General features: G+C 64.6%; 46 protein-coding genes (2 of these 46 cut by a window edge). 12 read left to right on the top strand and 34 right to left on the bottom strand.

Annotation, left to right across the window (positions count from 1 at the left end):
* A protein-coding gene (locus tag AC1VVK_RS18470; RefSeq protein WP_132391555.1) for a response regulator crosses the window boundary here: on the top strand, positions 1–317 show its end. Its footprint begins 334 nt before the window's first position; 317 of the gene's 651 nt are visible here — the last part of the coding sequence; its start codon lies beyond the left edge, outside the window; its stop codon occupies positions 315–317.
* Here AC1VVK_RS18470 and AC1VVK_RS18465 read toward each other — a convergent pair.
* Together AC1VVK_RS18465 and AC1VVK_RS18460 are read right to left on the bottom strand one after the other, a co-directional pair.
* Positions 259–1464: a sensor histidine kinase gene (locus AC1VVK_RS18465; RefSeq protein ID WP_482906249.1), complete on the bottom strand. Its 1206-nt coding sequence runs from the start codon at positions 1462–1464 to the stop codon at positions 259–261. The two genes, AC1VVK_RS18470 and AC1VVK_RS18465, sit on opposite strands and share 59 nt — an antisense overlap.
* Before the next feature lie 184 nt (positions 1465–1648).
* Positions 1649–2716 carry a DUF2252 family protein gene (locus AC1VVK_RS18460; protein WP_482906248.1) on the bottom strand — a complete coding sequence of 356 codons (1068 nt, stop codon included), beginning with the start codon at positions 2714–2716 and terminating at the stop codon, positions 1649–1651.
* 214 nt (positions 2717–2930) lie between these two features.
* On the opposite strand from AC1VVK_RS18460, the gene AC1VVK_RS18455 reads away from it, so the two are divergent.
* Positions 2931–4454: a DHA2 family efflux MFS transporter permease subunit gene (locus tag AC1VVK_RS18455; RefSeq protein ID WP_482906247.1), complete on the top strand. Its 1524-nt coding sequence runs from the start codon at positions 2931–2933 to the stop codon at positions 4452–4454.
* 17 nt (positions 4455–4471) lie between these two features.
* Here the strand turns inward: AC1VVK_RS18455 and AC1VVK_RS18450 are convergent, their stop codons facing one another.
* The 3 genes from AC1VVK_RS18450 to AC1VVK_RS18440 form a co-directional block, all read right to left on the bottom strand.
* Complete coding sequence (locus AC1VVK_RS18450) at positions 4472–5734, bottom strand: RNA polymerase sigma factor (protein ID WP_482906246.1); 1263 nt, start codon at positions 5732–5734, stop codon at positions 4472–4474.
* Between the two features lie 10 nt (positions 5735–5744).
* Positions 5745–6143: a YciI family protein gene (locus AC1VVK_RS18445; protein ID WP_482906245.1), complete on the bottom strand. Its 399-nt coding sequence runs from the start codon at positions 6141–6143 to the stop codon at positions 5745–5747.
* A gap of 107 nt (positions 6144–6250) precedes the next feature.
* Positions 6251–6661 (bottom strand): low affinity iron permease family protein, encoded by a 411-nt coding sequence (locus tag AC1VVK_RS18440; RefSeq protein WP_482906244.1) that lies wholly within the window; start codon positions 6659–6661, stop codon positions 6251–6253.
* Positions 6662–6823: 162 nt separating this feature from the next.
* Between AC1VVK_RS18440 and AC1VVK_RS18435 the strand changes: the two genes are divergently transcribed.
* Together AC1VVK_RS18435 and AC1VVK_RS18430 are read left to right on the top strand one after the other, a co-directional pair.
* A complete protein-coding gene (locus AC1VVK_RS18435; protein WP_482906243.1) occupies positions 6824–7468 on the top strand; it encodes a hypothetical protein in 645 nt (214 codons plus the stop codon).
* A gap of 100 nt (positions 7469–7568) precedes the next feature.
* Positions 7569–9587 carry an SPFH domain-containing protein gene (locus AC1VVK_RS18430; protein WP_482906242.1) on the top strand — a complete coding sequence of 673 codons (2019 nt, stop codon included), beginning with the start codon at positions 7569–7571 and terminating at the stop codon, positions 9585–9587.
* Positions 9588–9640: 53 nt separating this feature from the next.
* Here AC1VVK_RS18430 and AC1VVK_RS18425 read toward each other — a convergent pair whose 3' ends face one another.
* The 15 genes from AC1VVK_RS18425 to cpaB all read right to left on the bottom strand — a co-directional run bounded on the left by AC1VVK_RS18425 (position 9641) and on the right by cpaB (position 24893).
* Complete coding sequence (locus tag AC1VVK_RS18425) at positions 9641–10723, bottom strand: tyrosine-type recombinase/integrase (protein WP_482906241.1); 1083 nt, start codon at positions 10721–10723, stop codon at positions 9641–9643.
* Positions 10724–10812: 89 nt separating this feature from the next.
* Positions 10813–11958, bottom strand: coding sequence for an MlaA family lipoprotein (locus tag AC1VVK_RS18420; protein WP_482906240.1), 1146 nt, complete (start codon positions 11956–11958; stop codon positions 10813–10815).
* A gap of 190 nt (positions 11959–12148) precedes the next feature.
* Entirely contained in the window at positions 12149–13486 is a 1338-nt protein-coding gene (locus tag AC1VVK_RS18415; protein ID WP_482906239.1) for a hypothetical protein, read from the bottom strand.
* Positions 13487–13593: 107 nt separating this feature from the next.
* Positions 13594–14601, bottom strand: a complete 1008-nt coding sequence (locus AC1VVK_RS18410) for a response regulator (protein ID WP_482906238.1) — start codon at positions 14599–14601, stop codon at positions 13594–13596.
* 27 nt (positions 14602–14628) lie between these two features.
* Entirely contained in the window at positions 14629–15090 is a 462-nt protein-coding gene (locus AC1VVK_RS18405) for a hypothetical protein (RefSeq protein ID WP_482906237.1), read from the bottom strand.
* A 1-nt stretch (position 15091) separates the two neighbouring features.
* Positions 15092–15478 (bottom strand): TadE/TadG family type IV pilus assembly protein, encoded by a 387-nt coding sequence (locus AC1VVK_RS18400; RefSeq protein WP_482906236.1) that lies wholly within the window; start codon positions 15476–15478, stop codon positions 15092–15094.
* 71 nt (positions 15479–15549) lie between these two features.
* Positions 15550–15741 carry a Flp family type IVb pilin gene (locus tag AC1VVK_RS18395; protein WP_482906235.1) on the bottom strand — a complete coding sequence of 64 codons (192 nt, stop codon included), beginning with the start codon at positions 15739–15741 and terminating at the stop codon, positions 15550–15552.
* A 74-nt stretch (positions 15742–15815) separates the two neighbouring features.
* A complete protein-coding gene (locus AC1VVK_RS18390; protein ID WP_482906234.1) occupies positions 15816–17690 on the bottom strand; it encodes a pilus assembly protein TadG-related protein in 1875 nt (624 codons plus the stop codon).
* Positions 17683–18414 (bottom strand): tetratricopeptide repeat protein, encoded by a 732-nt coding sequence (locus AC1VVK_RS18385; protein WP_482906233.1) that lies wholly within the window; start codon positions 18412–18414, stop codon positions 17683–17685. Before AC1VVK_RS18385 ends, AC1VVK_RS18390 begins: the two co-directional genes overlap by 8 nt.
* Positions 18411–19304 (bottom strand): type II secretion system F family protein, encoded by an 894-nt coding sequence (locus AC1VVK_RS18380; RefSeq protein WP_482906232.1) that lies wholly within the window; start codon positions 19302–19304, stop codon positions 18411–18413. The genes AC1VVK_RS18385 and AC1VVK_RS18380 overlap by 4 nt, the downstream gene beginning before the upstream one ends.
* Positions 19304–20206 carry a type II secretion system F family protein gene (locus AC1VVK_RS18375; protein WP_482906231.1) on the bottom strand — a complete coding sequence of 301 codons (903 nt, stop codon included), beginning with the start codon at positions 20204–20206 and terminating at the stop codon, positions 19304–19306. The genes AC1VVK_RS18380 and AC1VVK_RS18375 overlap by 1 nt, the downstream gene beginning before the upstream one ends.
* The gene (locus AC1VVK_RS18370) at positions 20200–21573 is read right to left on the bottom strand and encodes a TadA family conjugal transfer-associated ATPase (protein ID WP_482906230.1); all 1374 of its coding nucleotides are present in this window, start codon (positions 21571–21573) and stop codon (positions 20200–20202) included. The genes AC1VVK_RS18375 and AC1VVK_RS18370 overlap by 7 nt, the downstream gene beginning before the upstream one ends.
* Entirely contained in the window at positions 21570–22736 is a 1167-nt protein-coding gene (locus AC1VVK_RS18365) for a CpaE/TadZ family protein (RefSeq protein ID WP_482906229.1), read from the bottom strand. The genes AC1VVK_RS18370 and AC1VVK_RS18365 overlap by 4 nt, the downstream gene beginning before the upstream one ends.
* A gap of 1 nt (position 22737) precedes the next feature.
* Positions 22738–23964 carry a type II and III secretion system protein family protein gene (locus tag AC1VVK_RS18360; protein WP_482906228.1) on the bottom strand — a complete coding sequence of 409 codons (1227 nt, stop codon included), beginning with the start codon at positions 23962–23964 and terminating at the stop codon, positions 22738–22740.
* Entirely contained in the window at positions 23961–24893 is a 933-nt protein-coding gene (cpaB, locus tag AC1VVK_RS18355; RefSeq protein ID WP_482906227.1) for a Flp pilus assembly protein CpaB, read from the bottom strand. Before cpaB ends, AC1VVK_RS18360 begins: the two co-directional genes overlap by 4 nt.
* A gap of 598 nt (positions 24894–25491) precedes the next feature.
* On the opposite strand from cpaB, the gene AC1VVK_RS18350 reads away from it, so the two are divergent.
* Positions 25492–26802: a sensor histidine kinase gene (locus tag AC1VVK_RS18350; protein WP_482906226.1), complete on the top strand. Its 1311-nt coding sequence runs from the start codon at positions 25492–25494 to the stop codon at positions 26800–26802.
* Here AC1VVK_RS18350 and AC1VVK_RS18345 read toward each other — a convergent pair.
* The 5 genes from AC1VVK_RS18345 to AC1VVK_RS18325 form a co-directional block, all read right to left on the bottom strand.
* Entirely contained in the window at positions 26782–27849 is a 1068-nt protein-coding gene (locus tag AC1VVK_RS18345) for a sensor histidine kinase (protein ID WP_482906225.1), read from the bottom strand. The two genes, AC1VVK_RS18350 and AC1VVK_RS18345, sit on opposite strands and share 21 nt — an antisense overlap.
* Positions 27842–28291, bottom strand: a complete 450-nt coding sequence (locus AC1VVK_RS18340) for a response regulator (RefSeq protein ID WP_482906224.1) — start codon at positions 28289–28291, stop codon at positions 27842–27844. Before AC1VVK_RS18340 ends, AC1VVK_RS18345 begins: the two co-directional genes overlap by 8 nt.
* A gap of 139 nt (positions 28292–28430) precedes the next feature.
* Positions 28431–28637: a hypothetical protein gene (locus AC1VVK_RS18335; protein WP_132391603.1), complete on the bottom strand. Its 207-nt coding sequence runs from the start codon at positions 28635–28637 to the stop codon at positions 28431–28433.
* A gap of 44 nt (positions 28638–28681) precedes the next feature.
* Positions 28682–29995, bottom strand: a complete 1314-nt coding sequence (locus tag AC1VVK_RS18330) for an EAL domain-containing protein (RefSeq protein ID WP_132391605.1) — start codon at positions 29993–29995, stop codon at positions 28682–28684.
* A gap of 70 nt (positions 29996–30065) precedes the next feature.
* Positions 30066–31520 (bottom strand): hypothetical protein, encoded by a 1455-nt coding sequence (locus AC1VVK_RS18325; protein WP_482906223.1) that lies wholly within the window; start codon positions 31518–31520, stop codon positions 30066–30068.
* 17 nt (positions 31521–31537) lie between these two features.
* Here AC1VVK_RS18325 and AC1VVK_RS18320 point away from each other — a divergent pair, with 17 nt between their 5' ends.
* Positions 31538–31789 (top strand): hypothetical protein, encoded by a 252-nt coding sequence (locus AC1VVK_RS18320; RefSeq protein WP_482906222.1) that lies wholly within the window; start codon positions 31538–31540, stop codon positions 31787–31789.
* 605 nt (positions 31790–32394) lie between these two features.
* Here the strand turns inward: AC1VVK_RS18320 and AC1VVK_RS18315 are convergent.
* The 6 genes from AC1VVK_RS18315 to AC1VVK_RS18290 form a co-directional block, all read right to left on the bottom strand.
* On the bottom strand, positions 32395–33918 hold the full coding sequence (locus AC1VVK_RS18315; RefSeq protein WP_482906221.1) for a hypothetical protein: 1524 nt from the start codon (positions 33916–33918) through the stop codon (positions 32395–32397).
* Between the two features lie 1260 nt (positions 33919–35178).
* Positions 35179–36204 (bottom strand): ParB/RepB/Spo0J family partition protein, encoded by a 1026-nt coding sequence (locus AC1VVK_RS18310; RefSeq protein ID WP_482906220.1) that lies wholly within the window; start codon positions 36202–36204, stop codon positions 35179–35181.
* Between the two features lie 107 nt (positions 36205–36311).
* On the bottom strand, positions 36312–37472 hold the full coding sequence (locus AC1VVK_RS18305; RefSeq protein ID WP_482906219.1) for an autotransporter outer membrane beta-barrel domain-containing protein: 1161 nt from the start codon (positions 37470–37472) through the stop codon (positions 36312–36314).
* 388 nt (positions 37473–37860) lie between these two features.
* Positions 37861–38400 carry a prepilin peptidase gene (locus AC1VVK_RS18300; protein WP_482906218.1) on the bottom strand — a complete coding sequence of 180 codons (540 nt, stop codon included), beginning with the start codon at positions 38398–38400 and terminating at the stop codon, positions 37861–37863.
* A gap of 12 nt (positions 38401–38412) precedes the next feature.
* Positions 38413–38973, bottom strand: coding sequence for a 2OG-Fe(II) oxygenase (locus AC1VVK_RS18295; protein ID WP_482906217.1), 561 nt, complete (start codon positions 38971–38973; stop codon positions 38413–38415).
* Between the two features lie 80 nt (positions 38974–39053).
* Positions 39054–40760: a ShlB/FhaC/HecB family hemolysin secretion/activation protein gene (locus AC1VVK_RS18290; RefSeq protein ID WP_482906216.1), complete on the bottom strand. Its 1707-nt coding sequence runs from the start codon at positions 40758–40760 to the stop codon at positions 39054–39056.
* Positions 40761–41467: 707 nt separating this feature from the next.
* Between AC1VVK_RS18290 and AC1VVK_RS18285 the strand changes: the two genes are divergently transcribed.
* The 4 genes from AC1VVK_RS18285 (at position 41468) to AC1VVK_RS18270 (ending at position 49532) form a co-directional block, all read left to right on the top strand.
* A complete protein-coding gene (locus AC1VVK_RS18285) occupies positions 41468–44335 on the top strand; it encodes a TonB-dependent receptor domain-containing protein (RefSeq protein ID WP_482906215.1) in 2868 nt (955 codons plus the stop codon).
* A 10-nt stretch (positions 44336–44345) separates the two neighbouring features.
* A complete protein-coding gene (locus AC1VVK_RS18280) occupies positions 44346–45743 on the top strand; it encodes an alpha/beta hydrolase family protein (RefSeq protein ID WP_482906214.1) in 1398 nt (465 codons plus the stop codon).
* A 47-nt stretch (positions 45744–45790) separates the two neighbouring features.
* Positions 45791–48037: a carboxylesterase family protein gene (locus AC1VVK_RS18275; RefSeq protein WP_482906213.1), complete on the top strand. Its 2247-nt coding sequence runs from the start codon at positions 45791–45793 to the stop codon at positions 48035–48037.
* Positions 48038–48209: 172 nt separating this feature from the next.
* Complete coding sequence (locus AC1VVK_RS18270) at positions 48210–49532, top strand: DUF1214 domain-containing protein (RefSeq protein WP_482906212.1); 1323 nt, start codon at positions 48210–48212, stop codon at positions 49530–49532.
* Between the two features lie 35 nt (positions 49533–49567).
* Here the strand turns inward: AC1VVK_RS18270 and AC1VVK_RS18265 are convergent, their stop codons facing one another.
* Entirely contained in the window at positions 49568–50905 is a 1338-nt protein-coding gene (locus AC1VVK_RS18265) for a twin-arginine translocation signal domain-containing protein (RefSeq protein WP_482906211.1), read from the bottom strand.
* Between the two features lie 150 nt (positions 50906–51055).
* On the opposite strand from AC1VVK_RS18265, the gene AC1VVK_RS18260 reads away from it, so the two are divergent.
* Positions 51056–52111 carry a serine hydrolase domain-containing protein gene (locus tag AC1VVK_RS18260; protein ID WP_482906210.1) on the top strand — a complete coding sequence of 352 codons (1056 nt, stop codon included), beginning with the start codon at positions 51056–51058 and terminating at the stop codon, positions 52109–52111.
* A 180-nt stretch (positions 52112–52291) separates the two neighbouring features.
* A complete protein-coding gene (locus AC1VVK_RS18255) occupies positions 52292–53476 on the top strand; it encodes a hypothetical protein (protein ID WP_482906209.1) in 1185 nt (394 codons plus the stop codon).
* A gap of 1422 nt (positions 53477–54898) precedes the next feature.
* On the opposite strand, the gene AC1VVK_RS18250 is transcribed toward AC1VVK_RS18255, so the two are convergent.
* Positions 54899–56179: a replication initiator protein A gene (locus AC1VVK_RS18250; RefSeq protein ID WP_482906208.1), complete on the bottom strand. Its 1281-nt coding sequence runs from the start codon at positions 56177–56179 to the stop codon at positions 54899–54901.
* A 583-nt stretch (positions 56180–56762) separates the two neighbouring features.
* Positions 56763–57671: the 3' portion of a ParB/RepB/Spo0J family partition protein gene (locus tag AC1VVK_RS18245; protein WP_482906207.1), read on the bottom strand. Its footprint extends 156 nt past the window's final position; the window shows 909 of its 1065 coding nt (coding positions 157–1065); the start codon falls outside the window, past its right edge — the gene reads right to left on this strand; the stop codon is at positions 56763–56765.

Here is a 57671-nt window from a genome sequence, read left to right as displayed (position 1 = left end):
GCACCCATCTGGTGGCGGCGGTCAAGGCCCTGTCAAAGCGGAAGCCCTATTTCTCGGGCGCCATTTCGGAAACGCTGCTCGAACATTTCATCGAAAGCGATCACACCTCCGAAAAGAATACCACCCTCACCGCGCGGGAGCGGGAAATCGTCCAGCTGATCGCGGAGGGCAAGCTCAACAAGCAGATCGCTCACATCCTCGAAATCAGCGTGAAGACGGTGGAGACCCACCGCGCCGCGGCAATGCACAAGCTGAAGATCAGGACGACGGCGGAACTCGTGCTTTACGCGGTTCGGAACAATATCGTCGAGCCGTAACGATCTCGGCTCCGGCCGCGCGCCCGGGTGCCACATCCTCGGCCCGTCGCTGCGGAAAACGCGCGCTGATCTTCGTGCCCTTCAACCCCCGCTCCACGCAGAACACGCCGCCCAGCCCCTCGACGCGTTCGCGCATGCCGACAAGGCCGACGCCAACCGCCTCGCGCATGCACCCTTCCAGAATATCGGTAGAGATACCGATGCCGTCGTCCTCCATCTCAAGCACAAGGTACCCGCCGATATGACGGAGCCGCACGTCGACCGTGCTGGCAAAAGCATGCCTGCCGACATTGACCAGCGCTTCCTGCGCCACCCGGTACAAGGCGATCTCAAGATCGGCCGATGGCCTGATGTAACCGGCAAGGTTGCGGAAGCGCACGCGGAGCCCGGTACGGCGCGCAAAACCCTTCAGGAACGATGCCAGTGCCTCGACGATGCCGCCTGCTTCCAGTTCGGGCGGGTGGAGGACGTAGCTGAGCGTCCGCATCTGGTGCTGTGCGGTACTCAGGGCGGATTCGATATCGGCGCAGGCATCTTCCATGGCATCAACCGTGCGAGCCTTGCGCACGGCTTCCAGCATGACTTGCGCCAGCGCCAGATATTGCGCGGTACCATCATGCAGATCGCGGGCGATCCGTCTGCGTTCCTCGTCCTGCGCCCGCAGGAACTGGGCCTGATACGCCCTGCGGCCGCACCGCTCGGACACCGTGCTGCGCTCCGGCTGCAGCACGACCAGCATCTGGCCCGCGCGCCCGGACATGCGGGTTGCCTGAACCGTCAAGATATCGGGATCGGACGCCAGCAGGCGATAGCAGCGACGCGCCGTCAGCACCGTGCCGCGCAGCACGGCGTTCAGCTGAACGCTAATTTCCCGGCGGCTCTCGTCGTCGATGGGCAGGCGACCCAGCGCATTCTCGAACGGGGCGCCGATGACCGACCGGCATTGCTCCAGGCCTGCCGGCGATCGGATCGTGTGCGACAGATTGGCGTTCAGCACCGTGCCGTCATGGGCGACCGTGAACACGTCCATAGGCAGGGCAAGCACGAATTCCTGGACCAGACCCACCATGTCCAGGTCATCTTTCGAATTTCTGGCAAGATGCAGATCTATGACAACGGCATCAAGATCCGTTTTCGCGTTCGTCATGCCAAAATCCTCAGATCTCACCCCGGCAGGATGGCCGCATCAATTACCAAAATCCCCCAGATAACTCTACAACCATTATCCACCTGACAATATTTTATACGAACAGGATTCGACATATTGCGTACTTAATCTCAATTTATCATAAATTACTATATGACTGCTTGAAATTAACCAACCTCACCGGTCATCCGCCGCTCGATGCAAAATCATTCTGATCTTTCGCCACCACCTTCGCCATGGTCCGGGCATCGGGCTCCAGCCAATCGCCGGATCTGGTCATCACTTCGGCCCGCACAGCAGCCGCACGCGCGATGTCACCGGCATGGCAGTTGGCGATTTCCTGCCCCATCATGCGCATCATCCGCGGCCGCAGAAGCAGCCGCCCCTTGTCTTCCGCCTCGATTTTCCGGCTGTTCGGGGAAAGCCGGCGGACGAGGATATCTCCATGGATCTGAAGACAGGGATCGGGCGAACGAAATGCGCCTTGCGCGATCTCCATTACGCCCGGCGCTTCTGTGCCACCGTGGAAAAGCGTCCACGCGGAGGGGAGCATCCCCTTGGCTTCCCGCAGCACCGGCCCTCCGCGCCAGTTGGCAAGACTGGCCACGAAACGCGGCTTGCCAAGGCTGCCCGTGCCCGCCTGCCGTGCGAAGCAGACCGGATCCCCGCCGTCTGAGGGAAGCGATGCCTTGAGAGCCGACAGGTAACTTGCGGGAATGATGCTGGCCGGTTGGTCGAAATCCTCCCAGAATTCCTTACGCTCTTCATCGCCCAGCACGAGGTCGGTGCGCAGCCACCCCCGGTCGCGGTCCAGAATGATCGGCGAAGGCGCGGCAATACCCTCGCGGTACCCTTCCCAAATGGCCGCGCAAATCCCCGCGATGTCGGCATCCTCGCCGGCCGCCAGCACCGCGCTTGTCGCGAGGCGGACAAGATCGAGCGACCAGGGCATCACGCAGGCATCGTCGAAATCGTTGGCGCCCCAGACAAGGCGCCCCTCGGCATCGCGCCAAGTACCGAAGTTTTCGAGATGGGTGTCGCCGATCGCCAGCACCTGGCTCGCATCGCGCCAATGCGGGAGCATATCGAAGACGATTTCCGACCACCGCCAATAGGTGGCCCGCAGGAACGGAAACACGCCCTTGCGCATCTTGTTATGCTTGCGTTCCAGATCCTTCTCGACAAATAGCGCCCCCAACCGGGTGCGCTGCCACTGCTCGAACGCATGTGCGGAAGCTTCGATACCGGTCACGCAGCTCTCCCTGCCCTTTGTCCATCGCAGCCGTAGTTACGCCTGAAAGCGTTCGAGTGCACTTTCGCATTTTTTCGAAGAACCTTTCCCGGAGGAATTCAGCGATAACGCGCGCAAATTGAAACGCTCGCGCACAAATTGATGGATGCATGGATGACCGACCCGGCTATGGTCCGGACATCATGCAGATTCGATATTCCGAAGCCGCAACCCGATGCTGAGGCCCCGCAGGCGCGGCATCGCTTCCGTCAATGCCGAAGTACGCGACGGCATCGTGCCCGCCGCAGGCTCGATCGCCATGACGCCCGACATGGGCGCCCCGGCCGCCAGCAGGAACTACCGGCTGGTCGCGCTCATCATCGCTTCGGCCCTGTTTATGGAATTCGTCGACGCGACCGTGCTGGCCACCGCGCTGCCGACGATGGCGCGCGACTTCGGCGTACGCGCGCAGGACATGAGCGTGGCGCTCACGTCCTACCTGCTGGCGCTCGCCATCTTCATTCCCGCCTCGGGCACGCTGGCGGACCGGTTCGGCTCGCGCACCGTGTTCCGCACCGCGATCGTGCTGTTCACGCTGGGCAGCCTTGCCTGCGGCCAGTCACCGACGCTGGAAATGATCGTCGTCTCGCGCTTCGTGCAGGGGATCGGCGGCGCCATGATGATCCCGGTCGGGCGCCTTGTGTTGCTGCGCTCGGTCGCCAAGCAGGACATGGTGAGCGCCATGTCGTGGCTGCTGGTGCCGGCGCTGATCGGCCCGATCATCGGTCCGCCACTGGGCGGCTTCATCGTCACCTATCTAGACTGGCGATGGATTTTCTACATCAACCTGCCGATGGGCGTTCTGGGCCTCTGGTTGACCGGGCGCTTCATCGCCAATGTCCGCGAAGAGCGGCCCAACCGCTTTGACGTGCTGGGCTTCGTGCTGAGCGGCATTGCGCTCGGCTGCCTGCTGTTCGGCTTCGAAATGGCCAGCCGACCGGGCCGCGAATGGATCTCGGCCGGCCTCGTCGCCATCGGCATCGTCGCGGGCCTCAGCTACATTACCCACGCCAAGCGGCGCGAGGGCGCCATCCTCGACCTCACGCTGCTGAAGGACGACACGTTCCGCCTTTCCGTGATTGCCGGTTCGCTGACGCGCATCACGCAAGGCGCGCAGCCCTTCTTGCTGCCCTTGATGATGCAGGTGGGCTTCGGCTTCACGGCCGCGCGCAGCGGCACCATCACCGTGGCGACCGCCATCGGCTCACTGGCGATGAAGAGCTTCGCGCCGCGGATTCTGCGCCGCTTCGGCTTTCGCAGGGCGCTGATCGCAAACGGCTTCGTGGCGACGGCAGGCTATGCCGTCTGCGGCCTGTTCCGGCCGGACTGGCCGACCTGGGCGATGTTCGGCGTGCTGATGCTGGCCGGGTTCTTCATGTCGTTCCAGTTCACCGCCTACAACACGATCGCCTACGACGGCATCGACAAGCGCCAGATGAGCAGCGCCACGGCCTTTTACTCCACCTTCCAGCAGCTTATGCTCTCGCTCGGCATCTGCATCGCGGCGGTGGCCTTGCACCTCGCCACGCTGGCCCATGGGCATGAGACGCCGACCATCAGCGACTTCTCCTCGGCATTCTGGGTCGTGACCGCCATCTCGCTGTCGGCAACGATCTGGAACCTGCGATTTGCCCCGCACGCCGGTACCGAAATCAGCGGACACTCCGGACAAGCTATTCCGGCGCGTCAGGCAAAGTGATCCGCATTTCGCGCGCGTCAGGACATGCAGGACCGGGCGCGTGACAGCAGGAACGACTTCTCCACCGCATTGCGCGTAAGCCCGGCGGCGGTTTCGAAGGCGACGCGCGCCTCGCCGAGGCGCCCGGCGCGGAACAGGAAATCGCCTTTCGCGGCCGGCAACGGCGCGTAGTCGCGCAGTACGGCGGCGTCCGCGATCTCGTCTATCAGCCTGAGCCCGGCCTCCGGTCCGAAGGCCATGCTGTGCGCCACTGCACGGTTCAGGTCGACGACCGGCGACGGCACGACGGCGCGCAGCCGGTCGTAGAGCGCCGCGATGCGCGGCCAGTCGGTATCTTCCGCCTTGAGGGCGCGGGCGTGACAGGCGGCAATCGCGGCTTGCAGGGCATAGGCGCCGTCGCTGCCACCAAGTGCCTCCGCCCGTTCCAGCGCAGCCAGCCCGTGCCGGATCAGAAGCCGGTCCCAGCGCGCACGGTTCTGCGCGGTCAGGGGCACGAAGGCGCCATCCGGCGCCACCCGCGCCGCAAAGCGCGAGGCCTGAATCTCCATCAGCGCCAGCAGGCTGAGCACTTCCGGCTCCTCCGGCATCAGCCCCGCCAGGATCCGGCCGAGCCGCTGCGCCTCGGCGCAAAGCGAGGTCCGGATCAGATCCTCGCCTCGGGTTGCCGCATAGCCTTCGTTGAAGATCAGATAGATGACCTCCAGTACCGAGGCGAGGCGCACGGCGCGTTCGGCGTCGCGCGGGACTTCGAAAGCCAGCCCGGCCTTGGCGATGGCGCGTTTGGCGCGGACGATGCGCTGGGCGATGGTGGCCTCGGCGGACAGGAAGGCGCGGGCAATTTCCTCGGTCGTCAGCCCGCCGATCAGCCGCAAGGTGAGCGCCGCGCGCGCCTCGGCCGAAAGGATCGGGTGGCAGGCAGTGAAGATCAGGCTGAGCAGGTCGTCGCCGATATCGTTGTCGATGGCAGCGGCGATCCGTTCGGCAGCCGCCCCTTCATCATCGTCGCGTTCGCGGGCAAGTTCGGCATGCTTGCGCTCGCGCATCTGGTCGCGCCGCATCCTGTCCAGCGCACGGCGCTTGGCAGTCGTCATGAGCCACGCGCCCGGCTTTTCGGGAACGCCGGATTTCGGCCAGTCAGCCAGCGCGGCGAGCAGCGCTTCCTGCGCCAGTTCCTCGGCGCTGTCGACATCGCGAACCATGCGGGCCAGACCGGCAATGAGCCCGGCCCGCTCGATCCGAAACACCGCTTCGATCGCCCGGCGCGATTCCTCGCCCACCATTTGCGCTTATTCAGCCATCGGACTGCGGCTCCCCCGCGCTGTCGAAGATTTCAGCGAAGTCCTCCAGGCAGTAGACGGGGCGGATTTCCAGATCGCTCGGCCCCGGCATGGGATTGGGGCAGCGCTTGGCCCAGGCGATAGCCTCGTCCATGTCCTTGACTTCCCAGATCCAGAAGCCGGCGACCAGTTCGCGTGTTTCGGCAAAGGGACCGTCGATGACCGTGCGGGAGGGGCCATCGAACGCGATCCGCTTGCCCGCCGACGATGGCTTGAGCCCGTCGGCAACCACCAAGACACCGGCGTTGACCAGTTCCTCATTGAACTTGCCCATCGCCTCGAACATCTCTTTGGCGGGCAGTGTACCGCGTTCGCTGTCCTCGGTCGCCTTCACGAATACCATTACACGCATGATCTCACTCCTTCGTGACCGGAGGCTTTTATCAGCCTCTCGATCTCTCGACGAACGGGACGACCGGAAATCGACACGAGACCGAAAATTTTTCCGGTCTGCGCATTTCAAAACCGGTCGAGCAGGCGGCCCACACTGGCCTTGGCAGCGTGATGCGGATCCTCGCACTGGCCGGTTTCCTCTTCGAGCCGGGTGCGCAGGCGGTCGATCTCTTCGGCGCTGCGGTGCTCTATGCCGATGAAGCCGTTGCGGGCATTTTCCAGCGCGCGCAGCAATTCGTCGAGCTTGGCCTGAAAGGCGGCGGCGTCGCGGTTCTGGCTATTCTGGATCAGGAACACCATCAGGAATGTCACGATCGTCGTCCCGGTGTTGATGACGAGTTGCCAGGTGTCGGACCACTTGAAGATCGGTCCCGAGATCGCCCAGACCACCACGACCAGAAGCGCGACGATGAAGGTCTGTGCCTTGCCGGCCGCCCCGGCCACGAAGTTGGCGAATGCGGTGAAACTCTTGTGCATGGGCGTCACTCTCCGGTTCGCGGCGCTGTCCCCTGCCTTGGCTGGGACGGACACGCCTCGTGCAGCCTAAAACGGTCCGATCGGCCCGGCGTTCCGCCGCAGTCGCCTGTGGCGCCCGCCGCGCCGGTATGGCACAATAGGCGCGTGCCGAACGATGCCGTTTTGAAAGAGAAAGAGCACACTGCTCCCGTCCTCCCATGGCAACTGGTGGGCGGGGCATTCCTCCACTTTGTCCTGCCGTTCTATCTTCTGGCGATGCTCGTCGCGGTGGTGCGCGATGCGCCGGGCGATGCCGAGGGCGTCCTGCATCTCGCCCTGCATCTCAGCCCGGCGCTGCTGAGCGGATATGCGGTGCTGGCCGTGGCCGCCACGACTGCCGCTGCGCTCATCGATCCCCTGCTACGTGCGCGGCAAAGGCGCCGTCAGGCGCGCGATCCCCGGGCAGCAGCAAAGCGGTCGGAGCGCCTGCTGCGCCATGCCATCGACCAGGCCCGCACATTGCCCGGTCCGCGCGCCGAGGCAGCGCTGGCGCGGCTGACATCGGCGCGCTGGAATCACGATGACCCGGCCTACCAGGCCCTCGCCCGCGATGTCGCGGAAGCAGTCGAGACCTCCGTCCGGGCGCTGGGCTCCGCCGCGCCGGAAAAGCGCGCGGTTCTGGCCGACATGGCCGCAGCCACGATCGAGCGCATAGTCGCCGCCGAGGCGGAACTTGCCGAGGCCGGGGCACAGGAAGACGAGAAGCAGGCCCGCATCATCGCGGGCTATGTAGAGGCGCGGTACGGCCCCTCACATTTTCAGGGTTAATTTATTGTATTTCACTGGCGAGCCGCTTGGAACAGGCGTAAATATCGCTCCGAGCGCAATTGGTGCGCTCGTTTCTTAGGTCCCAAGGACACCTCCCCAGATGACAAACATGTTTGTGCTCGGCGCTTCGGCGGTCGTGGCTCTCGTCGTCGTCTTTCTATTTACGCTGTCGCGCTGCGTTCGGTACGTTGGCAACAACCGTGTGGCCATCGTCGAGAAGCTGTGGAGCCGCAACGGCTCGATCTCCGGCGGCCTGATCGCGCTGAACCGCGAGGCGGGTTACCAGCCCGACGTGCTGCGCGGCGGCTATCACTTCTTCGTGCCGTTCCAGTATCGCGTCCACAGCCAGCCGCTGGTGACGATCCCGCAGGGCCAGATCGGCTACGTCTTCGCGCGTGACGGCGCTCCGCTGGGCCCCACCCAGACGCTGGCCAGCAATGCCTCCACGGCCGATTTCCTCGACGTGCGTGCCTTCCTGTCGAACGGCGGCCAGAAGGGCCCGCAGCGCACGATCCTGCGCGAGGGTACTTATGCCATCAACCTCTCGCAGTTCGTGATCATCACGCGCGACCAGATCTACGGCCTGATCCTGGAGCGCAACGATGCCGACCTCTTTGCGCAGATGCAGGGCGAGATCGCCCGGCGCGACGGCTTCGACGCCGTGGTCATCAGGGACTCGTCCGACCAGATCGGCATCGTCACCGTGCATGACGGTCCTGCGCTCACTGCCGACCAGATCATCGCGCCCGAAGTCGGCACCGATCAGGCCAACCATATCACCTTCCACAACAGCTTCCAGGACCCCGAGAAGTTCATCGCCGCCGGCGGGCGCCGCGGCCGTCAGCTTCAGGTTCTGGTTGAGGGCAGCTACTTCATCAACCGCCTCTTCGCGACCGTGGAGATGGTCTCCAAGACCGTGATCGACGTGGGCCATGTCGGCGTGGTGATCAGCTATACCGGCGCCAGCGGGAAAGACACCTCGGGCGAGGATTACCGCCACGGAGAGCTGGTGGCGCGCGGCACGCGCGGCGTCTGGAGCGAACCGCTGCTGCCCGGCAAATATGCGTTCAACACTTATGCCGGCAAGATCGTGATCGTGCCGACCACCAACTTCATCCTGAAGTGGGACCAGGACACGACCGGCCAGCACAAGCTGGACGAGAACCTGTCCGAAGTCTCGCTGATCACCAAGGATGCGTTCGAACCGACGCTGCCGCTCTCGGTGGTCGTGCATATCGACTATCGCAAGGCGCCGCTGGTGATCCAGCGCTTCGGTGACATCAAGAAGCTGGTCGAACAGACGCTCGATCCGATGGTCTCGGCCTATTTCAAGAACGTTGCGCAGCGCAAGACGCTGATCGAGCTACTTCAGGAACGCTCCGACATTCAGGAGCAGGCGGGCGATGAAATGCGCGCCAAGTTCGGCGGCTACAACCTCGAATTGCAGGAAGTGCTGATTGGCACCCCGCGCGCGGCGGCAGGCAACGACCAGATCGAAAAGGTGCTCCAGCAACTTCGCGAACGACAGGTTGCCGAGGAACGCGTCACCACTTACGAAAAGCAGCGCATCGCCGCCGAGAGCGAGAAGGCCTTGCGCGAAGCCGAAGCGCGCGCGCATCAGCAGACCTCGATCACCGAGTCCGAACTGTCGATCACGGTGCAGGAGAACCAGGGCAAGGCCGCGCTCAAGCGCGCCACGCAGGATGCCGAGCAGACCCGCACGCTGGCCAAGGCGGAGGCTGACCGCATCCGCCTGCTGGGTGAGGGCGAGGCAGCCAAGGTCGTGGCGCTCGCCGGTGCCGATGCCGAGAGGATCACGCGCACCGGTCTGGCCACGGCCGAAACGATCGAGAAGCAGGCCGCTGCTTCGGGCGGCGCGCAGTTCCAGCTGACCCGTCAGGTCATCGAACGGCTCGCCGATGCGCTGGAGAAGTCGGGCGTGGACATCGTGCCGCGCGTGCAGATCAACACCGGCGGCGCCTCGGGCGCGGAAGGCGGCGGCGCGCTGCAGGCGCTCATCGGCATGCTGCTCTCGGAAAAGGGCATGGGCATGATCGGCAGCCCGCTGGCGTCAGCGGCCAATGACGAGAAAGACCAGCCGGCGATCGCGGCGGAATAAGCGATAACCGTGCATGAGAGGGGGCGGCCATGGGATGGCTGCCCCCTTTTCTGTCAGGTCGCTGGCGGCCAGCGCAGCGTGCCCCGGCCGAGCACGGAGATGGCCGCGTCGAGATCGCGGCCTTGAAGAGCCACGAACCCCTGCTCCGCCGCGCGTCTGGCAGCGCGTTTGACGATCAGCCGGATCGCCGCTTGCGTCATCGCGTTTTCGCCGATCGCATAGTCGCTTGTCGCAGGACGGGTGCGGCGTCCGCCAAGATTGCCCTCGCCCTGACGGTGGTTCCAGCCCAGCTTTGCCAATGGCACTGCTTCCCGCCCCTCGCGCGCCTTGGTGCGTACTACCGATACGCGGCGCAATAGCGGCCCCCGGTCGAGCCCGGCCACTTCGCGCCAGAGATCGATGCGGCGTACGGTTTCCGGCGTGAGGCGGACCCGGCGTCCCTTCCCTGCCCCGTCATTTCGGGCGGGCAGGATTTCGAGATCGACGAAGCCGTCATCGTGAAGCACCAGATGCGCGACGGTGACGCCAACGAGTTCGGAAACACGCAATCCCGCATCGTGGCCAAGCGACAACATCGCCGCATCGCGAAGGCCCGCAGGCGTGGTGGGACAGGCAGCGAGCAGCGCCTCCAGCGTAAAGGCCTCGATTGCCCGCCCTGCATCGCGCCCGCGCGGTTCGCCACGGCGGCGCATCGCGCGACAGGCATCTCGTACACCGCCTTTCCGCGCAGGCCCGGGAAGTCCCAGCAGGTCGTGAACCGCCGTCAGCGAGGCGAGCCGCCGCTGCACGGTCGCGGGACTGAGGCCGCGCCTGTCGCAATCGTTGACATAGGCCGCCACCCGCTCTTCCCGAGCCGGGAGGCCAGTCCCGCCATGGCGCGCATCGAAGGCAGCATAGTCGTCGAGATCACTGGCCAGGGCTTTCACGCCCGCCGGAGCCCGCGCCTCCAGCGCCCTGCGCAACGCGGGCTCGTCGAAGTCCGGCTTTGCCGAGACCAGCGAGCGCACAAGCCTCGTAAGTTGCTCGGTCCTGTCGATAGCCCCGCCGCTGCGGCGCTGCGGCAGCACCGCCTCACCCGGCAGGAACACTGTGACGACTTCGGCCGCGGCAGGTTCGAGTGATGATCTTCGCGTCATGGCCGGCAATTTCGTTGTGGCTTTGGGGATCGGCGGATCAGATTAACCGATCGCCCGCATTCAACCAACCCTTGCCGCCCGATGCCGGTTCAGCGCGGATCGCTGCCCTTGTCGTCCTTCTGCACCGGTTCCTGTGTCACTGGAGCGGACACCGGCGCCTGCTTCTCGGCCGGATCCGGCACGGCATTCTGCTCGCCCTTCTTGCCACCGGCAGTACGCATACCGGGACCGTAGACCGGCACAACAGGCTCCGTGACGCGCCCATGGAGAGCGTCGATCTCGGCCTTGCGCTGCCTCAGGTAAAGTTCGCGATAGGTCGCATAGGGGTTGTCCGACTTGCGGATCTTGCGGATCTCTTCATCGAATGCCGCCCGCTCGCCCAGTTCGCTGACGACCGTCATGGGCGCGGCCACTTCCGGTTTGGAGAACGGCTTGCCCAATACCGCCGGGCCCCAAAGATTGTCGACGGAATCGCCGATCACGTCGCGAACCGTCGTCGGGCCGATGAGCGGCAGATACATGTACGGGCCGGGCCCGACACCGTAATAGCCCAGCACATCGGCAAGGCCATTGGGGCGATACGGCAGGTTGAAGGGCTTACGCTTGGCGATGTCGACGATGCCGCCTACGCCCAGCGTCGTATTGATGGCGAAACGTCCGGCCGTTTCCATCGCCTTGCCGGGCTTGAGTTCAAGAAGATAGGCAGCGAAGATCACCGGCTCGTCGAGGTTGGTGAAGAAGTTGCGCAGGCCCTGCCGTACCGGGCGGGGCAGTCCCTTGTTGTACACCGTGGCAACCGGCTCCAGCACGGCTTTGTCGACAGCCTGCACAGCCTTGAACGACTGCTCGTTGACGCGCTCCATCGGATCGCCCGGCGGCGGCCGTTTGCGATGCGTAACGAGGATTTCCGAACCCTGCGTGTGCGGGCCATTCGCGGCATCGGGCGCGGCAGCAGGGGCGGAAACGTCGGGCGCGGCCGCCGATACTGGTGCAGCCGCATCCACCGGCGGTTCGGTTGCCGTTGTTGTTGTGGCGACTTGATCGGAAGCAGGCGAGACTGGCGGAGCCACAGTCACATCCGTCGCCTGCGGCGCCGGAGTTACCTGCGCCAATACGGTTGCCTGCGGCGGCATAGCTATCTGCGGCGCGGCGACGGGATCGATGGCCGCGACGGTTCCAGCTTCGGGAGCCGTGGAACCTAGCATCAATGCGACAGCTGCGGCCGTCAGACTCATTCGGTCGTCCTCGTCGGGCGGCCCGCGTCGATCGCGCGCCTGTCATCTGCCATCTTCGGCAGACGCGGCTCTTTTGTGGGGGGAAGAATCCGCATTTGCGCGGCTAAGCGGGACGGACGCATTCGTCAATTGCGCCTTTCGACGAATGAGTTGCACTTACGACGAGCAGCGCAAACTAGTTCCCGGCCGTTTACCCCTGCGGCGCGGGCTGGGTCTGAGTCCGCTGGGCAGCCTGTTGTCTTGCCCTTTGCGCAAACTGCTGCTGTTGCACTTCCTGATCGGCCAGCGAGGGGACATTCAGCGCCTCACGCAAGCTATCCGAGGCGAAAGTGCGGTCATAGGGGTCTTGCGTCATCGGCCCGTCTGCTACCGACTGGAATTGCGTACCCAGCACTTGCGGGCGCCCGCTTCTCTCCAGATAGCGGTCCAGCGTTGCCGAGACGATCCACACCGCCCCCGGCCTTCCGCGCGCCACCGCGTTCGTGGCCAACAGATGCGCCTTCAGAAAATCGTCGGGAGCATCGCCATGCTGGAAGACGAAAGCCGCGCCCTCGAAATCCTCGCCGGAGTTGAGCGCGCCGGCGTCGAGAAGCTCCTGCGTCCGCGCCCGGCGTCGCTCGTCTGCTTTGCTCAAGGCAGCCCAGTCAATGGACGCAGCCTTGCGTTCCGACTGGTCCGCCTCGAAGATGGCCGTCATCTCCGGATTGCTTGCTCTTGCGATATCGCCCGAAGCGCTGCGCCCCGCATTCGCCCACCGGGACCCAACGCTCGGCGCATCCGCGTGACCGATTTTCGCCAGATAGCGGTCCAGCGATTCCAAAGCGATTGTCAGAGCACTCGGCCTCCCGCGCGCCACCGCGACTATCGCCAGCAGATGTGCCTTCAGGTAATCGCCCGGCGCCTCGCCATGCTGGAAGACTGCGGCCGCGTGCTCGAAATCCTCGCCCGAGTCGAGCGCGCCGGCATCGAGAAGCTGCTGCGTCCGCGCCCTGCGACCATCCACCGCACGTACAGCGGTCCCGTCGGATGCGTGCTTGCGGTCCGACAGGTCCGCCTTGAAGATGCGCGTCATCTCCGGATTGGTCGTCCGTGTAACATCGATCGGATAGGTCCGCGCCGAGTCCCACGGCCCCATCGGGCCGCCGGTCGAACGAGACAGGCGCAGCGTCATTCCGCCGTCCAGCACCACTTTTGCATGTGCCGGATCGATCAGCCGAAATCGCACCCGATCCGGTCTTGAATGCGGATGCGGATCGTCGAACTGCAATGCGACGTCCCCGTCGGCCTGGGCCTCCCCCGACCCATCGCTCGTAATTGCGGGCCCGGTGATCTTCGAGAAGCTGAAGCCCTCCGTCCGGTAATGGTCCGGCCTCTGCCAGGTACCCTTCCAGCCCTCGGGCGTAGGGTGCAGTTCGAAGCGCAGCATCGCCACGCCGCCTGCACGCAGCTCCCATTGGCCGGAAAGATCGTCAGCCAGAGCCGGGCCGGCCACGAGCAAAGCCAGAATGGCAACAATGCGCGCAAGCATGGGACCTCCGCAGCCCGAATCCGGCCGCACCATCAACGGCGCGGACGACGATAGCTAGGGCAGACCGTCATGGCGGAAAAGAGAGATCCCCGCCAAACCGGATTAACTTATTGATTTGCGATCGCCTTCCGAGCCCGCAACTGTTCGGAAAGATAGCCGATCATCGGCTGTTCCAGCTTCGGATTGATGGCCAGAAAGTGCCGTCGCCGGTCATGTTCGTCGGGAAGGCGGAACAGCACGCCTTCAGCGACCAGGCGACGCACGAGGCGCAGGGCCGTGCTCATCGGCGCGCCGGATGCGATGCAGGCGCTGGAGACGGCCACGAGGCGGCCCTCGATCTTGGCGAGCAGCAGATCAAGCAGCATTTCCCAAGCCGGATCGCCGAACAGCTCGCCGCCGCCGATCTCGCGCCGCTTGCTCTCCTTGCGCAGGATTTCGCGGATATAGGCGGCAAGTTCGCCGGGCTCGTGGTCCCGCTCCAGCCGGTCGGCAGTTTCCGCCTGCGCGGGACCGATAGGACCTTCGCTGCCGCTGCCCCGCGCCGTGGGCTCGTCGAGCAATTGCGCCAGACTGCGCAGTTCGAGGCTCAGGTTGCTGATCTTGCCGAGCAGGTCCCCGCGCGCGGCAGGCGTATCGCGCAGCCCTTTGGTGCGCTGCAACGCCCGGCGCAGATCGGCCTGCTGAACCGGCTTTTCCAGAAAATCGACCGCCGAGGCCCGCATGGCGTCGATCGCGACATCCTTGCTGGCATAGCCGGTCACCATGATGAACTGAAGGCGCTGCCCGCGGAGCTCCGCGCTCTGCGAAAGGTCGTAGATCAGCGATATCCCGTCCTGACCGGGCATGTTGAAATCGACGATTGCGATGGAAACATCGTGGTTGGCGTAGAGCCTTTCCGCCTCATGCGCGCTGTTTGCAACAAGCGGGGCATAGCCCATCGTCCGCAGGCTGAAGGCGCACTCCTCGCACCAATCAACATCGTCATCGACGATCAGAACGGTTTCTACCGGAGTATTGTCCACGATCTCTTCTTGGGCAGGCAGTGCAGTCGGCGTACCGGAAGGATTGAGGATCGCCCCTAGTCTAGTCCGCCAGTTCGGTACCATTTCGTTCATGTTCGGCGAAGACCTCCGAAGCTTGACCTAAGCAAGAATCATCAGTTGTCCAAATCCAACACAAAGTATCGCGGCGGCGGCGATAGCACCTGTATCGGGACGACGAGCGAATCTGTCCGATCTATAAATTGCTCCGAGACCGAATAGAACGGTCCCGGTTAACACTATCATAGCCAATGCTCCTGCCGCGCCGAGCCAGATAGCGCCCGATGACAGAAGTTTAATCTGGCCACCGGTCAATATGATTCGGCCCGTCCCGGAACGAAGCGCGGCGATTACTGCCGATATCAGGATAAGGCAAATCGTTCCCGACGCAGCGGCCAAGATTGCACCTTCTATCCCGTTGCGAAAGAAGGCAAAAGTGATACCCCCAAACGCAATGGCCGCATAAAGAATGCCGGGCGGCCTGCGCCCCTCCCATGGAAGCACGACGACCGGCAGCACCAGCAGGATCAGAGCCGCCAGCCGCAGGTATTCATAGCCGCCCATTTCAATAGCCTCCGTTGGTCACCGAAGCGCTCGCCGTCAGGTTCGGCGAAGGCAGCGGCACCATGTTGCCGTAGCGCATGATAGGGCTCTTGCTCATGTCGTAGCTCACCTGAACCTTGAAGACACCTGTGCCGTCGGCCCCGGCGGAGATCACGGGATTGCTTCCTCCGCCCAGGATCGCGCTGTAGTTTTTCATCACGGCTGCCGCGCGCGCTTGAGCAAGGCTCGTGCGCTCACCGGTCGAAAGACCGGCAACGGCAGCCCGCGCGCCTTCCGACGCGGCCTGGCTGACACCGATCATGGCGCTGAAATAGATCGAGTAAATGATGATACCGAAGGCCAGGAGCAGCAGCGCCGGAGCAATGAATACAAACTCCAGCGCCGCCATCCCGCTCGTGCATCTCAGCAGTCGTCCAAGGGTTCCAGCTGACATGCGCATCGCTCGAGTCTCCTATTAGCTTAGCCGCCAGTGCCGCCCGTGCCGGCAGTAAAGAGGGCTTTGAACGCACCCGAGAGAGCGCTCATGAAATCGGTTTTCACCGAAGTGATGGCAGCAACGACAATTGCGCCCAGAACCGCATACTCGACGGCGGTGAGACCACGTTCGTCGGTCTTGAGACGGATCAGGAACTTGAGAACAGCATCCTTCATTGGATTACTCCCGTTATCCTCCTTGAAAATTCCGGAGCCGCATGGAGGCGGGCGCGACGCCGGATCAGCGAAAATCAGATGAGCACGGGCACCCCGCAGCGTGCACCAGTGGTCCAGACCGTGGCCGTGCCGAGCTGAACACCCAGCACCGCCAGCACATTGGTAAGCAGCGGATCGACCGTGTTTCCGATCAGTTGGGTTACAGGCTTCACGACAGTCGGCAGGACCTTGCCAGTGATGTCCGACAGGCCCAGCAGTTGAAGAAGAGACCCCAGAGGACCGATCTGAATGTCGAGTCCGTCCGACCCGAGCAAGCTGGTCGTAAGGTCGCTCACGGTCTGGCCGATCTGCACCTTATTGCCGATCGTCTGCGGGCTCGCAGGCTGCGTGGGGCTGCCGACGCCCGGCCCGAATGTGAGCGTTGCGTCCGATGGCCCGGAGCCGGTGACCGGCTGCGCGATGGCCCGACCTTTCACGTTGACGGGAACAATGCCGCCCAGCACGGAAATGCTCACGATATTCGTCTGTTGAATATCCGCCGCGCGCATTACGGGCATCGATTTCGCCATCGGATCATAAGCCGAGACATCGCCGATATAGGCATTGACCAGCCCCGACCTTGCATGGACGGTAACGGTCGTGTCGCGCGCCTGCTCGGCCGTGTTGGCACAGTTTATCCCGGTCACTTCCGCCTGCGCCGCCGCCACGTCGAGGATGACCGGAAGGTGGACCTGAATCGAGGCCAAGCCGGCGAGGACCGGGGGAACGCCAAGGTTGATCTGGATCCCGATCCGCAAGGCAGACGTGCCGACCTGCGTTTCGCCCGCAGGTCCGAAGGCGAACCGGGGTCGGTCGGCCGAACCGCTCGACACCATTCCGATCTTGACCGTGCTGTCAGGCAGCAATTGGCTTACCGCCGTGGAAAGATCGATGGCAGTCGGTCCCGACTGGACCGCATAAGTGATGAGCTGGTAGGCGTTCATGCCCGCCCGCAGTGCCGGCGGTTCGTCGGCGCCGCCCACGGGCATGTTCTTCCACACGCCAAGGCCGAACAGGCCGCTGAAAGGCACGCTGTAGTTATTGCTGACTTGCCCCGCGAAAGCGTTCAGGGCGGCTTTCGTCTCCGGTGTCGAGGCCGCATCCGCCGCCGCTGAGGCAATGTCCTTCAGCCCGTGAGACTTGCTCACCAGTTCGCCGTATGTGCCGGTGAAGCCCTCCTTGCTGGCGAGGCTGTCGAAGAACAGGCCCGCACTGACATTGCCTTGCATCAGGCTCTGAATGTCCGTCTTGCCCAGCGATATCGGAATGCCCAGCAAGGAGCCTAGCACGCCGTTGAGCGTCGAGATAAGCGGCGTGGTGATGGGAGTCAGCAGCGGTGAAACCACATCGGTCAGCACGTCCGATGTGACGCCAATGCCGGCTTCGTCGATCCGCGCGGCGGTGGCCGTGGCGGCAAGGTCGGGGATCGGGCTGGCAGAGCCGAGCACGCCGGTCAGGAAGCGCCGGCTTGCCTTGCCCGTGACGATCCGCACAGCGGTGGCCTGGCCGTTGCCGGGGCAGCGATTGAAGCTGGGATCGAAGCGATCGTCGCTGCCGAGCGCCGCGTCCGCGCAGTACCGGCCGACCGTTACCGACTTGAGGACGGAGGCATCGTATCCGTTGCGCGTCAGGTAATCGCGGGCACGCGCCTCGCCCTGGAGAGGGTTCATGGCCGCCGCAAGCGCGGCCGCTTCGGTCGCGGTGCGAAGGTCGCGGTTACCGAGGTAATAGAGCCCGGTATCGAGCGCGAGGCCGGCCGCACCCAGCAGCATCACGCCCATCGCCGCAACGGCCGGGCCGATCATGCCGGACTGGTCCTTCGCGAGCGCACGCACAAAGCGACGGCAAGCCTTTCCGGTGGCCTCGGGCCCTGACCGTTCGCGCGCCCGGCGGAGACGAAGACTAGCCATGATCGCTCCCCGTTTCGGTTGCGGAACCTGCCGAAGCGGGAACCGCCAGCCGCGCCGCCTCGCTGGCGATCTGGCTGCGGATCTCTCCCCGCGACCGCACGTCGCGCACGGCGGAAAGCAAGGCTTCCGCCTCCGCTCCGCGCCCCGCCACCGTCAGCGCAAGGGCAAGGTTGTTGCGGATCACCGTTTCGTTCGGCGCCAGATCGTGGGCAGCCTTCAGCGCTTCCACGGCCCGCTGCGGTTGGCCGGACCGCAGCCGCGCATAGCCCAGTGCATTGCCGACAAACGGGTTGGCGGGGCTGGCATCGAGCGCGGCACCGTAGTCGCGCGCCGCCTGCGCCCAATCCCCCAGCGCAGCAGAAACGTGGCCGCGAATTTCCAGCACCTGTCCATCGCGGTCGTTCGGCGGAATGCGCTTCAGCGCAGTACGCGCCTCTTCGGTCTGGCCAAGATCGAGCAGGCAATTGATCCGCAGCACTAGCGCCTCGCGGTCTCGGGGATACTGGCGGTCGAAATCGTCGAGATAGGCCAGCGCGGCGCGCGACCGCCCGTCGACCCGTGCCTGCCGGATCAACGAGAGATAGAGCGTGCGGGTGGAACCCTGGTCGCCCGGATCGGCCAGCGCTTCGGCCGGGTTGCCCCGCTCCGCGGCGGATGCGGGATGGGCGATACTCGCAAGAAGGATCGGCGCCAGAACCCTGGCTGCAAGTCTACTGCGCATCATGGGACCGAACTCCGCAAGGTATCGAGGATCGCCGCAACCGGTGGCCCTGCCAGCACGATGAAAAGCGCGGGCATGAAGAACACCAGCATCAGAATGACCATCCGCACGGTCACGGCGCCAATCGCCTCGCGCGCGCGGGCGACGCGCCGCTGCGAAAATTCGCGCACGAATTCGCGGAGCGAAGGCACCAGTTCCATGCCGTGGAACAGCGACTGACGGAACACCGTGGCCAGTTCGCGCGCGCCGTTCACCGCTACGCGCGTGGCCCAGCGGTCGAACGCGACCTGATAGTCCTGCCCGCGATCGAGATCGTCGACCAGCATGCCCACAAGGCGGGCATGGTTGGGGACCGCCACTTGCTCATCCCGCGCAATCGCCCGGAAGCACTGGTCCAGCGAGACGCCGCTCTCCAGCATCATCAGCATGAGATCGAGCAGGAAGGGAAATTCGGCGGTAAGGATCCGCTCACGGGCGTTGGCCCGCATTTGCAGGACATATTTGGCGCCGATATAGGTCCCGCCGGCGGCGGCGAACGTCGGGAAAATGGGCGTGAACGGATTGCCGGTGGCAGCCATGCAGGCCGCCATGCTGACGAGCGCGGCGGTAGCGGCCGCCGCCACGCGCAGCCATGCGAAGACCTCGATGGCGGAAGGGTCGAAATAACCCGCCTTGCGCAGCCGCTTCTCGACTTCGTCGCGATCCCGCCCGCGGATGTTAAACAGGCGCGGCAGGCGAAACGGCAGCCGGGAGGTCGGCGTCTGGCGCAGCCCATTGCCGTGCACCCGCTCCCGCAGCCGCGCGTCGATCCGCAGCAGCCGGTAGCCGGCGCAAGCGACCACCACGCCGCCGAGCGACAGCGAAAACAGGATGAGCGGGAGCAGCGCGGCCATCAGAACGCAAGCCTCATCATGCGGCTCACCACGAGGATCCCGATCAGCTCCAGACCGATCGCCATCACCGACAGCTTCTGTCCGCGCGCGTCGTGGATGAAGAAGTCGATGTAGGCGGGGTTCGTCGCCACGAGCATGATCATGGCGAGCAAGGGCATCGCGATCAGAACCCGCGAGCTGATCCGCGCCTCGGACGTCGCGGCGGCCAGTTCGCGGCGGATCCGCACCCGCTCGCGCAGGATGGCGGCAAGATTGGTCAATGTCGCGCCCAGCGAGCCGCCGAACCGCAGATTGGTGCGGATCGCAGCGGCCAGCATGGAAACTTCCGGAATGCGCAGGCGATCGGCAAGCTGCTGCATGGTTTCACCGACCGGCGCGCCCATTTCCAGCCGCCGCGCGGTGCCCGCAAAGTAGCTGCGCACGATCTCAGGCGCATCGGCCAAGGCCCGCTCCAGCGCCTGCGAAAGCGAATTGCCGATGGCCTGAAGCTGGCGCACGCCGTCAAGGTAGAGCGGCAAAGCATCGGTCAGCGCCTCGGTGCGCTTGCGGGCGCGGGCCTGAAGCCAGGACCAGGCGCAGAACGGAATCCCCGCGAGCAGCGCCAGCGCCGCTACCGGCCCGGCAAGAAACAGCACGACGCCGACTATCGCCAATCCCGCCAGAGCCAGGTTGCGCAGTCCCTGAAGGGTCATTTCGACTTGCGCCTGCGCCAGCAGCGGCGCGACGCGTTCGGGAACGGAAATCGGCACGATCGTCCGGACCGTGCCAAGGTGCGGCCCCGCCATCTGTCCCAGCCGGCGATCGATGGCCGCAAGCCCGCGCGCGCGCTCGACCAGGAGGTAAAAAGCGATGATGCCCAGAACCACCAGCGCCAGCGCGAGATAGGCGGCCGCTCTCACCATGCGGCGATCCCGGACGCTTCGCCGCCGCGCTTCGATCCCGCCGCAGTGGGCATCACGAAATCGCGCAGGCGTGCGGCATGATAGGGACGCGGAGAGAGCGTCTGGAAGGCGCCCTCGCCTGACATCGGCGGCTGCTCGTCGAAGCGGAACAGCTCATTGAGCGAATAGGCGTCGCCTTCCACCCCTGTCACTTCCGTCACCGACGTCACCCGACGCGCGCCAGTGGCCAGCCGCTGGATATTGACGATGACGTGAACGCTGTTGGCCACGAAACGGCGCAGCGCGCGGATGTCGCTTTGCTGACCCGCAAAGCCCAGCAGCATCTCCAGTCGGGCAAGTGCGTCGCGCGGAGAATTGCCGTGAAGCGTCGCCATCGATCCGTCGTGCCCGGTGGACATGGCTTGCAGCATTTCCACGACCTCGGTGCCGCGCACCTCGCCCAGGATAATGCGGTCAGGGCGCATACGCAGCGCATTGCGCAGGAGATCGCGCGCACTGACTTCGCGGCTGCCGTCCACGCTGGGCGGCCGCGTTTCGAGGCGCACGACATGGTTCTGGCGCAATTGCAGCTCGGCGGCATCCTCGATGGTGACCAGCCGCTCGCGGTCGCCGATGCAGCCCGACAGGACGTTGAGCAGCGTGGACTTGCCCGCACCCGTTCCGCCGCAAATGAGGATATTGAGCCGCGAGCGCACCGCGCTCGAAATATAGGCCGCCATCGGCACACTCATCACGCCGCTGTTGACGCAGTCCTCGACCGTCAGCGCCTGAAGGCGAAACTTGCGAATCGAAACGAGCGGGCCATCGAGCGCGATGGGAGGAATGACGATATTGACGCGCGACCCATCGGCCAGACGCGCATCGACGAACGGCGTCGCCTCATCCACGCGGCGACCGATCGGGCCGACGATCCGCTGGATGATGTTCATGAGATGGCCGTCGTCGCGGAAGCGCGTCTCGACCTGTTCGAGCATCCCCGCCCGTTCGACGTAGATCGTGTGCGGGCCATTGACGATGATGTCGTCGATGCCGGGATCGCGCAGAAGCGGCGCCAGCGGCCCGAGGCCGACCACTTCGTCTTCGACATCCTCGATCAGCACGAGCCGCTCGGCGCTGTTGAGCGCAAGCTGGCCGCGCCGGCTGCGGCTGCTGATGACCTGTTCGATCTCCTGCCGAAGCACCCGCTGGTCTAGCGCCTCGGCCGTCACGCCCTGTGCTTCGAGCTGGTCGATCACTTGCTGGCAAGTGAGCGCCTTGACCGCCTGATAGGAGTCGCTCATCCGCTGGGCCGTGGGCTGGGCCACCGCCGCGCGGCCTTGGCCGCCTGCATGGCGCAGGATCGCGTCGTCGGCGGTGAGCAGGCTCATGCGGACTTCTCCACCAGACGCAGAACCGCGCGGCGCATCCGGTCGATGCCGACCCGCGCGCCCTTTACCGGCGCCGCTATGTTGCAGGCCCGGCGGATCGCCTGCGCATAGCCGCCACCGTCGCGATCGAGCATCATCGGCTTGCCGGCATTGAGCGCATTGCGCGCGCGAACGCGGTCGGTCTGGATGCCCATCACCGCGTCGATCCCCAACACATCGGCCATCCGGCGCCCGTCCAGCAGGATCCTGGGATCGTGGTCCCAGACGATCAACCGCACGCGGGTCGCCGTCGCGGTGTCGAGCGAAACCTTTTCCAGCAAGCGGCGGCAGGCATCGAGTTCGCGGATCGACTGGCTGCAGACCACTTCCACGGCCGAGGCCTGCGAAGCGAGTTCGCGCAGAAGCCCGGCATGCTTCAGACTGCCCGCGCCAAGCACCACATGCTCGAAATTGGCCCGCAGCAACTGAATGAGCCCGACGATGTCGTTCGGACCTATGCCGGCCGGTTCGGCACCGGTGCCGCCGTCGAACGTCAGCAGCGACAGTCCGCTCGCCTCATGGCGCGCCAGCGCGTCGGACAGCAGGCTCGTATCCATTCGGTCGATGTCGGAAACGGCGGCGGCCAGACCGTAATCGACCTTGAGATCGAGATAGGCCTCGGCCGTGCTCGACGGCAGCGTACAGTCGACCAGCAGGCTGGCGGCGTCGCTCAGGCTGTAGGCCAGCGCCATGTCGGTAGCCAGCATCGCCATGGCTTCCTGATCTGTGCCGAGGACCAGTGTGAGACGCCCGAGCCGGCCCTGCGCCGTCATCGAATTGTTGAGCAGGCGCGTCACCACTTCCGCGATGTGCTTGCTTTCGGAATTGCGTGCGAAGACGTCGGCCGCGCCCGCCCGGATCGCCTGCAGCACCTGATCGGCGTACATGTCGTCCGTCGCCACGACCACGCCGCGCCCGGGCGCGGCGTGCAGGACGTGACCAATCGAGGATGCCAGCGAACGGTCGGCGGGCACCGATGTATGATCGATCACGACGATGCCCGGGCCGGAGAGATCGGCCAGCTCCATCGACTGGATCATCTCGACGTCGACATGTTCGCCCACGGCTTCGGCAAGGCGGCGTTCGAGCGTGCGATCGACGGAGAGAAGATTGATCGTCGGCATGTCAGCGCCTCACTACCCCAAAGGAACCCACGGCCTGATCGACGCCGTCATTGCCCACGATCATCTGGCCCATCGTCGGATCGACCGGCGTCATGGATGCTGGAAGCGGCGCCGGGACGGCGTCCGGCTCGACCAGTCGCGGCGTCGCGACGATAATCAGCTCCTGCCGCTCCCGCTGGTTCTGCTGCCGCTTGAAGAAGGCACCGAGCACGGGAATGTCGCCCAGCAGCGGCAGTTTGTCCTTCGAGATCGAGCTGTTGCTGTAGTTGAGCCCGGCGATAACGAAGCTCTGGCCGCTGCCCAGTTCCACCGTGGTCTCCGCCGACCGGCGACGGATGCCCGGCACGGTGTAGCCCTGAAGCTGGACGCCATTGTTGTAGTCCAGCTCACTGACTTCGGGCGCCAGCTTGAGAACGATATGGTCTTTCGAGAGCACGAAAGGCGTCACTGTCAGCCGCACCCCGAATTCCTTGTACTGGATCGAGATGGTATTGCCCGAACCGCCGTAGGACTGCGGCACCGGCACCGGAAACTCGCCGCCCGCCAGGAAGCTGGCCTGCTCGCCCGAACGCACCAGCAACGTGGGCTGGGCCAAAAGCTGCGACAGCCCGTTGGAGGACAGCGCGCTGAGTACCGCCCCGATCCCGCGATTGGGCGCCGACAGGAAAAGGTTGAACGCGCTCTGGAGCGGCGCTGTAGCATCGATGCTGAGGCCAGTGCTGGTAAAGCTCGAACTGACCAGGCTGCTGGGCGAAATCACCGCGCCCTGAAGATCGCCGGCCAGCTTCGAAAAGCTGAAGCCAAGCGCCCGGAGCGTGGAACTGGACACCGCGGCAAACTGGACATCCACGGCTACGACCTTCTCGCCGGGCCGGAAGCCTGCAGGCCCAGCCCCGCCGCCGGATGCTGCCGTCTGCGCGGTCTCCACATTCACCAGCGTCTGGCCGAGCACGCTGCCGTCGGCGGCATAGACCGTAAGCTGCGCCTCGCCTCCGCCGACCCCGGTCACTTTCAGCGAACGGGATGTCGGGGCCGAAACCGCGATCACGCCTTCGCGGCTGACTTCGATGCGGCCAATGTCATCCGCGAACGAAAGCGTGCGCTTCTCGTCGACCTGGAGCGTTTCGCGCCTGGATCCAGCCTCCTGCGCGCGCGCGGGGGAAACGGGAAGCGAGACCGACAAGGATGCCGCCGCAACGGCAAGACAGGAGGCCACGAAGGGTTTCAATGCGGCGCACTCCCTGAGTAGATAGTTTGGCTGTTACCGCCGACCACCAGTTCGATGGCGCGAGGTTTGGGCGCCGGACGGGGAGCGGGCCGCACGGCCGTTCTCTGGACAATTTTCGGTGCCGCTCTGACGGGCGCGATGGAACGCAGCGCCGATGGCGCCAGCGATCGCGGCGTTTCTTCTGCCGCCAGCTCGACCTGAGCCTGATCGCTGGGATTGCGCAGCGAGAGGTAAAGCGCACCGGTGTTCTTCGCGAGCGAGAGCCTGGACACTTGCTCCGGCGAAAGTGCCAGCGTGACGGTCCGCGCGGGCGGGGGCGGCGCGCTCACGTCAGACGCGATGCCTGCGTGCGGCGGCGTGCCCACCACGACATCCCCCACGGCGAGCACCGGCACCATCTGGAGCAGAGTCCGCGCCTCGCTGCGGCCGCTGCCCCGTGCACCGCTTATCGCATCCTCGCCGGGGTAGACGACTTGCACGTCCACGCGGTCGCCCGGGCGAACCAGACCGGCCACGGCGATTTCCGCCGTCGTATCGATGCTGATCGCGCGCATCCCCATGGGCACGCGAATGGCCAGCTTGGTCTCCTGATCGATCACGCTGCGCGGGATGAGCGAATTGGCCGGAATATCATGCGTGGCGACTTTGCCGAGTACTTCGACGGAAGATGCCGCAGTCGGAAACTTCGCAAGGTCGGCCGTCGCGTTGCGGATCATATCCGCGCGGATCGTTTCGCCGGTCGTGATCGTCCTTGTCGTTGCGACCAGCAGGGGCCGGGCAGGCGCCACATTCTGCGCGGCAGCATGCGCGGCAAGATCGGGCACGGTCTGACTGGACCTGCCAAGTTCGCGAAGCCCCATGACGGCGAAGCTGCACGCCGCCACGAGTCCGACGCCTATCGTCAGCTTCGCTTTAGAACCCAAGCGCATGCAATCACCCCCAGAACCTTGCGCTTACGCAAATCGATCGGCGGCGTGGCATCCAAAACGGATCATTTTCCCACTTTGCGCGATCGGAATGCGATGTTGCGTGCCTACAATATCCATTCTCGGATTCCGCAGCGTGTGGAGAAGAAGCCGATGCGAGGGCATCGAGGGGGACTACCGGATTTGCGTTTTGGCACGCCGCATTCGGCTGCGGGCCGTCCGCACCGCAAACCCGCGGGTCTCGACCGCGCGCGATGAGGCAAAAGTACTTCCGATCATGTCCGTATTGGTTCTTTTACCTGGTTTTCCTGGTCTCAATGATGGGGAAGAATAATGTTGCGTCGCACAATTAACGGCGATTCCGGCGCGCAAAGATGAATTGTCTTTAACCAATTCCGCATTTCTCGCGCGCCAATGCAGAAAAGAACAGCGCCTGATCCTTATGTTCGTTCGGCGGAAAATCGAAATGGCAGACGATGCTTGTTCCATGCCGCCGCAAATGCCCCATAAATCTTGACCAAGAGAGATCCTTGCAAATGAGGCTTAAGCGGCAAATGATGCCCATTGGGGGTCCGCGTCGACTTGGGGGAGCGCACGCAATATGAGAAACATCGACAATACGGTGGTCGAACTCGCGTCCTTTGCGGCGAAGCGGGAGAAAGACATTGCGCCGCCCGAGCTCGACGATCCGCTGCCACAGGAAGGCGGCAAGGCCCGGCGATTTCTGACGCCGCTGTCCTTGCGCATGCGCGCCTGGGAGGACGGAACCCAGCTGTTTCCCACGGTCATCGGCTTCGGTGCGGTGATTTTCGCACTGACGGTCCATCGTGCACCCTTCGCCGCCATGCCCGCCGCCGCCGCGCTGGGCGCGTTGCTGGTGCTGACCAACCGTTTCAAGCTCTCGCTCATCGCCGCTGTGTTCGGGCTCAACCTCCTGCTGAACGAAAGCGCGCGTCACGCGCTCGAATGCTGGATACTGCTCGGGCTGGCGATCCTTGCAATCGCCATTCCCCGGCGCCTGCTACCCACGATGCTTCAACCCCCACGCTGGACATGGGTGCTGACACTCGCGCTGGTGATTGCCTGCCGTGCCACGGGATTTCTGCTTGCGGGTTCCGGTGGCGCAATGATTTCGATCATCGGCATTCCTTGCGCGGCGTACCTTGGCTGCGGGGCCGCGCGGCATCTGGCGATGGGGGACGCACGCCTGCTGACCTGGGGCGACGCCGGTCTCGTGCCAGTGGCGCGCGACTTGCTATTGGGTCGGATCACCAGCGGGATGCTTCATGATCTGGCGCAGCCGCTCAATGTGATCTCAATGGCCAACGGCAATCTGGGCTATATTGTCGAACAGCTCGACATCGATCCGGCACGCAAGGCCGATCTTGCCGATCGCGTCGCCAGAATTGCAACCCATACCGAGACGGCGGCCTATATTCTGGGGCTGTTCCGCGGTTTCGGCCGCGACGGCAACCGTGAATTGACCACGCTCAACGTGCGCAGTGCGCTGGAGCGCGCGGTCGCCGCCACCAAGTCCAATGTGCGCCATCATGGCGTTTCCATCGACCTTGCCGGAGACGGGCTGGAGCATTTGATCCCCACCCAGCACGGCGCGCTGGAAATGATGACGGTTGCCGCGCTTCTCAACGCATTTGCCAGCTTCACCGCGCCCGACGGCGCCAAGCGCAAAGGTAAAGTGCGCTTGATGGCCCGGCTGAGCCCCGCATTCGTGGTGATTTCCGTGCAATGCTTTGGCGAGGACGGGGAAAGGGTGCCAGGGCCGATGCTCGATCATGCCACGCATTGGCTGGTCGAACATGTGGCCCTTGCCGCGTCCGGAGACTTTCGCTGCCAGTATTGGGGCAACACGGGAACGCGCTTTCTTATTCGTCTAGGTCGTGACGATATCTGAGGCTTTGGCGCCATCGACAATCGGGACGGTTATTTCGACGATAACCCCCTCGCCGCCGCCCGCCGCCAGCCGCACGGTGCCGTTCACCGGGGCGAGAATGTCGCGGCAGATCGACAGGCCTAGGCCGGAGCCGCGCCGGCCCCTCTCGGTACGATGGCCGGGGCGCGTGATGGAAGCGGGATCGTTCGAAAGACCGGCGCCGTTATCCGTCACTGTGGCCCGCGCCGTGCCGCCCTCGCGCGCGACCTCCACCGTGATGCGGCCGCGCTCGCCCCATCCCTGATAGCGGCGGCGTTCGATTGACTCGATGGCATTGCGCACCACGTTCACGAAAACCTGTTCCAGCGCCACGTCATCGAGATTGACGCGGGCCGGACGGCCATCGGTGCGAAACTCGACCGAGATGTCCGCCGGTGCGAACATGCCTTCCAGAAAACCGACCGCGCTCCTGGCCGTCGCTGTCAAATCCGCCGGCCCCCGCGTGCCCACCGCTTCGAGCGGGTCGCCCTGTCCCAGCGTTCGCGCAATAATGATTTGCGCCCGCTCGACTTGCCCCGCGATCCGTTCCAGCGCCGAATTTGCTTCCGTTTCCGGCACGCCGGCCCGTGCCAGCAGATAGCGCAGCCGCTCTCCCGCAATCGAAATCGTGAAGAGGGGCTGGCGCAGCTCGTGAGCGATGGTGTGCGCCGCTTCGCGTGTCCGAACCGGGCCGCCGCGCAGGATAACCGCCCTTCCCCAATGCGCGCCGCCGCGATTGTCGGCCACGAGAACTTCCAAATTCCCTCCATCCGCCCCAAGCGGGTGCAAGATCGCGCTGGTTCCGCCGGAAGCGGCAAGCGCCTCCAGATCGCGCCCCTCACCGGGAGCGATCCGAATGGCCTCGTCGACATGGGTTTCAGGATAGCCGCGCCGGAAACGGATCGTCGAACTGGCTGTGTCCAGCCGGAAGTCATGAACCAGTTCCCCCGCCGTTCGCGCGCTCAATTCCGAAAGCAGCGCGCGCAGCGCGTGGGGATTGTCGAGCTGATTGGACGGGCAGTCAGACACGAGGAGACGCGCCCATGCTTTGCGCGCCCTGCGCGTCGCGATCATTCCCGAATTCCGGATCGGCATCCGGGCCGAGCATCGACGTGATCGCCCGCATAAGCGCCCGGGGCTGGACCGGCTTGGTGAGGATGTAGTGCTCTGAGGCCGCTGGAAAATGTTGAACCTGCATGGGATCACCACTCATGAAAAGGAAGCGGAACGGCCGGCGTCGCAATTCGGGGTGCTCAAGAATGCGCGGTATGATGTCCAGTCCGGATTCCCTGTCGAGCCGCACGTCGCACGCGACGACCCTGATCTCGGGACAGTCCGTCAGGACTTCGAGGGCATCTGTGAGATTGGTCGCGCCATGCGCGCCAACCTCATGCCACGACAACAGGGTTACCAGTTCCTCGACGATCGCAATCACATCGTCGATGACCAGCACTTCGCCGCGCCGCTGCATTTCAGTCCCCCAAAGCCGCCACTGGTGGCCAACATATCCGCAGGACTGCACATCCCATACCGCAACTATATCCGGCTTGCCTCCGACCACAGCCTATCTGGCTGTACTTTTTTTCCGGGCGCGCGAACCGCGCCCGAAATCAGGCGCAGCTGCGCAGCGATGGCAGCGGCAGACGCCGGGGCATGCGGGCGCGCTGGGTCCGGCGTTCCCTTTCGAATTTCTCGAAATCGAGCGCGTCGATGGCGCTCGTCACCAGCGAAGCAGTGACCGTGGCCTCGCTCTCATCGAGGATATCGAGGGCGATGGAAAGCAGGTCGCTCGCACGCTTGAGGGATTCGATATTCATGTCCCAATCCTTTCCTGAGCAGTGTCTCTATTCGTTGGTGTGACTTAGTGGCGGCGTGTCCCGGCCGCCCGGCGAACCGGTTCCATGTTCAGGGCCGGCGGTTCGAGCAGGTCGTCCGCCGCCAGCCGGTCGTAGACGGGATTAAACCAGATTCTCCGGGTGCTGGCCCGGTTGCGCCGCGCACCGACGATCCATTGGACGCCCAGCTCGGCAACGATGTCCCACTGGTCCGGCGTCTCCACCCCGTCGGCGACGACGATGGCGGTCAGCGAGCGCGCCAGATCGACAAGATCCGCAAAACGCGCGCGGCTCAGCCCCGAACTGAACGCCGTGCGGATGAAGGCGCTGTCCAGCTTCAGCGTGTCGGGCCGCAGCCGCGCCACCTCGCGGATCGAGGCGCTGCAGGAACCGAACCCTGCCACTGAAAGACGGCCTCCCAGCGCCCGGAACACGCCAAGGAACGTGAAGGTGTCGTCGCGCGGCGAATGGGCTGTGGCTTCGTGGACCTCCAGAACGAGACGGCGCGCCAGTTCGGGCTTCTGCTCCAGCCGGGCCATCAGCTCGGTCCAGGCGCTGTCCTGGCCGCACAAGTCGAACGACAGGCTCTGAAGCGCAATCTCGATCGAGAGTTCCGCTTCCGGATCGGCTTCCAACTCGTCAAGAACCCGAATGACCAGCAACCGGTCCAGCAAGTGGGCAAGGCCGATCCGCACCAGCGCACGATAGGGCCGTGCGCAATCGAACTGCTCGCCGCGCTCCCCCGGATAGCGCAGCAGGGCCTCGTGCCGCAGTACGATCGAGGGATCCTCCGGGCTGAAGATCGGCCGCCATGCGAAGAAGGTCTCGCCCGCGACATGGCGCATGATGAGCGGCGCAGCGATAGCCATGTCGGCCCGGTAGCGCATTTCCTCATGCTCGTTGCACGGGACCACCGCCAGCGCAGGTGCCACTGCCCCCTTGAGGCGGCGGAGCGCCATCCACTTCGCTTCGGTGCTGTGGCGGTCGACGCCGTCTTCGTTGGGATCGCTGTATCCGGCGGAAATCGACAGCAGGATATCCGCCTCGCCATAATGCAGCGGCGAAGTGCTGAGTGCCAGGCACAGCTCGTCAACCTGGGTGCGCACGAAGTCCGTCGCGATCACGGCGGCGTGTGCCAGCACGGTAAGACCGCGCGTGGTCACATCGACCACTTCGGCGGGCTCAAGGCACTGCTCGACGCCCTGCCGGATATGCTCGACCGCGGCGCAGAGCACATCGCTTCCGTAAGCGGCCTCAAGCGCGCGGGCATTGTCGATCCGCAGGACGACGAGATAGTTGCTGCGACGATCGGGTGGACTGATGCGATCCAGGTCAATCATGTTTGGGGCCCCCCAGCTGTGAAGAATTGATCGTGTTTCGGACTTGCGGGTTCGCGCTCACGGCGGCGGGCTACTGCCCGCCACCATGAAGCCCGCTGAGAAGCCCCGTTACCGGCGCAAGAATGGAACCGGTGCTTCCCGAACCGGAACTGACGCCGCCCAGGACGCCGCTCACAAGCGCTGTTACCGGCGCGGTAACGGCGGTCAGCACGGTGACGGTTCCGCCGGTGCCGGCCGCAGTGGAGCCTGTCAGGGTCGCGACCGTGCTGGTCACCGGTGCAAGGATCGAGCCGGTGCCGCTCGAACCCGAGCCGACGCCGCCGAGCACGCCGCTTACAAGCGTGGTAACGGGGGCCAGTACGCCGGCGGTACCGCCGGTGCCGGCCGCAGTGGAGCCCGTCAGGGTCGCGACCGTGCTGGTCACCGGTGCAAGGATCGAGCCGGTGCCGCTCGAACCCGAGCCGACGCCGCCGAGCACGCCGCTTACAAGCGTGGTAACGGGGGCCAGTACGCCGGCGGTACCGCCGGTGCCGGCCGCGGCAGAGCCCGTCAGCGTCGCAACCGTGCTGGTCACAGGCGCGAGGATCGAACCGGCGCCGCTGGAACCGGTACCGACGCTGCCCAGCACGCCGCTCACCAATCCGGTTACCGGCGCAAGGGCCGACGTGCCCTCACCCGTGCCGAGCTTGCCGACAACTTGCCCAAGCGAACCGTTCACCGCATCGAGAATGGGCGAGGTAACGGCCGAGACAACCGCCGTGACCGGCGCGACCACGGGCGCCAGTCCGGTCGTCACCTGATCCACGGCGCCGCCGACCTGACTGCCCAGCAGCGAACCGGCAAGATTGCCCACCGGCGCAAGCCCCACGGCCACCGCCTCGCTCGTCGTCGGCAAGGCAACATCGAGCACTTTGCCGTTCGACAACACATCGGCCGTCACCAGTTGCCCCGAGGCGAGGCCCGGATTGTTCGACAGCACGTTGACCCCGGCGAGCGTGTCCGTGGTGCTTGCACCGGTCAGCGCATTGTTGCCGGCATCCAGTCCGATCAGCGGACCATTGTACGTCCGTGCCGGATCGCCGTTCCCGCCGAGCGCGCCGGTCACCCCGTCGACCAGACCGCCAAGCTGGCCCGTGACGGGCGCCAGCACACCGCTCTTGCCCACGACCGGAGACAGCAGACTGTCCACCGTGCCGAGCAGCGGCGAAGTGACACCGTTGACCGTGGAGGTCACCACAGTGACCACGGGCGAGAGCCCATCGGTGACTTGCGTCACGGTCCCGCCGACCTGGCTGCCGAGCAGCGCCCCGGCCAGTGAGCCGACCGGCGCCAGCGCGGCCTGAGTCTGCTCGTTCGTAGTGGGCAGGACCACCTGAACGACTTTGCCGTCACCCGTCAGCACATCGACCGCGAGGCCGCCCTTGCTGGGATCGGTCGCCGTTTCGGGAGCGACGTTGACGTTGATCAGCGTGCCCGAGCCGCTCGGCCCCAACAGGGATGTGCCGCCGACACCCACGCCTGCCACCGGGCCGGTATAGCTCGATGTCGTCGGGCCGGTCGGGCCGGTCGGGCCTGTTGGACCACTGGGGCCTGTTGGACCACTGGGGCCTGTTGGACCACTGGGGCCAGTCGGACCGCTTGGGTCGCTGGGGCCGCTTGGGCCGCTGGGACCAGTCGGACCGCTCGGGCTGCTCGGGCCACTGGGACCGCTTGGTCCACTCGGGCTGCTTGGCCCGCTCGGGCTGGTGGGAGCAACGTGCAGCCCCGAACTGCCCGAACATGCCCCCAGCATGACAACGGGCAGAATTGCAGTACCCAGCAGCGCGTGCTTGCGAAGGGCAGATAAGTGACGAATTGGCATCGACAGTCTCCGGCTTGGCGGTGGCCCTGAGCAGGCCTTGTCTGTCGCAGTGCATACGGCGGCTGCGGGCGGGGACCGCATCCAGAAGGAGCCATCCCGGCCATGTCGCTTCCCTGCGCCCAAAGCCCCCGACGCCGCCGGTAACAAACACTGCGCGTGGCTACGCAAATCGGGAAACCGGCAGCGCAAAGCCCATGATCCGGCGGCAGAAGCACGCAAATTGGCGGGGGAAGCGGCGCAATTCCCTGCTTCGCCTGCGCAAACCGGCAAGTTTGGTTAAGTACTCAGTCTGGCTCAATTTTACGCACCGGATTGAATATCAATCGGTGCCTCCCGCCTGCGCGGAGCTACCGGCTCCGAAAACAAAGCGGCCCGGGCGAAGATCCACCCCGCCCGGGCCAACACGTTGTCTCGTTATTGAAAGAAAATGAGGGAGCGGCCGGAGACATTCAGCCGCCCCCTCACCCCACCTCGTTTAACAACGAGGTGCAGCGTGCTCGGCCATGGGGGGTCCTTGGGGCACCGAGCACGCCAGAGGCTATTTGTTCACGTGACCGCCCAGCAGCCCGGTGAGAGGGGCAAGCAATCCCCCCGTCGACGAGGTACCGGTGGTGCCGCCGAGCAACGAGCTGACGACATTCGTGACCGGCGCAAGCACCGATCCCGTCGCAGTCGAGCCAGAACCGACGCCGCCGACCACAGTGCCCACCACGGCCGTTACCGTGCTGGTCACCGGCGCGAGCACCGAGCCCGCGCTGCTTGAGCCGGAACCGACACTCCCCGTCACACCGCTCACCAACGCTGTGACGGGCGCCGTAACGGCACTCAGTACGTTCCCGGTACTGCCAGTCCCGGTCAGGGTGCCGACCGTGCTAGTCACGGGCGCGAGGATCGAGCCGGTGCCGCTCGACCCCGAGCCGACGCTTCCGACCACACCGTTCACCAGAGCGGTGACAGTGCCGGTAACCGGTGCAAGGATCGAGCCGGTTGCACCCGAACCGGTACCGACGCCGCCGAGCACACCGCTCACAAGCGTGGTGACCGGGGCCAGTACGTTGGCAGTGCTGCCCGAGCCCGTGGAGCCCGTCAGTGCTGCCACTGTGCTGGTCACAGGCGCGAGGATCGAACCGGTGCCGCTGGAACCGGTACCGACGCTGCCCAGCACGCCGCTCACCAATCCGGTTACCGGCGCAAGGGCCGACGTGCCCTCACCCGTGCCGAGCTTGCCGACAACTTGCCCAAGCGAACCGTTCACCGCATCGAGAATGGGCGAGGTAACGGCCGAGACAACCGCCGTGACCGGCGCGACCACGGGCGCCAGTCCGGTCGTCACCTGATCCACGGCGCCGCCGACCTGACTGCCCAGCAGCGAACCGGCAAGATTGCCCACCGGCGCAAGCCCCACGGCCACCGCCTCGCTCGTCGTCGGCAAGGCAACATCGAGCACTTTGCCGTTCGATAGCACATCGGCCGTCACCAGTTGACCCGAGGCGAGGCCCGGATTGTTCGACAGCACGTTGACCCCGGCGAGCGTGTCCGTGGTGCTTGCACCGGTCAGCGCATTGTTGCCGGCATCCACTCCGATCAGCGGACCATTGTACGTCCGTGCCGGATCGCCGTTCCCGCCGAGCGCGCCGGTCACCCCGTCGACCAGACCGCCAAGCTGGCCCGTGACGGGCGCCAGCACACCGCTGTTGCCCACGACCGGAGACAGCAGACTGTCCACCGTGCCGAGCAGCGGCGAGGTGACGCTATTCACCGTCGAGGTGACTGCCGTAACCACGGGGGCGAGCCCATCGGTGACTTGCGTCACGGTCCCGCCGACCTGGCTGCCGAGCAGCGCCCCGGCCAGCGAGCCGACCGGTGCCAGTGCGGCCTGCGTCTGCTCGTTGGTGGTGGGCAGCACGACCTGGACGACCTTGCCGTCACCCGTCAGCACATCGACCGCGAGGCCGCCCGTGCTGGGATCGGTTGCCGTTTCGGGAGCGACGTTGACGTTGATCAGCGTGCCTGAGCCGCTCGGCCCCAAAAGGGACGTGCCGCCGACACCCACGCCCGCCACCGGACCGGTATAGCTCGATGTCGTCGGGCCGGTCGGGTCTGTGGGACCACTGGGACCAGTCGGGCCGCTGGGACCGGTCGGACCACTGGGGCCAGTCGGACCACTGGGGCCAGTCGGACCACTAGGGCCAGTCGGACCACTGGGGCCAGTCGGACCACTGGGGCCAGTCGGACCACTGGGGCCAGTCGGACCACTGGGGCCAGTCGGACCACTGGGGCCAGTCGGACCACTGGGGCCAGTCGGACCACTAGGGCCAGTCGGACCACTGGGGCCAGTCGGACCACTAGGGCCAGTCGGACCACTAGGGCCAGTCGGACCACTAGGGCCAGTCGGACCACTGGGATCACTCGGACCGCTCGGGCCGGTCGGACCGCTCGGGCCGGTCGGACCGCTGGGGCCAGTCGGACCACTGGGGCCAGTCGGACCACTGGGATCACTCGGACCGCTCGGGCCGGTCGGACCGCTCGGGCCGGTCGGACCGCTGGGACCAGTCGGACCACTGGGGTCGCTAGGACCACTTGGTCCGCTAGGTCCGCTGGGACCGCTGGGACCGCTGGGACCGCTAGGGCCGCTAGGTCCGCTGGGGCCAGTCGGACTGCTTGGTCCACTCGGCCCGCTCGGGCTGGTGGGGCCCGACGGTGATCCGCCAGCGCCTACCTTGAAACCAACGCCGTCCGCGCAGCCGGCAAGCAAAAGTGCAGGTATCGCCGTTGCACACAGCAGCGCATATCTGATGCCGCCCCTGTTCGCGTTTTTTGTGCGCCCGGCTTTTGTTGGCCCGGCTTTTGTTAGATCGTGTCTCATAGTCGACCTCCATGGAATTTGCCCAGTTCGCAGGAACCTAGGGCCTCCAATCGGTCCGATCGTGGGTAGAAGAAGCCGCCATGAGGGCAGTCGCGAGAGGTGGCTATCGGAGCCCCGCGCGCAGATTCGAAAACCCCTCGCAGGCCTACGCAAAACCACGCCGCAGCCCGCGAATTTGCGGACCATACGCTTTCAAGACGCGCGCAATCTTGCGAAAAAGCCGGCAATATCCCGCAAAATCGGGAGCACCGCAGCGATTGTCGATTAGCGCCGGTGCGAGTGCAATTGGCGCCCGCCGGGGATCATCCCCCGGGCAGACCGTAACGGCGCGGTCAGCACCTCTTTCCAAAGGATCATCATGGCGGTCCGGCCTGGCACGGCAGGCCGAACCCCATCCGGGAGACGAGGGATTCAGAGTCCGCGAAATTCGCGTGTCGCGAATTTCCAAACGGTCACTCAGTCCTCGATATCCAGTTCGTCGTCCTGGCTTTCAACTTGCGCGCGCGCATCCAGGATCGCGGCCTCCAGAGCGCTGCAAAGGTCCCGGACCGACAAGCCCTCCGACACCAGAAGCTCGACGGAAAGCCCCTCGCGAACATTGCGCATCCGCCCGATCCGGGCACCGTTAAGCTCGATTACGCCTTCGACCTCCCGGACGCCGGACGCGGTTTTGCCTGCAGCCTTGAGACGGGCAAGCACTGCTGCGGCCGGGATCATCCGTTCGCCTGTCGCGGAAAGCCTCTGCTGCTCCTCGCCGATCACACGCGCCGTGGCCAGCACGCGCTCACATTGCTGCGGGCGGCGCAACAGCGGTGTCAGCACTTCGGAATGGCGAACGCGCAACTCGTCGCGCGTGGCGAAAGCATCGACCACTTCATCGGGCATCTGCGCCAACGACAGCAAACGGCTGAGCTGGCTGTTCGACAGCCCAAGCGCTTCGGCCATGCGCGACTGCACGCCGCCGTAGAACTGGTCCACCGCCTTCTGGTAACTGCGCGCCCGGTCCAGCTCGGTAATATCCTGACGTTCGCGGTTTTCGATGTCCGCAAGACGAAAGGCTTCTTCGTCGGAAAGCTCGACAATCAGCGCATTCAGCCGGATTTCCGGCCGCCCGTTATGGTTGAGCCAATCGACCGCGAACCGCCTGCGGCTGCCCACGAGAAGCTGATAGGGCAGGTCCGATCCGGTCGGGTTATGGCGCACCAGAACCGGTATCCGGTTCCCGTCTTCCAACGCGATGGAATCGATGAGCGAGCGGCAGCTCTCCGCCGAAAGACCGGGAACGTCGCGGGGATTTCCGTCCCAGACGCTACAGTCGGAGGGGCGAATGGATATCGCCCCGCGCGATCGGACATTGCCCTGGACGAACCCGGAAAGCCGCTCATCCAGCCGCGACAGCGCCTCGGCATCGGACGCAAGCAACTCGGCGGGCGCGGGCTCGTATGCCAGGGTTGCGAGGATGTCCCTTATGAAACCTGCCATCGATAACTCCGATCGTGCGACCTTGTGATGTCATGATAGCGGGCCGGCACGATCCCACCGTGCGGAATTAGGTTCGATCCGACTTCTTTGACATTTGAAGACCGTGCTCAGAAGCGCCGGCTTGCCGTCACGGCAAAGCCATGGACATGACGATCCGAGGCAAATTCGCCGGAGTAGGAAAGGCGAATGGTCAGCCGGTCTCCGCGCACCGCGGACAGGCCTGCGCCAACCACGGCAACGCTTCGGGAATAGTGGGATTCGGGAAGCGTGAATATCGGCGTCCCGCCATTCGCGAACGTCGCCTCGATGCGGCTGTCGGGATTGGAGCGCAGCTCGCGCTGCCATTGTGCCTCGACGGTCGGCCTGATTGTCCATAGACCTGTTCGGGCCGTCGTCGAGGCACGCAGACCGATGCTGCTGCGCACGGATTCCGTCTTGAACTGCGCCACGGCCAGGGAGGCCGCACCGCCGCGCTCGACGAAACCGCTTACATCAGCATAGCGGTATTGCAGCCCGGCGAAGGGTTGCGCCCGAAGGGCACCGAGCTGCAGGATGCTACCAGCCTCGACCGTGGCAGCGGCATTGTCACCGTCTCCACCGGTTCGTAGCTGGTCCGAAAATCCGCTCCAACTGATCTGACGGCGGAGCTTGTAACTGCTGCGATTGTAGAGCGCCGTTGCATCAACATAGAACTTGCCGGTCGAGTAGCTCGCATAGGGCCCGATATCGACGTTGAACTGGGTGATGCGCGGCTGCTGGCTGCGATCGAGATTGGCATCGATCCCGTCGATGCCCAGCGTTGTACCCAGAATCAGGCCCTTGATCGGCGTGAAATCGATGCCGGCACGCAGCGAACGGCTATCGGAATTCGCCTGCGGCCGGTCCGTGCGGGCCTCGTATCCGGCTTGTTTGAGGCCGAAGCTCAACATGAAGTTGATGCTCTGGTCTCCCAGCTTGGGCGCGTCGCCGCTTGCTGCGGTTTCCCGCCGTTCGACCAGATAACCGCGAATTTCGCGGTCGCTGGCATCCATGGACTGGATCGCAAGCCGGGGCAGCAGACGGTAGTTCTGCGGCGAAAGCTGGCCCAGCGCATTTGCGCGCGCGGCCGAGTCCGGCAGTGCGTCGATCGATTGCAGCATGTTGCCATAGGGCGTCGTTCCAGGTGACGCGATGGAATCGAGAGCATCGGCCACAGCCTGCTGGCCCGGAGTCGTGGCATCCGGACCATATGGCGCGGCATGGGCGCTTACCGAAAGAGCAGTGGCCAAAGGCAACGCCGTCAAAGACAGGCCCAAAGCTGCGTGGCGATAGAAGAGTTTTATATTAAAGCGCAAATTACACCCCCGAGGAGCGTCGAGACCCGATAACGCCTCTGACTACGCATTAATAAAAATACCAATTTTACGACTTACTCAAATCGAATAGAATTCCGATTGGTGCTTTATCGAAGTCTGTTTAGCGGCATATTTTTCGCCTCACGCCGACGAAAACGGATTTTTTTGTCTTTCTGATCCGCATTTTTCGTAAATATCCGCCAAATCCCGAAAATATCGCTTCAGCCAGAACCCGTGTTGCGAGAGCACCTCACACACCGGACGGGAATGGTTTCAATCCGGCTCTATTTCTCGTCAGTCTGGCGGCCCAACGGACGAGGATCTAACGAGCGATCCCGCAACTTGCGGCCAGCGCCAGACGAATGGCCGGGCCGAGCACGGCGATCGCGCCCGCCGCGATCGCAAGTCCATAAGGCACACTGTCCGTTTTCACGCGCCAGAACACCAGATGGAGCACCTGCATTCCTCCGCCTAGCAGGCCGCCGGCAAGGGCAACCGCCATGCAGAACGCGGCAAGATCCTGCGGAGGGACCCACAAGGCCATCGCCAGGATCAGCTTGACGTCGCCGCCACCAAAAAGGCGCAGCCAGAACAGTAAGACCAAAGGGATCGCCAGAAGTCCGATCGGCAGCACGTGAAGGAGCAGCGCCAGCAATCCCCACGCTCCCGCCCAGCCTAGCCAGTAAGGAACTGCCAGAAACGCGACTGCCAGTGAAAGCGCATTGGGAATGCGGCGCCGGGTCACATCGGTACAGGCGACCGCACCGCACAGCACCAGAAGTGCAAGGAAGCAGGCGATCACCATGTCCGGATGAAGCGGAGCGGCGGGAATGCGGTCCGAAGAGATCAGCACCTTCCACATGCGAGGTCGCCTTCAGCGCCAGTTGGGCCCTTCGATCCAGGTCACCAGACTCTTCCGGTTCCCCTCGCTCACCGGAAGGACGCGGTGTTGCAGGAAGGAAGGGAAGATCAGCATGCTACCGCGATCGAGGAAAGTGGTGCCGGGGTTTGGAACGCCGAAGAACTCGAACTCGCCGCCCCGGTAGTCTGCCGACGGCGAGAGTTGCACAACAACTGAAAGCTTTCTGGCGAAGGGCCTATCCGATTCCAGCCAGACATCCTGATGCCAATCGTAGTGCCCTTTGTTCGTGGCCTGATACTCGGTGAACTGGACCTCGTAAGGCGCGACGATATCGGCGCCGAAGTTCGATCGGTTCGAGGCGTGAACGAATGACATGATGCGCGAGACGATGTCCTTCTCACGCCCGGCGTCGAGCCAGCGGATGGTCGAGCTGCGCTGGATCACATCGCTGCGCAAGTCTGCCGAAAATCCCACCGTCGCTTCCTGCGGCGCGTAATGCGCCGCGCGCTTGACGATCGCATCGCATTCCGCATCGGTCAGCGCCTTGGGCCAGACTTCCCAAATATTCTTCATATTCTCTCCACGTAATGCAGGTCACCTGAACCGGGCGCGGGCACCGCTCTTCCCGTTTTGCGTATACGCAAAGGACGCAATCAGACGGTCCGCGTCAGGCTGAACAGAAATCTCGCCTTGTTATCGTAATTGGGATATAAGTACTTGACAGGGACCGCGATTTGTGCAGACGCGACCCACCCCTTGATGGGCATCACGCGCACCCCGCCTCCGGCCGTTGCCAGCGAATAATTGGTCGCGGGCAAGAGATAAGCCGGTCGGGCAAAGCTGCGAGCCACTGCGCCGTCCGCATAAGTGAAGAGTGTCAGGGCGTGCTTCCCCTTCTCCTTGCCGGCAACCTGCCAGGAAAGTTCGACCTGTGCGGCCACGCCCTTGTCGGCCGTGGCCACTCCGGCGGGATAGGCAATGCCCGCACCGTCACCGCCGAGCGAGAACCGCTCGGTCGTGGCCAGCAGGTCCTGCGTGTATTGTCCGCGCACGGTCGCCTGGATCGAAACCGACTTGGCAAGTTGCTTGACCGCAGTCCCTTGCAAGTTGGCCTTGCGGAAGCCGGTTTCCGAATAGCTCTCCAATGGCCGCGCACCCAAAGCGTCCAGCCCCTGGCTCAGGCTCAGCGACACGGCATAGCCGCCGGTCTTGTCGATCTCCGACCACGATGCCCCCAGCCGCAGTGCGCGGGTGCGGAATTGGCCGAAGGGCGTATCGAGATAATAGTTGTCGCTGTCGGTACCATCGAGCGCGGCCTGAACGGTCAGGTTCTTCCGATAGGAACGGATCAGCGGGTGCGAGATGGCGATCCCCAATTGCTTGGCCTCACCCAGGATGTCGGTGCCCTTCGTGCGCGTGCGGACATAGGCGCCGCTGACGCCAAGCGTCGTGCCGTTGCTGCCGATCGGGGTGGCGTGGCTCAGCGTGTAGAACTGATAGTGGTCGGGCTGAAACGGAAGGTATCCGGAAACCCGTGTGACGTCCCCTTCGCGCAGGAGCCCGTTGACCGTGACGCCCACTTGCGCCTGAACGCCGGACACCACGTTGACCACGCCGCCATTGTTGATGTTGAGCGCGACTTCGACCTGCTTGCGCTTGACCTCAAGATCGAGCGCGACCTCGTCAGGCTTGGCCGTCGTCTTCAGCTTCGCCTCGACCGTCTGGCCGGGAATGTCGCGCAGCAGCGACAGCGTCCGTTCGAGCGAGGACTTGCGCGTCGGCGTCTCGGCCATCAGGCGCGCGAGGTGCTTGCCGATCAGACGGGTCGGCGTGCTCGACGATTGTCCGTTCAGCGCATAGCTGACGATCCGACCTTCGACCGCGCGGATGATCAGCACACCGCCGGTCGGCACTTGCGGCGGAATGGTCACTGCATAGAACGCGATGTCGCTGCGGGCATATGCGGCGCTCACGGCGTCCGCGATTTTTTGCAGGGTGTCTTTGTCCAGCTTCGATCCGGCGAACGGCGCGACCGAGGTTTGCAGGACACGCGGAGGCAGGGTGCTGCCTTCGAACCGGACCCGCCTCAGCGCCACCGCCGTCAAAGCGGGGGCGCCTTTCACTTCGACCGACGGTGCCGGCGTTGCGGTGCGGACAGGTGCGCCTTGCGGAACGATCGGTTCGACCCGGTCGATACGCCCGCGGTCGATCGTCGGGACCGGGTTGGGCTGTCCGGGGATCTGGGCCCGCGAGGGCTGGGCCGGCAATGCACCTAGCGTCAGCGCGGCGAGCAGGAGCCAGACCGCACAGTGCCTCCGGATGCGGAGCGACGAGACCATATGGCAAGCTGAGCTGAACATGCGAAATGTCATTCCTGAGGGTTCGGCCGGGGCGAGCGAGCAGCGTCTGAAACACGCCGCGACGACCGCCCTGGTCTGCTTTTCCGCATCAGAATGAGATCGTTAGGTTCGTTGTGCACTTCGAAGTGAAGTCGTTCCGAGGGTAACGCCGCATGGCACCCCCGCAGCGCTTCCTGGAAGGGCGATCCGGGAACGGGCCAATGTCCGCACGGCACGCAAAGGGGGTCTGGAAACGCGGAAACCCGCACAAATGCCTACGCAAGGCGTCTTTCCGCCCCGAAGGGAAACGCACTTCCAGTAATGGGAGTAGCGGCGACGCCCGACATGCGAACATGCGTAATTCAGCCATTTTTCCGGGCGGCGGAACCAGATCAGGTCAATATGGCACCGAACATTCGCCGCGAGGGGCGCTGCGCAAAGGCCCCTCGATCGGTGCGCGCGAATTGCTTTCGCAAACGGACCCAGATGATGGAGGCTTCGGGCAAGGCGGTGCCTGAACGGCTTCAACTCGTCCGGGTTCACCTCGCCACGGGTCCGGTCGGAGGCACGCAAGGCGGGATTACAATCCTGCAATGCGGTTCTTATTCACGGCCGACCAAAACTGATATCCGGACAGGTCCGCTCCCATGCAATTACCGGCCCGAACGTTTGGGTGACAACGCGCCGGTTCGGCGCGCGCCGCGAATGATATTCGGGAGGATCTAGAAATGAAGTCCAGGTATCTGGTTTGCAACCTGCTGCTCGGTGCGAGCGCCCTTGGCCTGGCGGCGCCTGCCATGGCCCAATCCGCCGATGCACCCGCTGCTGCCGACACCGCACCGCAGGCCGCCAACCCCGCGCCTTCAGTTCCCGATATCATCGTTACCGGTTCCCGCGTGATCCGCAGCGGCGCGGCGAGCCCGACCCCGCTGACCACGATTTCCACTGACTCCCTCATGGTCGCCTCGCCCTCGGGCTCGATCTCGGACGCGCTGAACACGCTTCCGGTGTTCTCCGGCTCGCGCAATTCATTCAGCAACCCCGGCTCGAACGCGACCGGCGTGCAAGGCGGCAACGGCGCCGCCAACGTGCTCAATCTGCGCAACCTTGGCGCCACGCGTACGCTGGTGCTGTTCGACGGCCACCGTATTCCGCCCACGCTCTACAACTCGTCGGTCGACGTCGACCTGATCCCGCAAGAGCTGATCCGCAGCGTCGATATCGTCACCGGCGGCGTCTCGGCAGTCTATGGCTCCGACGCGGTTTCGGGCGTGGTGAACTACGTCCTCAACCGCAACTTCAACGGCTTCCAGGCCCATGCCGAAGTCGGCATCTCGCAGGAAGGCGACGCGGCCAACCGCGACATCGGCGGCGCGTTCGGCTTCAAGGTCGGATCGCGCGGCCATTTCGAGGCCAGCGTCCAGCACCGTGAAAACGACGGCATCCTCAACCGCGCCTATGACCGTGACTGGGACAATCTGGCTGCCGTCCAGGGCGGCGGCACCGCCGCCAATCCCTATTACCTTGCGACCAATGTTCGCCTCAGCAACTACGCATTCGGCGGCTACATCTCCTCGAAGGGCGTGCTGTCGGGCCAGCACTTCGCCTCGAACGGCGTGCTCAGCGCGTTCGACCGGGGCACGCCGACCGGATCGTCATGCTGCCAGATCGGCGGCGACGGCGCCTATCAGAACAGTTCGATGATCTCGCCTTTCCGGGGCACGCAGATCTTCGGCCGCTTCGATTATGACCTGACGGACGACATCCACGTCTACGTGCAGGGCGCGGCCAACCTGAAGAAGAACACGTCCTACACCGGGTGGAACCAGCTTGCGGGCCTGACCTACAGCACATCCAACGCCTTCCTTCCGGAGGCTTATCAGGACCAGTTCGCCGCTGCCGGGCAATCCACTTTCACGATGAACCAGATCTGGTCCGGCGCGCCGCGTATCGAGGCGCTTTCGAAGACCCGGCAGATCTACATGAATGCCGGAATCGAAGGCTCGCTGGGGGGCTGGAAGTGGGATGCCACCTATACCCACGGCACGTCGCGCCTGAAGACGACGATCAGCAACCTGCCGAACGCCCAGCGCCTTGCCGCCGCACTCGATGCCGTCGTCGATCCGGCGACCGGCAATGTGGTCTGCCAGGCCAGCCTGACCAATCCCACGCAGTATGGCGACTGCGTGCCGCTCAACATGTTCGGCCCCACCGCCAGCAGCCAGAACGCGCTGAACTATGCGCTCGGCAGCGTCGAATTCCTGACGCACACGAACATGGATGCCGCCGACGCAGCGATCAGCGGTTCGGCGTTCGATACCTGGGCGGGCCCGGTCAACGTCGCGCTCTCGGCCGAATGGCGCAAGCTGTCGTTCGATGCCTCCAGCACGGCGACCGCGAACGACCTCGCCGATTGCACCGGCCTGCGTTACAACTGCACGGCCACGACCACGCTTTATCCGACCACCTTCCCCAACAGCGACACGGTTTCGCAGAGCGTGAAGGAAGCCGCGATCGAAGTGGAGATCCCGCTGCTGAAGGACGTGGCCTTCGCCAAGTCGCTCGCGCTCAACGGCGCCGCGCGTTACACCGATTACAGCACCAGCGGCAGCTACGCGACGTGGAAGGTCGGCGGAGTCTGGGAGGTCAACAACGACCTCAAGTTCCGCGGCACGATCTCGCGCGATATCCGCGCACCTACGCTTTATGACCTGTTCCAGCCGGAAACCGTGGTGACCGGATCCTTCGTCGACACCAAGGATCCCAACCATCCGGTGACTGTCTATGTCCCCTCGATCAACAACGGCAATCCGGACCTGAAGGCGGAAGTCGGCCGCACCTACACTTTCGGTGCCGTCTACAAGCCGCACTTCATCCCGGGCCTGACGCTGACCGCCGACTACTACCACACGGTGGTAAGCGATGCGATCACCACGGTTCAGGGCTTCAACGCCGCGATCCAGCAGGCCTGCTATGACAGCAATGGCACTTCGCCCTATTGCTCGCTGATCCAGCGCGACGCCGCAGGCAACGTCACGGCCTTCTATATCAAGCCGCAGAACATCTCGAAGGTGCGTACCTGGGGCATCGACGGCGAGCTGGACTACAACACCTCGCTGGCGGGCCGCGCGCTCGGTCTGCGCGTACTGGTGAACTACCAGCCGCATATCTACTATGAACAGCCGGGTGTGGCGACGATCGATCAGGGCGGTGCCGGTTGGGGCCAGAACGGCCTGATGCCGAGCCCAAGCGTGCAAGTTGCCGGCTTCCTGAGCTATCAGGTGAGCGACGGCGTCAAGGTTGACCTCTTCGAGCATTACCGCAACGGTTTCCGGCGCAGCGGCGTCGAGAGCCAGGTCTGGCTCGATCCTCACGTGAAGAGCTATGCGACGACCAACCTGACGGTGACGTTCGACACCGGTTCGGCGCTGAAGATCGCCAACAGCTCGTTCTACGTCAGCGTTTCGAACCTCTTCAACGCGACGCCGCCGCTCAGCGGTTATTATAGCGGCACCACCTCTGCCGGTCAGGCCTACGAATTCTCGGACGATCCGACCGGCCGCGCCTTCCTTGTCGGCTTCCGGATCAAGGGCTGAGACGGCCCTCATGGCGAGACGTCACAAAGTCGCGCTTCTTGCCGGGCTGGCTCTGCTGGGTTTCCAGCAGGTGCCGGCCCGCGCGGAAACGCCGGAACCTTCGGGGCAGGCGGCCGGAGACGCCGCGACCAGGACCACGTTCGTGCACCTCGCCAAGGGTGTTCCCGGCGTGCTCTACGAACCCGCTTCGCCCGGCCCCAAGGCCGAGACGGCGATTTTCGTCATGCATTCCTCGGCCGATTACCTCAGCTTTTCGGCATGCACGGAACTGTCGCGCCGGGGCTACCGCGTGCTCTGCGCCAACAACAGCACCAGCAAGTCGGGCGCATCGAATGACGGCATTCTCGATTCTGTCCTGATCGAGGCCAAGGCCGGGGTCGCATGGCTGCGCCAGCGTCCCGGCGTGAAGCACGTCGTGCTGCTGGGCCATAGCGGCGGCGGTACGGTGATGAGCGCATACCAGTTCGTGGCAGAGGGCGGGCTAAAGGCCTGCCAATCCGCCGAAAAGATCTGGAAATGCCCGGATTCGCTGGCGAACCTGCCCCCGGCGGATGGCCTCATGCTGATCGATTCCAACTGGGGTCTGGCGGCGATGACGCTGTTCAGCATCGATCCCGCCGTCCGGAACGAGACCAGCGGCCTCGCGCTCGATCCCAGGCTCGACATGTACAACCCGGCCAACGGGTTCAACGCATCCGGATCGCATTACGGCGCGGCGTTTACCGCCGCCTTCCTCAAGGCCGAGGGTGCGCGCAGCACCGCGTTGACCCGGCAGGCCGAGACCCGCCTCGCCGCGATCGAAGCGGGCAAGGGCAGCTATTCTGACGACGAGCCTTTCGTCGTGCCGGGCGCAATCCTGCTGGGCAGTAACAACCGATTGTTCTCGCAGGACACCCGCCTGATGTCGCACACGCAGAAGGCATGGCCGCTGCTCCACGCCGACGGCAGCGTGACCACGCAGGTCATCCCCAGCGTGCGCGTGCCGCAGAACACCCGCAACCAGAGCCCCTCGCTGATGCAGGGCGCGCTCAAGACCTCGGTGCGCAGCTACCTCAATTCCTACGCCATCCGCACCGGGCCGGACTTCGGCTATGACGAGACGTCGGTCCGCGGCGTGGACTGGACTTCGACGTATGCCAGCCCTCCCGGCAACGTGCAGGGCGTGTCCGTGCCGCTGCTGGTCATGGGTATGACCGGGCACTGGGAATACCTCGCCAGCGAAACGATCTACGAACTGGCACATAGCCGCGACAAGTCGATCGCTTTCGTCGAAGGGGCGACGCACATGTACGACACCTGCAAGGCGTGCGAGCGCCATCCCGGCGAATTCGGCGACACCCAGAAGACGACGTACGACTACATCGACACCTGGCTGAGCAAACCCGGCCGCTTTGCAGCGGCACATTAATGAGAGCCGCTTTGCGGTCGCGAAGTGAACGACGAGAAGGATTGAAGATGCGCTTGAAGCTCGGCCGCTGGGCCTGTCTCGCCACGGGGGCCGCGCTCATTGCCATGGCCGGTGCGGCCTCGTCCCAAGCCCTGCCCGCCAACACTATGCCGACCAGCATCGGCCATGACCGCCAATTGCTGATCGCAGCCCTGCCCGCGAAGGACAAGGCGCACGGCCTGACGGTCACCAGTCCGGCCTTCCCGGCGGGCGGCGACATTCCGCTGGCCAGCACGCAATATGGCGACAACCGCTTCCCCGGCCTCGCGTGGTCGAAGGGCCCCGCTGGCACGCGCTCCTATGTGGTCGTGGTGCAGGGCATGCTGGCGGCGGACGGCGCTCCGGAAGCGGGAACCAGCATCCACCTCGTACTCTACAACCTGCCCGCCGGGACGACCGCCCTCCCCGCCGGAATGACCGAGGCGCCCGGCGGCGCGGCCTTCGGGCCCAACGTCCACGGCGCGGGCGCCGCCTATGCCGGACCGCACACGCATGACGCCGCCCGCCACGCCTATCACGTGCAGGTCTTCGCGCTCGATACCGTGCTGTCCGGCGATCTTGGCGGTAATTTCGATGCGCTGAAGCAGGCGATGGCAGGTCATGTCCTTGCCTCGGGCGATCTTGTCGGCTTCGCCTCGAAGCCAGTCTTGCAGAGCGCAGGCACACTGGCCGCGACCACGCCGATCAAGGTCGAATCCGGCCAACTCACCGGCGCCGCGGGCCGGGATCCCGATATCGCCGTCTACAAGGGCATCCCCTATGCGGCGCCGCCGGTGGGGCCGCTGCGCTGGCGCGCGCCTGCCGCCCCGCTCGCATGGAACGGCGTGCGCAAAGCCGATACCTTCGGCCCCGCCTGCCCCCAGCCCGGCGGCGAAATGGCGCGCGGATTGCCGCAGAGCGAGGATTGCCTTGATCTCAATGTCTGGACCGGCGCCGCGCCCGGAAGTGGTGAAAAGCGCCCGGTCTACGTCTGGATCTACGGCGGCGGCTTCATCGGCGGCACCGGGGCCAGCCCCGAATTCGACGGCGAGGGCCTTGCGAAGAAGGGCGTCGTCGTCGTCACGTTCAACTACCGCGTCGGCGTGCTCGGCTTTTTGGCGACGCCCGAACTGAGCAAGGAATCGGGCCACGCGGCTTCCGGCAATTACGGCCTGCTCGACGATGTCGCCGCCCTGCAATGGGTCCAGCGCAACATTGCCGCGTTTGGCGGCGATCCTGCCAAAGTGACCATCGGCGGCCAATCGGCGGGCGCGGGATCGGTGGGTTTCCTGTCGATGTCTCCGCTCGCGAAAGGCCTGTTCCGCGCCGGCATCGCCGAAAGCCACGCTCGCTATCCGCGCGATACCGAACTGCGCTATCTCTCGGTCTCATGGCGCCCGCTCGCCACGGCCGAGAAGGCGGGCGAGAAATATGCCGCCCAGCACGGTGCCAGATCGCTGGCCGAACTGCGCGCCCTGCCCTGGCAGAAGCTGATCGAAGGCAGCGCCACGATCGACGCCGATGTCGAAACCGGCAGCGACGGCAAGCCGCCGCTGTTCCGTCCGGTGGTGGATGGCTGGGTCATCCCGCAGTCCTACTGGGACACCTACCAGTCGGGCGGTCAGAACCAGATTGCCTATGTCGCGGGCAACAACAAGGACGAGACCGGCGCCGTGCCGGAAACCGCCTTCGCCGCCCTGCGCGCCAGCAAGGCTCCGCCGCGCGCCGGCATGCCGCAGACCAATGTCACCGTGGCCCTGTTCGAGGCCTCCGCCCGGCGCAAACTCGGCCCGCTGGCAGGCGAGTTCCTGCGCCTCTACCCGGCCACCACGGACGAGGAGGCCGCGCTCCAGAACAACGCTGCCGCGCGCGACAACTCGCGGATTTCCACGTGGCTGTGGGGCACGTTGTGGCGTAAGGCCAACACGCTGCCACTGCACACCTACTTCTGGACGCATGCCCCGCCCGGCCCCTCGCACGATACGCGCGGCGCGTTCCATGGCTCGGAAATTCCCTATGCGTTCAACAGTCTGGACGCGGTGAACCTGCCGTGGACCGATGAGGACCGCCAGATCGCGGAACGCATGTCGTCCTATTGGGCGAACATCATCAAGACCGGCAACCCCAACGGCCCCGGCCTGCCCGATTGGCCTGCCTATAGCGCACAAGTCCCGCAAGTGATGGAGCTGGGCGACCACTTCGCCCCGATCCCGGTCGCCAGTCCAGAGAAGATCGACTTCTGGAAGCGCTTCTACGCGACACAGCCAGCCTGGTAATACGCTGACAGGCCGTCCGAAATCGCCCTCACCGGCATTTCGGACGGCCGGTCTGTTTTGCGCGGTTCATGTCCCCATGGCCAAGATAAGGCCCGATCGCGACGCCCGATCCGCTGGCGTCGCCCCGCCCGCCCCATAGACTGCCCGGAACAGATTTTGCCGGGAATCCATCATGCGCGTACTCCCTGTAATGCGAACCGTAGCCTTGATCGCCCTGGGCGGCGCCCTGCTCTCGGCCGGATCGAAGTCGATGGCGGAAAAGCCCTCTGCCCCGCCGCCGCCCCCCCCACCTTCGCCCGCCGGCGAAGCCGTTCCCGGATGGAATGAATTCCTCGACGGTCTGCGCGACTTGCCCGACCGGATACTGGCGCGCCTGCCCGCCGAGCAGCGATCCGATCCGCAAATCCGGCAGGAGGCGGCGCGGCTTGCCCTCTCCGCCGTCACGGCGGCGGGGATAGATGCGCTGGCCTCCGATCCGGACCGCCCGACTTTCGTGCCGCAGCTCAACAATTACCTGACCACCGGACAGCCCAACGCCGACACCAATTACCGCTCCGCCAAGATCGCCCCGGGCGGCGTCTACCGGCTGCGCGGCCAGCGCGGCTCGATGAATCAGGCCCGCATTGCCGAGGCCGGCCCTCGCCCGCCGCAGACGCCCGGCACCGTCAACCTCGGTGCGCCAAGGCCGGTGCATGACATCGAACTGCTCAAGGTCGATGCCGCAGGCCGCTACGACGTGATCCTGAGCCCAACGCGTCCGGAAGGCTACACGGGGGACTGGTGGCAGTCCGATCCCACCACCAACATGCTGCTGGTCCGGATGGTCGCATCGGACTGGAGCGCCGAGAAGGAACCGACTCTCTCGATCGAGCGTCTGGACGTCCCCGCGCCGCGCCCTCGCCCCTCGGCCGAAGTCCTGGCCGCACGGCTGCGCGCCATCCCGCAGGCCGCAGGCTTCATCGCCCCGCTGCTGGTCGACCGGCCCCAGAAGCTTCGCGCCGAAGGCTTTGTGAACAAGCTGAAAGCGGTGGACATGAGCCAGATGGGCGGCCTTGCCGGGCAGTTCTATTTCGAAGGCGCCTACGATCTGAAGAGCGATGAGGCGCTTCTGATCGAAACCACGCAGCCGGAAAAGTGCCAGTACCAATCGCTGATCCTGACCAACGATCTCTACGAAACCACCGATTGGTACAACAACCAGAGCAGCCTGAACGGATCGCAGCTCCACAAGGACAGCGATGGCATGGTCCGCATCGTCGTCTCCGCGAAGGACCCCGGCGTGCCCAACTGGCTCGATACGGCGGGCTTTGCCACGGGCGTAGTGCAGGGCCGCTGGATGGAGTGCTCCAGCCAGCCCGTCCCGACCGTTCGCAAGGTGACGCTGACGGATCTCGCCAAGCTCCTGCCCGCAGGCACGCCCAAGGTCACACCTGCGGAGCGGGACAAGATCGTGCGGACCCGGCGCTCACAGCTTCAGGAGCGCCCGCTCTGGTAGTCTGAACGGAAGCGCGCGCACGAGACCCGCGCTTCTCACGCCGCCGAGCCGGACGGATCGCCGCGCAGCACGCGTTCCAGAAACAGCTGGAATCCCGCTGCCGTCACCGCAACATTATGCGCATCCACGCAGCGCGCGTCGTCCTGTGCCACGTGATGGAAGCGGTGAATGCCGAAGACCCCGGCGACCGCTTGATATCCCGCGCCGATCACTTCGTTCAGCTCGCCCGCCGACAGGACATCGCTCGGGTACGGGGTTTCCAGTCCCACGTGCCCCGCGAAACTGCTGCGCGCCAGTGGCAGCAGCGATCGGCTGACCGACAGGAACCGCTGCGGATCGATGCTGGGAAGCGGCTGCATCGGCCCCGCCGCGTCGTGCCAGTCCCTTCCCGCGACGTTGGCGCCGAGATGAAGCCAGAAATGCGTTTCGGCAGGTTTCGGCGCCGTCGCCTTCAGCGTTTCGGCAGCGCCAAGGTTTTCGTACTCGTGGCCGCTGTTGCAGATGAAGGCGAGGTTGTGATCCTGCACCGCCTTGCTCGCCCACCGGGCGAGCCATAGCCATGTCGCGATCCCCGGCCCGCGCTCTGCCGCGCATCCATACCATCCCGATCGCGGTGTCGAGACGGCGAGCCAGCGGTCCTTGCCGCGATCGATCCGTCCCACGAAATTGAACGCCGGGCGGCGACCGCCGGTGCCGACGAGATGAAGCGTCGCCGCTTCCCGCTGTGCCGCCGCTGCCAGAAACGGCTGCGCATCCTCGGGCGCGAGCACGGCGACGGGCCCCGGGAACATCGCTTTGCGGCCATCGGCATTGAGCGCGATGACTTTGCCCGTCGGCCCGTTGGTGACGATGATCGCCGCCTTCGCGCCGGCGGCAAACGCGGCGAGAACCGGCTCCCTGATCGGCTTGGCCAGCGCGGTGGACCAGCGTCCGAATGGCAGATCGATGAGGGCGATGGCGCTCTCCAGCGGAAAATCGGAACGCCCGGCGGGATCGACCCGCACCACTGTCCCGGTAACGCCGTCCGGGCCCGTCGGGGTAACGATGGGCTGCGGCCAGACGGGCGCCTTGGCCGTGCCGGAGGTCAGTTCACAGCGCTCTGCGCCGAAAAAAGGCGTCGACACGTCCTGCCGCTCTACCGCAAACCCCAATCGCTGGAGTTCGGAGGAAAGCCAGTTTCCGCAGGCAATGTCGCCCGGGCCGCCGGCCTGCTTGCCGCCGAAGCCGATATACCGGGCAAGATCGGCCGCGACCGTGTCGGTGGCCGCCCTGATCTCGGTCATTGGCACGAGTGACGGGATGCCCGGCAATGCCGCCGCTGCCGGAAGGGCCGCGCTGCCCGCCAGAAAGCTGCGCCTGCTCGTCTCATGCATCGTGCGATCCTCTTGTTCGTCCCCTCCCGCTCTCCGGTGAGGTGGCACCGGTCATTCTACAGGGCCTTTTCAATGTCAACCATATCAGTAGACAATGTATCGGATCGCCCCTTATAAGCCGGACGCGAGAGAAATGTGCCGGAGGCGAGAATGCGAATTCGTTCAGGTATCAAGGTATTGCTTGCAGCATCCTCGATAGCAGCACTGATGGCTGTCGGTGCCGCGCCGGCATGGGCAAAGGCCGCGGACATACCCGAGGCGGCAGCCCCATCCGCCGCCATGACCCGGGTTCTCGACTATGTGCAGAGCCAGAACAGCACCGGATTTCTGGTAATCCAGGACGGCCGGGTTCTGGCCGAAAAGAACTGGCCCGCGCCCGAGGGAGACGCCCAATATGCGCTCTTCGTCTACGGACACGACACGCACGGCGCCTTGCTTGAAGACGTCGCCTCGCAGCAGAAGAGCTTCGTATCCGTACTTGTTGCCATCGCCGCGGACAAAGGGCTGCTGGACGTCTCCAGGCCGGTCTCGGATTACATTGGCAAAGGCTGGTCCAAAGCAACGCCCGAGCAGGAAGCTGCGATCCGCGTCATCGATGTGCTGACGATGAGTTCGGGCCTCAATGACCAGTTCGCCTACGCGGGGCCTGCCGGTACGACGTTCCACTACAACACCCCGGTCTATGCGATCACCAAGCGCGTGCTTGCAGCCGCAGCGAAGCAGCCGCTGGACATCATTACCCGCGATTGGCTGACAAGCCCGCTCGGCATGCAGGATACGACCTGGCGGAAACGCCCGGCAGCGCTCGCGAGCGTCGGCAACGATACCGGCCTCGTGACATCTCCGCGCGATACGGCGCTTTTCGGCCTGATGATCCTGAATGGCGGGCTGACAAAGGAGGGGAAGCGTGTGGTCTCACAAGCCGGTCTCCAGGCGATGTTCACGCCTTCCGGGACCAATCCGGCTTACGGCAAACTCTGGTGGCTCAACGGCAGCCGCTTCACGGTAAAGGCGCTGGCCGGCCGCATGGATGGTCCGCTGATCCCTGCCGCGCCGTCGGATCTCGTTGGAGCTCTCGGGGCTTTCGACCGGCGGCTCTATATCGTGCCCAGCAAGAAGCTCATCGTGGTGCGAACCGGCACGACCGCTCGCGATACCGATTTCGACCAGCAATTGTGGTTGCGGCTTACGCAGGCGATCGATTGATCCGATGAGCCTCGGCTAGCCGCTGACCTTTTGCTGGAAGAAGGTTTGCTGAGAGCGGACGCGGCGCTATAGCCTCATTTTTGTTATCGATAGTGTCCCGGCAATTGACATAAGGAGGTGTATAGCTATCTTCGAATAGCTATACAGAAACCACATCCTTTTGAATAAAAAGGGATTTGTTTGGATAAAATCCCCGAAAGCGCCGCAGATCGCGATGCTTTGACTCTTTCGGCGCTTTTCCTGGGTCGTATCCAGGGGGCAACCCGGTTGTTGCCGGAACCATGCTTGCGAGTGCTGGCAGCGCGCATCATTCGCGAAAGCCTCATCGCGGCCCTCCGGCAAGAGGGCCATTCCTTCACCGATCAGCGCTTCCACGAATGGTTCGCGGGTTTGAAGACGCTGAGCGATGATCCAGGGCACAATTTACGCCCTGCCAGGGCCATCTGCCAAGCCATATTGACGGAATTTTCCCACAGTTCGTGGCTACATCTCGCTGAGGCGGCGCAAAATTTGACGCGCGCGTTCATGGCGCCCGCCGACTTCATCCGCAGCGGCCACGAAGCGGTGCACGAAGATCTGAACACCGTGATAGCCGAAGCACGCCGTCTGCTCGCCGGCATGGATCCACTCGAAGACGAACTGCCGTTCTGGGCAGTCTCGGCGCTTTTCAAGGCTGTCCAGACTAATGTGTGCTTTGGGCTGCAAGAGGCGGGTCTGAAAATGATCCACGGCCCGGAGCGAAGCTTTGCCCACGAAGTCCGCGTGCCGGAGAATTCGCGCTGGGCACTCGACATCCTTGCCGGCGAGTTCCTCTCATCACCTCAGGGGCTGCCATTGGCCTTCCCGCTTCCGTCGCTGGTCCGGCTCTCTGCGCCTTGCGGCTTCCCCTATGAGGACGTGTCGGATCCCCTCACCCCTTCCCACTGTGACGACGCGCCGGCTGCTCTCCGGGATGCCTTGTGGCAGCTCGACCGTATGCTGGGCGAAGCCGCCGAGCAGGTTGATCTGATCCGCGAGCGATCAGGCGGCAGACGTTCCAGCGGACGCAGTACGCCGGTCCTGGAATTCCTCGCCGGGTTCGGCCCGCTGCGCAGTGCGCAGATTGAACAGCTTGTCGGCGCATCCCGGCTTGGCGTGCGGACCATTCTGACGGCGATTGCCGAAATGGGGCTGGTCGCTTCCGAGGCTTCGCATAATCGCACCTTCATGTATCGCTATGCCCCGTCTGCGCAGACCGTATCCGGTCAGAGTGAAGGGGCTGGCGAGTTTGCGTTCTCGCGTGATGCGCTCGATGAGTACGAGGCCTCGATGAACGCCATCGATGAAGTGCTCGGCCGCACGTCCGGCTCGGCCGACAAACCTTAGGACAGAAGTGCGGTCGCCATCCGGTTTGAATGGTGGCTCCTCCTGCCCGCGGCTCCTTCATCCAGGCCCGCTCCTCCCTACAGGCGAAGTGTCAGCCCGTAGCGCATCGGGCACAAGCGGCCGTGGTGAACAGGCGGAGGCGGATGCCCTGCGATGAGTCATTTTGGCCTCATGTGATGCCGAAATGCCATTTTCGCTGCGTTTTTGCCCAAAAAAAAGGCTCCCTCAGAGCCTCGTACAGAGCAAAGACGGGCATTCCCCGACCCAGAGTTCATCGCGAGCGCCACGGAGCTGTAAAGGGCCTCCAAGGGGAATTTGGCGCATTTCGGGTTTTGTTCGCACTGCTGCGCACAAAAAAAGGAGCTTGAGCGCTTTCTGCGAGTCCAAAATGCGCTCCCGGTCGTCCGAGTGGGTCTGCAGCGGCGATGGGGATTGGAAACGACCTTTGAGGCTTCCATGACGGCATGCGATCGATGATGGCGCAAGGGCGAAGGCGTTCCAGTTCCCTCATCGCGTTGTGGGCGCGGAGGTCATGTCATGGTCCGCGTACGATCGGCAGGGCACAAGTTTCAAGACGCTCGCAATGGAACGGGCGGCAGGCGAACGTGGTGCGATGAGCAGGCGGGGGATGTGAGGCCTACTTTTTTCAAGCCGCCGGCGCAGCGACAGGTACGCTTGGTCTCGCTGGGAAAAGGCAAACACGTTTGGCTCGTTTAGCGACTGGCCCGCTTCGTCCGCCCGAAAGAGCCTGGCCGTGTTCCGGGAGTGTCGCTAGCGGCGCGCGGCCGAGCGATGCTGACAGCATAACGTGAGGTTTGATTTGCAGCCGATATCAGGGGCTGGGCCGAAGAGCGTACGTTGAAACACGCGGTGCTTGGCCCAAGGCGATCAGAACCATCTGACGTTCCGGAGTTCAGCGGCCTCGCCGTCTGATTGAACCCGGGCGGCCAGCCCTATGTTTGGGCGGTTTTGCGCACGCTCGCCGTAAAGCGCCCTTCCCTCTGTCCCAAAAATACCGAAGCTTCCGGCAGTTAGAATCTCATTTAGGGATTCTGTTACAAGGTTACAGGCCCAGATTGCTCCCGAAAGCCACGGGACTCCGATGAGTCGCGAATTTGGGCTGTTCCCGAAAGGACGTGCATCCGTTCCTGGAGTGTCGAGGCAGGCGTTCCCGGAGTGTCGAAGGGGTGTTCCCGGAGTGTCGAAGGGTGGGGTTTTCCTGTTCCCGTAGTGTCGATGGACAGTGAAAAGCGCCCGGTTTGGGTGCGAGGTTGAATTACTTTGCGCGCATGCTTCGCAGAGAAGGTTCAAATCTCGGAAGCCGTCCCTTTCGAGTGAAGCGTCGCGGACATCGATCCAATCCTGACGCGACACTTCGGGAACGGCCCCCCTTCCCTCACCTGACCTGAATGCCGGGCCCGCTTATCCGCGCAGCGAGCGGCCGTTCTTTTCGTGATGGCGGCGGACCCAACCGACGAAGGCGCGCTGCCAATCGGCAGGCGTCCGTTCGGGGCTGGCCCCGATCCAGCGTTCGAAATCCGCGTGGAGTGCATGGAGATCCCAGCCCGGGCACTCGCGGCGCAGAAGCGTGATGGTCTCGTCGGTCATGAACCCGCGCGTTGCGGCATCGGACAGACCGACGATGGTGGTGCGGATGAGTTTGCGGGCATCCACCACGTCTTCGGGCGCGTTCCCGCCGGGAACGGCCTCAGCGGATGATGGCTGTGCGCGCTGGCTGTCATCAGTGCCGCTTGGCGAGGCGGCCCGTTTCCCCGGGGAAACCCGCTTGGCCGCGGCGACCTTGACCGTGGGATCGGCAGACCCTTCTTCCGCCGCGGCCTCGGGCAGCACCATTCCGGCGCCGCCCTTCCCGTCCACCCGGCGCATCCGCAGCATGGGCTCGCCGTCCTTCGCGGTCTCGACCGCAAGGGCATAGCCCGGCAGTTCGTCCTTCTCGGCGAGCTTGAGCATCTCGAACTTGAAGCGGCGATATTGCCCCTCGGCACCCGACTTTTCGAACAATACGGGCATCGAGATCGCGAAACCGGCCTCCCCTGCCCCGCCGGCATGCTTGCGCGCGACGCGGTAGAGCCAGCGTTCGCGGCCGCCGGTGATGTCGAAATAGGCGCGGTCGATCGAGAGCACGCCTCCCTTCATCATCACGCCTTCCCAGAACCAGTTGGACAGCTCGATCGTCATCCCGCGCGAGCGTTCGGTCCGCTCGTCGACCAGCTGGGTCCAGCCATCGAGCCAGGAGAATGTTGCCTCGCGGCGGTTCTCGGCACGGATATTGGTCTTGATCGTTGTCGAGACGAGCCGGTCGAGTGCCTGACCCAGCAGTTCGTAGGCCCGCCCGGTGGTGGGGCGGCCAATTGCGCGGAGCAGGTCGTAGGGCATGAGATGGAGTTTGCGCGGGACATCGTTGGCGCCGCGCCGCGACATGTCGGCAAGCATGCTGGCGCAGTAGATCAGGATGTCTGCATCCCAGATCGTCGCCATTCCGTAGTCCGGGTTGGCGCTGACATGGACCCAGAGCTTTCCATCCGGGCTGGTATAGTCGATCGGCTTGACGCGCTTCGATTTGGCCAAGCTGAAGAAGGGGCGTTCCATCATCTCGCGCTGATCGCGCAGCGGCATGTCTGCGACATAGGGCAGGAACATGTCGAATTGTTCTGAGGCCGTCTCCGGCTTTTGGCGGCTCATGTTCGGATTCCGACTGGCAAGTGGACGTGGCTTTGCATTCTTGAAGCTTCGCCGGTGGTCTGTTTCCCCAGGGAAACAGCGTCGCGGCGAATTTCGGTGATTCTCGCCATCATGACGGGCACGCAAAGCAAGGGCAAATCGGCGCCGCGCGTGCCTGTGAAGAACTCGCAAGGGCAAGGTGGATGTGAATGGACCGGATCCGTAGGCCGGTCACGACCGAAGACGCTAACGCGGGGGTGACGGGTGCGGGCTGCCGGTTGTGTTTCCCCGGGGAAACAGGGGCTCGGTGAGCATGCTGACATGCTGAACGGGCGCGGCAGGGCTCACAGGAGAGCAGTGGGCATCCGACTGCTTGCGGGATGAGAGAGATGGGAGAGGGGTGGCCGAGCACAGCTGCAGCGGTGCCGCTCGTTCACGGCGGTGGCACTTACGCCGGTAGTGTTTCCCCGGGGAAACAAGGAGCAGGGCAGGGGAAACGAAAAAAGGCGGGAGCTTTCGCCCCCGCCTTGTGTGATCACCCACCCGTAAACGTTTCAGATCGCCGCGCAGCCGATGGCCATGCAGCTTCTTCCTGCCGGTCAGGTCAGGGACGCAGGCCTTTGCCTTCGCCATCGAGCAAGTCGAGTAATTCGCGCACGGCATCGAGCACTTCATCGCGCGTCGCGCCCGAACCGGCATGAAGGCGCAGCGTTACGCCCTGGCGGTTGCTCGATTGCACCGAGGCCATGTGCCGACCGTGCCGCGAAAAGACCGACTTCGGTTCTGGACGAACACGATCGGCTTCGGGCGCGGCCAGCAGCGTCTTGATGACGTCGGCGGCAGGAACCGAAGGGCGCCCGCCATTGCGGCGGCTTGTCTGTTCACGGGCAAGCCGCTGGGCCTCCTTGCGGATCGCGGGAGACTTGGCGCTGTCGTCCAGTGCCTGCGCCAACGGATAGGCGGGCTTGAGCTGAACATCGGCAGGGGAGGCGAAAGCATCGAGGATGGCGTCCGGAATGGCCGCGACCTTGAGCATCTTTGACAGCCAGCCCTTGGAGAGCTTGAGCCGCTCGGCCATGCGCGTCATGTGGTTGCCGTAGTGCTGTTTGAGTGCCTCGGCATAATTGCGAGCGCGTTCGAGATCCGAAACGTCCTTGCGGGCGCGGTTCTCAAGATCGGCAAGCCGGAAAGCGGCCTCGTCGTCGAGCTGGACGACTTGCGCAACGAAATGCATCTCCGGATAGGAATGCGCACGCAGCCAGGCCACCGACCAGTGGCGGCGGGTACCGGCGATGACTTCGAAATCGTGGTCCGGGTCGCCATCGATGCGGCGGACCACGGCCGGGACTTTCTGACCGCCTTCGGCGATCATCGAATCGATCAGCTCGCGGCACGATTCCTCGGTGAGGTGGGTATAGCTGCGTGCATTGCCCGGCCAGGGGCGGACCCTGGCAGGATCGAGCAGAAGCTGCGTGACCTGCCGGACTTCGCCGCTGGCTACGCGGGCAAGCGC

The organism is Novosphingobium sp. BL-S-32 (assembly GCF_056857055.1).
The sequence above is the reverse complement of the archived record's forward strand: the minus strand, read 5'-3'. Positions and strand labels throughout refer to the sequence as shown.

Excerpts from the sequence above, each read along its gene's own strand:
- AC1VVK_RS18330 (WP_132391605.1), bottom strand. The coding sequence starts at position 29,995 with ATGATTGACCTGGATCGCATCAGTCCACCCGATCGTCGCAGCAACTAT.
- AC1VVK_RS18250 (WP_482906208.1), bottom strand. The coding sequence starts at position 56,179 with ATGAGCCGCCAAAAGCCGGAGACGGCCTCAGAACAATTCGACATGTTC.
- AC1VVK_RS18375 (WP_482906231.1), bottom strand. The coding sequence starts at position 20,206 with ATGGTGAGAGCGGCCGCCTATCTCGCGCTGGCGCTGGTGGTTCTGGGC.
- AC1VVK_RS18270 (WP_482906212.1), top strand. The coding sequence starts at position 48,210 with ATGCGCGTACTCCCTGTAATGCGAACCGTAGCCTTGATCGCCCTGGGC.
- AC1VVK_RS18430 (WP_482906242.1), top strand. The coding sequence starts at position 7,569 with ATGACAAACATGTTTGTGCTCGGCGCTTCGGCGGTCGTGGCTCTCGTC.
- AC1VVK_RS18410 (WP_482906238.1), bottom strand. The coding sequence starts at position 14,601 with ATGAACGAAATGGTACCGAACTGGCGGACTAGACTAGGGGCGATCCTC.
- AC1VVK_RS18340 (WP_482906224.1), bottom strand. The coding sequence starts at position 28,291 with ATGCAGCGGCGCGGCGAAGTGCTGGTCATCGACGATGTGATTGCGATC.
- AC1VVK_RS18465 (WP_482906249.1), bottom strand. The coding sequence starts at position 1,464 with ATGACGAACGCGAAAACGGATCTTGATGCCGTTGTCATAGATCTGCAT.
- AC1VVK_RS18450 (WP_482906246.1), bottom strand. The coding sequence starts at position 5,734 with ATGGTGGGCGAGGAATCGCGCCGGGCGATCGAAGCGGTGTTTCGGATC.
- AC1VVK_RS18320 (WP_482906222.1), top strand. The coding sequence starts at position 31,538 with ATGTCGTCGGGCCGGTCGGGCCGGTCGGGCCTGTTGGACCACTGGGGC.
- AC1VVK_RS18335 (WP_132391603.1), bottom strand. The coding sequence starts at position 28,637 with ATGAATATCGAATCCCTCAAGCGTGCGAGCGACCTGCTTTCCATCGCC.
- AC1VVK_RS18260 (WP_482906210.1), top strand. The coding sequence starts at position 51,056 with ATGCGAATTCGTTCAGGTATCAAGGTATTGCTTGCAGCATCCTCGATA.
- AC1VVK_RS18445 (WP_482906245.1), bottom strand. The coding sequence starts at position 6,143 with ATGCGTGTAATGGTATTCGTGAAGGCGACCGAGGACAGCGAACGCGGT.
- AC1VVK_RS18350 (WP_482906226.1), top strand. The coding sequence starts at position 25,492 with ATGAGAAACATCGACAATACGGTGGTCGAACTCGCGTCCTTTGCGGCG.
- AC1VVK_RS18285 (WP_482906215.1), top strand. The coding sequence starts at position 41,468 with ATGAAGTCCAGGTATCTGGTTTGCAACCTGCTGCTCGGTGCGAGCGCC.
- AC1VVK_RS18370 (WP_482906230.1), bottom strand. The coding sequence starts at position 21,573 with ATGAGCCTGCTCACCGCCGACGACGCGATCCTGCGCCATGCAGGCGGC.
- AC1VVK_RS18265 (WP_482906211.1), bottom strand. The coding sequence starts at position 50,905 with ATGCATGAGACGAGCAGGCGCAGCTTTCTGGCGGGCAGCGCGGCCCTT.
- AC1VVK_RS18310 (WP_482906220.1), bottom strand. The coding sequence starts at position 36,204 with ATGGCAGGTTTCATAAGGGACATCCTCGCAACCCTGGCATACGAGCCC.
- AC1VVK_RS18405 (WP_482906237.1), bottom strand. The coding sequence starts at position 15,090 with ATGGGCGGCTATGAATACCTGCGGCTGGCGGCTCTGATCCTGCTGGTG.
- AC1VVK_RS18365 (WP_482906229.1), bottom strand. The coding sequence starts at position 22,736 with ATGCCGACGATCAATCTTCTCTCCGTCGATCGCACGCTCGAACGCCGC.
- AC1VVK_RS18300 (WP_482906218.1), bottom strand. The coding sequence starts at position 38,400 with ATGTGGAAGGTGCTGATCTCTTCGGACCGCATTCCCGCCGCTCCGCTT.
- AC1VVK_RS18440 (WP_482906244.1), bottom strand. The coding sequence starts at position 6,661 with ATGCACAAGAGTTTCACCGCATTCGCCAACTTCGTGGCCGGGGCGGCC.
- AC1VVK_RS18275 (WP_482906213.1), top strand. The coding sequence starts at position 45,791 with ATGCGCTTGAAGCTCGGCCGCTGGGCCTGTCTCGCCACGGGGGCCGCG.
- AC1VVK_RS18455 (WP_482906247.1), top strand. The coding sequence starts at position 2,931 with ATGCTGAGGCCCCGCAGGCGCGGCATCGCTTCCGTCAATGCCGAAGTA.
- AC1VVK_RS18295 (WP_482906217.1), bottom strand. The coding sequence starts at position 38,973 with ATGAAGAATATTTGGGAAGTCTGGCCCAAGGCGCTGACCGATGCGGAA.
- AC1VVK_RS18385 (WP_482906233.1), bottom strand. The coding sequence starts at position 18,414 with ATGATGCGCAGTAGACTTGCAGCCAGGGTTCTGGCGCCGATCCTTCTT.
- AC1VVK_RS18380 (WP_482906232.1), bottom strand. The coding sequence starts at position 19,304 with ATGGCCGCGCTGCTCCCGCTCATCCTGTTTTCGCTGTCGCTCGGCGGC.
- AC1VVK_RS18280 (WP_482906214.1), top strand. The coding sequence starts at position 44,346 with ATGGCGAGACGTCACAAAGTCGCGCTTCTTGCCGGGCTGGCTCTGCTG.
- AC1VVK_RS18425 (WP_482906241.1), bottom strand. The coding sequence starts at position 10,723 with ATGACGCGAAGATCATCACTCGAACCTGCCGCGGCCGAAGTCGTCACA.
- cpaB (WP_482906227.1), bottom strand. The coding sequence starts at position 24,893 with ATGCGCTTGGGTTCTAAAGCGAAGCTGACGATAGGCGTCGGACTCGTG.
- AC1VVK_RS18390 (WP_482906234.1), bottom strand. The coding sequence starts at position 17,690 with ATGGCTAGTCTTCGTCTCCGCCGGGCGCGCGAACGGTCAGGGCCCGAG.
- AC1VVK_RS18420 (WP_482906240.1), bottom strand. The coding sequence starts at position 11,958 with ATGAGTCTGACGGCCGCAGCTGTCGCATTGATGCTAGGTTCCACGGCT.
- AC1VVK_RS18290 (WP_482906216.1), bottom strand. The coding sequence starts at position 40,760 with ATGTTCAGCTCAGCTTGCCATATGGTCTCGTCGCTCCGCATCCGGAGG.
- AC1VVK_RS18400 (WP_482906236.1), bottom strand. The coding sequence starts at position 15,478 with ATGGCGGCGCTGGAGTTTGTATTCATTGCTCCGGCGCTGCTGCTCCTG.
- AC1VVK_RS18395 (WP_482906235.1), bottom strand. The coding sequence starts at position 15,741 with ATGAAGGATGCTGTTCTCAAGTTCCTGATCCGTCTCAAGACCGACGAA.
- AC1VVK_RS18415 (WP_482906239.1), bottom strand. The coding sequence starts at position 13,486 with ATGCTTGCGCGCATTGTTGCCATTCTGGCTTTGCTCGTGGCCGGCCCG.